Origin of the sequence: Nocardia brasiliensis NBRC 14402, assembly GCF_000308475.2 — a bacterium.
GTDB lineage: Bacteria > Actinomycetota > Actinomycetes > Mycobacteriales > Mycobacteriaceae > Nocardia > Nocardia brasiliensis.
Genome location: NZ_BAFT02000067.1, coordinates 1 through 55091, shown reverse-complemented (window position 1 = coordinate 55091; position 55091 = coordinate 1). Strand labels below are relative to the sequence as shown.

General features: G+C 67.0%; 59 protein-coding genes, 1 tRNA gene and 1 rRNA gene (1 of these 61 running past the window's edge). 24 read left to right on the top strand and 37 right to left on the bottom strand.

Translation table 11 applies throughout. The features are described from left to right. A protein-coding gene (locus TY25_RS24510; RefSeq protein ID WP_042259621.1) for a M1 family metallopeptidase crosses the window boundary here: on the top strand, window positions 1–693 show its final stretch. It extends 861 nt beyond the left edge of the window; the window shows 693 of its 1554 coding nt (coding positions 862–1554); its start codon lies off the left edge, out of view; the stop codon is at window positions 691–693. An 88-nt stretch (window positions 694–781) separates the two neighbouring features. On the opposite strand, the gene TY25_RS24505 is transcribed toward TY25_RS24510, so the two are convergent. Both TY25_RS24505 and TY25_RS24500 read right to left on the bottom strand, forming a co-directional pair. After that, complete coding sequence (locus TY25_RS24505; protein ID WP_043682741.1) at window positions 782–1123, bottom strand: hypothetical protein; 342 nt, start codon at window positions 1121–1123, stop codon at window positions 782–784. Between the two features lie 23 nt (window positions 1124–1146). Further along, window positions 1147–1509, bottom strand: coding sequence for a MerR family transcriptional regulator (locus TY25_RS24500; RefSeq protein WP_042259617.1), 363 nt, complete (start codon window positions 1507–1509; stop codon window positions 1147–1149). A gap of 50 nt (window positions 1510–1559) precedes the next feature. Between TY25_RS24500 and TY25_RS24495 the strand changes: the two genes are divergently transcribed. Further along, window positions 1560–2198, top strand: coding sequence for an NAD(P)H-dependent oxidoreductase (locus TY25_RS24495; RefSeq protein WP_042259615.1), 639 nt, complete (start codon window positions 1560–1562; stop codon window positions 2196–2198). A gap of 17 nt (window positions 2199–2215) precedes the next feature. On the opposite strand, the gene TY25_RS24490 is transcribed toward TY25_RS24495, so the two are convergent. Both TY25_RS24490 and TY25_RS24485 read right to left on the bottom strand, forming a co-directional pair. Beyond that, a complete protein-coding gene (locus TY25_RS24490) occupies window positions 2216–3439 on the bottom strand; it encodes a cytochrome P450 family protein (protein WP_042259613.1) in 1224 nt (407 codons plus the stop codon). Window positions 3440–3627: 188 nt separating this feature from the next. Then, a complete protein-coding gene (locus tag TY25_RS24485) occupies window positions 3628–4464 on the bottom strand; it encodes an alpha/beta fold hydrolase (RefSeq protein WP_063602754.1) in 837 nt (278 codons plus the stop codon). A 328-nt stretch (window positions 4465–4792) separates the two neighbouring features. Between TY25_RS24485 and TY25_RS24480 the strand changes: the two genes are divergently transcribed. Continuing rightward, on the top strand, window positions 4793–5278 hold the full coding sequence (locus tag TY25_RS24480) for an HAD domain-containing protein (RefSeq protein WP_081869076.1): 486 nt from the start codon (window positions 4793–4795) through the stop codon (window positions 5276–5278). A 642-nt stretch (window positions 5279–5920) separates the two neighbouring features. Here TY25_RS24480 and ppnP read toward each other — a convergent pair. From ppnP to TY25_RS24465, 3 genes are read right to left on the bottom strand one after another with little or no spacing between them, the layout of a single operon-like run. Next, window positions 5921–6202: a pyrimidine/purine nucleoside phosphorylase gene (gene ppnP / locus TY25_RS24475; RefSeq protein ID WP_042259707.1), complete on the bottom strand. Its 282-nt coding sequence runs from the start codon at window positions 6200–6202 to the stop codon at window positions 5921–5923. A gap of 38 nt (window positions 6203–6240) precedes the next feature. Further along, window positions 6241–6951 carry an MBL fold metallo-hydrolase gene (locus TY25_RS24470; protein WP_042259610.1) on the bottom strand — a complete coding sequence of 237 codons (711 nt, stop codon included), beginning with the start codon at window positions 6949–6951 and terminating at the stop codon, window positions 6241–6243. Between the two features lies 1 nt (window position 6952). Then, window positions 6953–7309, bottom strand: coding sequence for a fumarylacetoacetate hydrolase family protein (locus TY25_RS24465; RefSeq protein ID WP_342448142.1), 357 nt, complete (start codon window positions 7307–7309; stop codon window positions 6953–6955). A 39-nt stretch (window positions 7310–7348) separates the two neighbouring features. On the opposite strand from TY25_RS24465, the gene TY25_RS24460 reads away from it, so the two are divergent. Continuing rightward, a complete protein-coding gene (locus TY25_RS24460) occupies window positions 7349–7801 on the top strand; it encodes a TetR-like C-terminal domain-containing protein (protein ID WP_236639142.1) in 453 nt (150 codons plus the stop codon). A gap of 405 nt (window positions 7802–8206) precedes the next feature. Beyond that, complete coding sequence (locus TY25_RS24455) at window positions 8207–11083, top strand: tetratricopeptide repeat protein (RefSeq protein WP_052383165.1); 2877 nt, start codon at window positions 8207–8209, stop codon at window positions 11081–11083. Window positions 11084–11283: 200 nt separating this feature from the next. On the opposite strand, the gene TY25_RS24450 is transcribed toward TY25_RS24455, so the two are convergent. The 3 genes from TY25_RS24450 to TY25_RS24445 form a co-directional block, all read right to left on the bottom strand. After that, on the bottom strand, window positions 11284–11970 hold the full coding sequence (locus TY25_RS24450; protein WP_042259609.1) for an ATP-binding cassette domain-containing protein: 687 nt from the start codon (window positions 11968–11970) through the stop codon (window positions 11284–11286). 264 nt (window positions 11971–12234) lie between these two features. Then, a complete protein-coding gene (locus TY25_RS44490; protein ID WP_256656727.1) occupies window positions 12235–12369 on the bottom strand; it encodes a hypothetical protein in 135 nt (44 codons plus the stop codon). A gap of 92 nt (window positions 12370–12461) precedes the next feature. Further along, complete coding sequence (locus TY25_RS24445; protein ID WP_042259606.1) at window positions 12462–13034, bottom strand: TetR/AcrR family transcriptional regulator; 573 nt, start codon at window positions 13032–13034, stop codon at window positions 12462–12464. A gap of 45 nt (window positions 13035–13079) precedes the next feature. Here TY25_RS24445 and TY25_RS24440 point away from each other — a divergent pair, with 45 nt between their 5' ends. Beyond that, window positions 13080–14066, top strand: a complete 987-nt coding sequence (locus TY25_RS24440; RefSeq protein ID WP_226887461.1) for an NADP-dependent oxidoreductase — start codon at window positions 13080–13082, stop codon at window positions 14064–14066. Window positions 14067–14222: 156 nt separating this feature from the next. On the opposite strand, the gene TY25_RS24435 is transcribed toward TY25_RS24440, so the two are convergent. Beyond that, complete coding sequence (locus TY25_RS24435; protein WP_042259601.1) at window positions 14223–14846, bottom strand: TetR/AcrR family transcriptional regulator; 624 nt, start codon at window positions 14844–14846, stop codon at window positions 14223–14225. A gap of 124 nt (window positions 14847–14970) precedes the next feature. On the opposite strand from TY25_RS24435, the gene TY25_RS42855 reads away from it, so the two are divergent. Beyond that, the gene (locus TY25_RS42855; RefSeq protein WP_172595776.1) at window positions 14971–15117 is read left to right on the top strand and encodes a hypothetical protein; all 147 of its coding nucleotides are present in this window, start codon (window positions 14971–14973) and stop codon (window positions 15115–15117) included. Window positions 15118–15178: 61 nt separating this feature from the next. On the opposite strand, the gene TY25_RS24430 is transcribed toward TY25_RS42855, so the two are convergent. Both TY25_RS24430 and TY25_RS24425 read right to left on the bottom strand, forming a co-directional pair. Further along, the gene (locus TY25_RS24430; protein ID WP_146154046.1) at window positions 15179–15391 is read right to left on the bottom strand and encodes a hypothetical protein; all 213 of its coding nucleotides are present in this window, start codon (window positions 15389–15391) and stop codon (window positions 15179–15181) included. 181 nt (window positions 15392–15572) lie between these two features. After that, window positions 15573–15959: a tyrosine-type recombinase/integrase gene (locus TY25_RS24425; RefSeq protein WP_081869073.1), complete on the bottom strand. Its 387-nt coding sequence runs from the start codon at window positions 15957–15959 to the stop codon at window positions 15573–15575. 308 nt (window positions 15960–16267) lie between these two features. Here TY25_RS24425 and TY25_RS24420 point away from each other — a divergent pair, with 308 nt between their 5' ends. The 5 genes from TY25_RS24420 to TY25_RS24405 all read left to right on the top strand — a co-directional run bounded on the left by TY25_RS24420 (window position 16268) and on the right by TY25_RS24405 (window position 20158). Continuing rightward, a complete protein-coding gene (locus TY25_RS24420) occupies window positions 16268–16915 on the top strand; it encodes an MspA family porin (protein WP_042259596.1) in 648 nt (215 codons plus the stop codon). 611 nt (window positions 16916–17526) lie between these two features. Continuing rightward, window positions 17527–18168 carry a hypothetical protein gene (locus tag TY25_RS42850; protein ID WP_146154047.1) on the top strand — a complete coding sequence of 214 codons (642 nt, stop codon included), beginning with the start codon at window positions 17527–17529 and terminating at the stop codon, window positions 18166–18168. Continuing rightward, window positions 18165–18599: a hypothetical protein gene (locus TY25_RS24415; RefSeq protein ID WP_146154048.1), complete on the top strand. Its 435-nt coding sequence runs from the start codon at window positions 18165–18167 to the stop codon at window positions 18597–18599. Before TY25_RS42850 ends, TY25_RS24415 begins: the two co-directional genes overlap by 4 nt. Window positions 18600–18807: 208 nt before the next feature. Beyond that, window positions 18808–19317 (top strand): Rv0361 family membrane protein, encoded by a 510-nt coding sequence (locus tag TY25_RS24410; protein ID WP_042259593.1) that lies wholly within the window; start codon window positions 18808–18810, stop codon window positions 19315–19317. A gap of 370 nt (window positions 19318–19687) precedes the next feature. Then, complete coding sequence (locus TY25_RS24405; RefSeq protein ID WP_042259591.1) at window positions 19688–20158, top strand: NUDIX hydrolase; 471 nt, start codon at window positions 19688–19690, stop codon at window positions 20156–20158. Here TY25_RS24405 and TY25_RS24400 read toward each other — a convergent pair. From TY25_RS24400 to TY25_RS24370, 7 genes are all read right to left on the bottom strand, one after another. Further along, the gene (locus tag TY25_RS24400; protein WP_081869082.1) at window positions 20146–20709 is read right to left on the bottom strand and encodes an HD domain-containing protein; all 564 of its coding nucleotides are present in this window, start codon (window positions 20707–20709) and stop codon (window positions 20146–20148) included. The genes TY25_RS24405 and TY25_RS24400 overlap by 13 nt on opposite strands. 60 nt (window positions 20710–20769) lie before the next feature. Beyond that, window positions 20770–21711, bottom strand: coding sequence for a tyrosine-type recombinase/integrase (locus TY25_RS24395; RefSeq protein ID WP_042259589.1), 942 nt, complete (start codon window positions 21709–21711; stop codon window positions 20770–20772). Between the two features lie 78 nt (window positions 21712–21789). After that, window positions 21790–21863, bottom strand: a tRNA-Ile gene (locus TY25_RS24390). Between the two features lie 478 nt (window positions 21864–22341). Beyond that, window positions 22342–22572, bottom strand: coding sequence for a hypothetical protein (locus TY25_RS24385; RefSeq protein ID WP_042259587.1), 231 nt, complete (start codon window positions 22570–22572; stop codon window positions 22342–22344). Between the two features lie 8 nt (window positions 22573–22580). Beyond that, entirely contained in the window at window positions 22581–24071 is a 1491-nt protein-coding gene (locus tag TY25_RS40735; RefSeq protein ID WP_052383164.1) for an ADP-ribosyltransferase, read from the bottom strand. A 91-nt stretch (window positions 24072–24162) separates the two neighbouring features. After that, entirely contained in the window at window positions 24163–24381 is a 219-nt protein-coding gene (locus tag TY25_RS24375) for a hypothetical protein (RefSeq protein ID WP_042259585.1), read from the bottom strand. Window positions 24382–24406: 25 nt separating this feature from the next. After that, window positions 24407–24721: a WXG100 family type VII secretion target gene (locus TY25_RS24370; RefSeq protein WP_042259583.1), complete on the bottom strand. Its 315-nt coding sequence runs from the start codon at window positions 24719–24721 to the stop codon at window positions 24407–24409. Window positions 24722–25632: 911 nt separating this feature from the next. Between TY25_RS24370 and TY25_RS24360 the strand changes: the two genes are divergently transcribed. Then, window positions 25633–26064, top strand: a complete 432-nt coding sequence (locus tag TY25_RS24360; RefSeq protein WP_014982846.1) for a nitroreductase family deazaflavin-dependent oxidoreductase — start codon at window positions 25633–25635, stop codon at window positions 26062–26064. Window positions 26065–26070: 6 nt separating this feature from the next. Here the strand turns inward: TY25_RS24360 and TY25_RS24355 are convergent, their stop codons facing one another. From TY25_RS24355 to TY25_RS43540, 3 genes are all read right to left on the bottom strand, one after another. Beyond that, window positions 26071–26268: a hypothetical protein gene (locus TY25_RS24355; RefSeq protein ID WP_146154049.1), complete on the bottom strand. Its 198-nt coding sequence runs from the start codon at window positions 26266–26268 to the stop codon at window positions 26071–26073. Between the two features lie 56 nt (window positions 26269–26324). Beyond that, on the bottom strand, window positions 26325–27332 hold the full coding sequence (locus TY25_RS24350) for a zinc-binding dehydrogenase (RefSeq protein ID WP_042259690.1): 1008 nt from the start codon (window positions 27330–27332) through the stop codon (window positions 26325–26327). Window positions 27333–27437: 105 nt separating this feature from the next. Next, entirely contained in the window at window positions 27438–27845 is a 408-nt protein-coding gene (locus TY25_RS43540) for a hypothetical protein (RefSeq protein ID WP_081869071.1), read from the bottom strand. Window positions 27846–27887: 42 nt separating this feature from the next. On the opposite strand from TY25_RS43540, the gene TY25_RS24345 reads away from it, so the two are divergent. After that, a complete protein-coding gene (locus TY25_RS24345; protein WP_042259580.1) occupies window positions 27888–28397 on the top strand; it encodes a UCP032817 domain-containing protein in 510 nt (169 codons plus the stop codon). 12 nt (window positions 28398–28409) lie between these two features. Here the strand turns inward: TY25_RS24345 and TY25_RS24340 are convergent, their stop codons facing one another. From TY25_RS24340 to TY25_RS24330, 3 genes are read right to left on the bottom strand one after another with little or no spacing between them, the layout of a single operon-like run. After that, a complete protein-coding gene (locus TY25_RS24340; RefSeq protein WP_042259577.1) occupies window positions 28410–30188 on the bottom strand; it encodes an SDR family oxidoreductase in 1779 nt (592 codons plus the stop codon). Window positions 30189–30218: 30 nt separating this feature from the next. Beyond that, window positions 30219–31328: a PDR/VanB family oxidoreductase gene (locus TY25_RS24335; RefSeq protein WP_042259575.1), complete on the bottom strand. Its 1110-nt coding sequence runs from the start codon at window positions 31326–31328 to the stop codon at window positions 30219–30221. Continuing rightward, window positions 31325–32227, bottom strand: coding sequence for a metal-dependent hydrolase (locus TY25_RS24330; protein ID WP_042259574.1), 903 nt, complete (start codon window positions 32225–32227; stop codon window positions 31325–31327). Before TY25_RS24330 ends, TY25_RS24335 begins: the two co-directional genes overlap by 4 nt. Before the next feature lie 275 nt (window positions 32228–32502). Between TY25_RS24330 and TY25_RS24325 the strand changes: the two genes are divergently transcribed. After that, complete coding sequence (locus tag TY25_RS24325) at window positions 32503–33894, top strand: WS/DGAT/MGAT family O-acyltransferase (RefSeq protein ID WP_042259572.1); 1392 nt, start codon at window positions 32503–32505, stop codon at window positions 33892–33894. Window positions 33895–33942: 48 nt separating this feature from the next. On the opposite strand, the gene TY25_RS24320 is transcribed toward TY25_RS24325, so the two are convergent. Both TY25_RS24320 and TY25_RS24315 read right to left on the bottom strand, forming a co-directional pair. Next, window positions 33943–34839, bottom strand: a complete 897-nt coding sequence (locus tag TY25_RS24320; protein ID WP_042259570.1) for an alpha/beta fold hydrolase — start codon at window positions 34837–34839, stop codon at window positions 33943–33945. Window positions 34840–34914: 75 nt separating this feature from the next. Continuing rightward, a complete protein-coding gene (locus tag TY25_RS24315) occupies window positions 34915–35373 on the bottom strand; it encodes a MaoC family dehydratase (RefSeq protein ID WP_042259568.1) in 459 nt (152 codons plus the stop codon). 179 nt (window positions 35374–35552) lie between these two features. Between TY25_RS24315 and TY25_RS24310 the strand changes: the two genes are divergently transcribed. Continuing rightward, window positions 35553–36296 (top strand): glucose 1-dehydrogenase, encoded by a 744-nt coding sequence (locus tag TY25_RS24310; RefSeq protein WP_042259566.1) that lies wholly within the window; start codon window positions 35553–35555, stop codon window positions 36294–36296. A gap of 1 nt (window position 36297) precedes the next feature. Here TY25_RS24310 and TY25_RS24305 read toward each other — a convergent pair whose 3' ends face one another. Then, window positions 36298–37314 carry a YdcF family protein gene (locus TY25_RS24305; protein WP_042259687.1) on the bottom strand — a complete coding sequence of 339 codons (1017 nt, stop codon included), beginning with the start codon at window positions 37312–37314 and terminating at the stop codon, window positions 36298–36300. A 227-nt stretch (window positions 37315–37541) separates the two neighbouring features. Between TY25_RS24305 and TY25_RS24300 the strand changes: the two genes are divergently transcribed. After that, on the top strand, window positions 37542–38756 hold the full coding sequence (locus tag TY25_RS24300) for a lipase family protein (protein WP_042259564.1): 1215 nt from the start codon (window positions 37542–37544) through the stop codon (window positions 38754–38756). A gap of 60 nt (window positions 38757–38816) precedes the next feature. After that, complete coding sequence (locus TY25_RS24295) at window positions 38817–39845, top strand: FAD-dependent oxidoreductase (protein WP_042259562.1); 1029 nt, start codon at window positions 38817–38819, stop codon at window positions 39843–39845. A gap of 50 nt (window positions 39846–39895) precedes the next feature. On the opposite strand, the gene mbp1 is transcribed toward TY25_RS24295, so the two are convergent. Beyond that, complete coding sequence (gene mbp1, locus TY25_RS24290) at window positions 39896–40156, bottom strand: microaggregate-binding protein 1 (protein ID WP_042259561.1); 261 nt, start codon at window positions 40154–40156, stop codon at window positions 39896–39898. A 98-nt stretch (window positions 40157–40254) separates the two neighbouring features. Next, on the bottom strand, window positions 40255–40872 hold the full coding sequence (locus TY25_RS24285) for a LysE/ArgO family amino acid transporter (protein ID WP_042259559.1): 618 nt from the start codon (window positions 40870–40872) through the stop codon (window positions 40255–40257). Window positions 40873–40950: 78 nt separating this feature from the next. Here TY25_RS24285 and TY25_RS24280 point away from each other — a divergent pair, with 78 nt between their 5' ends. The 3 genes from TY25_RS24280 to TY25_RS24270 all read left to right on the top strand — a co-directional run bounded on the left by TY25_RS24280 (window position 40951) and on the right by TY25_RS24270 (window position 43179). Further along, window positions 40951–41835 carry a LysR family transcriptional regulator ArgP gene (locus TY25_RS24280; protein WP_042259556.1) on the top strand — a complete coding sequence of 295 codons (885 nt, stop codon included), beginning with the start codon at window positions 40951–40953 and terminating at the stop codon, window positions 41833–41835. 113 nt (window positions 41836–41948) lie between these two features. Continuing rightward, a complete protein-coding gene (locus TY25_RS24275) occupies window positions 41949–42281 on the top strand; it encodes a histone-like nucleoid-structuring protein Lsr2 (protein ID WP_029892951.1) in 333 nt (110 codons plus the stop codon). A 172-nt stretch (window positions 42282–42453) separates the two neighbouring features. Beyond that, on the top strand, window positions 42454–43179 hold the full coding sequence (locus TY25_RS24270) for a PaaX family transcriptional regulator C-terminal domain-containing protein (RefSeq protein WP_042259685.1): 726 nt from the start codon (window positions 42454–42456) through the stop codon (window positions 43177–43179). A gap of 16 nt (window positions 43180–43195) precedes the next feature. On the opposite strand, the gene TY25_RS24265 is transcribed toward TY25_RS24270, so the two are convergent. Continuing rightward, window positions 43196–44830, bottom strand: a complete 1635-nt coding sequence (locus TY25_RS24265) for an acyl-CoA dehydrogenase family protein (RefSeq protein ID WP_042259555.1) — start codon at window positions 44828–44830, stop codon at window positions 43196–43198. Window positions 44831–44959: 129 nt separating this feature from the next. On the opposite strand from TY25_RS24265, the gene TY25_RS24260 reads away from it, so the two are divergent. Next, window positions 44960–45979, top strand: coding sequence for a crotonase/enoyl-CoA hydratase family protein (locus tag TY25_RS24260; RefSeq protein ID WP_042259551.1), 1020 nt, complete (start codon window positions 44960–44962; stop codon window positions 45977–45979). An 8-nt stretch (window positions 45980–45987) separates the two neighbouring features. Here TY25_RS24260 and TY25_RS24255 read toward each other — a convergent pair whose 3' ends face one another. After that, complete coding sequence (locus TY25_RS24255; RefSeq protein WP_169744356.1) at window positions 45988–46713, bottom strand: AraC family transcriptional regulator; 726 nt, start codon at window positions 46711–46713, stop codon at window positions 45988–45990. An 85-nt stretch (window positions 46714–46798) separates the two neighbouring features. Here TY25_RS24255 and TY25_RS24250 point away from each other — a divergent pair, with 85 nt between their 5' ends. Further along, complete coding sequence (locus tag TY25_RS24250) at window positions 46799–48013, top strand: MFS transporter (protein WP_042259545.1); 1215 nt, start codon at window positions 46799–46801, stop codon at window positions 48011–48013. Here the strand turns inward: TY25_RS24250 and TY25_RS24245 are convergent. Beyond that, entirely contained in the window at window positions 47988–48956 is a 969-nt protein-coding gene (locus TY25_RS24245) for an enoyl-CoA hydratase/isomerase family protein (RefSeq protein ID WP_042259542.1), read from the bottom strand. The genes TY25_RS24250 and TY25_RS24245 overlap by 26 nt on opposite strands. Before the next feature lie 148 nt (window positions 48957–49104). Continuing rightward, complete coding sequence (locus TY25_RS24240; RefSeq protein WP_042259683.1) at window positions 49105–51648, bottom strand: excinuclease ABC subunit UvrA; 2544 nt, start codon at window positions 51646–51648, stop codon at window positions 49105–49107. 229 nt (window positions 51649–51877) lie between these two features. Between TY25_RS24240 and TY25_RS24235 the strand changes: the two genes are divergently transcribed. Then, the gene (locus tag TY25_RS24235) at window positions 51878–52690 is read left to right on the top strand and encodes an NADPH-dependent F420 reductase (protein WP_052383163.1); all 813 of its coding nucleotides are present in this window, start codon (window positions 51878–51880) and stop codon (window positions 52688–52690) included. 62 nt (window positions 52691–52752) lie between these two features. Here the strand turns inward: TY25_RS24235 and TY25_RS41870 are convergent, their stop codons facing one another. Both TY25_RS41870 and rrf read right to left on the bottom strand, forming a co-directional pair. Continuing rightward, window positions 52753–54000: a tetratricopeptide repeat protein gene (locus tag TY25_RS41870; protein WP_201773700.1), complete on the bottom strand. Its 1248-nt coding sequence runs from the start codon at window positions 53998–54000 to the stop codon at window positions 52753–52755. 884 nt (window positions 54001–54884) lie between these two features. Next, window positions 54885–55001: ribosomal RNA gene (gene rrf, locus TY25_RS24225) — 5S ribosomal RNA — on the bottom strand. Window positions 55002–55091 lie beyond the last annotated feature (90 nt).

The following is a 55091-nucleotide window of genomic DNA, read 5'->3' as shown; positions in this document are numbered from 1 at the left end:
CCCGCGGTGCTCGGCTTCGCCGAACAGCTCTACGGCCCGTACCCGTTCGAATCCGGGGGCGGCATCTACGTGGACACCAACCTGCAGTTCTCGCTGGAGACCCAGACCCGGCCGATCTACGCGCCGTGGACCGACCTGAACACGGTGGTCCACGAGAACGCCCACCAGTGGTGGGGTGATTCGGTATCGATCAAGGACTGGCGCGACGTCTGCCTGAACGAGTGCTTCGCCAGCTACACCGCCGACATCCTGTGGCCGGAACGGATCGACCACCGCAACGCTGATCAGATCTACCGCAGGGCGCTCGCCAGTGCCGATCAGCAGAACGTCTGGGCGACACCGCTGTACGACCCCGGCAAGGGCCGGGAGTTCACCACCGTGTACACCCGCGGCCCGCTGTTCCTGCACGCGCTGCGCCGCGCCATCGGCGACGACGTCTTCTTCACCGCCGTCCGCGACTTCGCGCAGAGCCATCGGCACGGCAACGCGTCGATCCCGGAACTCCGCCAGTTCTTCCAGTCCCGGACGCAGCAGAATCTGACCGGGTTCTTCGACGCCTGGCTGAACGGGAAGAAGCGACCCGCCGCCGAATATCTCTACCCGGGCAGCCTCGGCAGCCAGGGTCTGCAAGAGAGCCCCGAAGCGCCCGATCCTGCCGGGGATCGGCCCTTCGGACTCGGGGACCGGAAGTGACACTGCCCTAACCGCCGGCTGTCACCTCAACCCCGAAAAGGCAGGCCAGAGTGGGAGATTCCCGCTCTGGCCTGCTGGCCGCGACAGCTCAGCCGGTGGTGATGCCGGTCGAGAACTTCACCACGACTTTGTCATTGGTGACCTCCTGCACCGTGGCGCTCAAGCCGTCGGCCGGCTGGGTCTCACCGAGCGGCACGCTCGTCTCCTGACCCGCGACGCGCAGGGTGACCGTATTGCCGTTGACGGCAACCAGTTCCGCGTCGACGCCGAGAATGCTGGCCTTGGCGTTCACGCCGCGCGCGAACGTCACGGTGCAGCCGGAGGGTTTGCATTCGGTCTTGGTGCCCGGTCCCTCCGCGGTGCAGGCGGCCACGCCGAACGGGGCGAGCAGAGCGAACATGGATACCGCGAGTAGCTGTCGTACAGGCACGCCGCCAGTGTAGGTCGTGCAGGTCACCGACCGGCTGCGATATCCGCGCGGAGTTTGCCGAGGCTGGCGCGTTCGGCGAGCAGCCGGTCGATGCCCGCGTCCAGTTGCCTGCTGCGTTCGTCGAGTTGGGCCAGCACCGCGGCACGGTCGTCATCGGTCGCGGTCTGCGGTGCCGTGCAGGCGATATGGATCAGCTCGGCGGCCTCGGCCAGCGACAGACCCGAACCGAGCAGACAGCGGATATCGTGCACGGTCTTGATGTCCTCGGGCCGGTAGTGCCGATAGCCGTTGGGGTCGCGGTCGGGCGTCAGGACGCCCGCGTTCTCGTAGTGCCGCAGCATGCGCGGACTCGCGCCGGTGGCTTCGGCCAGATCGCTGATCCGCACCCGACTCGCTCCTTGACATTGACGTTGATGTCATACTTTACCTTCGCCGTATGACGAACGCATCGAGCCGACCGAACGTCCTGCTCGTGGTCGCGCACCCTGATCACGATTCGGCCACCTGGGCCATCACCCGTGCCGTCGAACAAGGCATACAGGCCGGCGGCACCGCCGATGTCGTGACGCACGATCTGACGGCGACCGGCTTCGATCCGGTCTTCACCGCGGCCGACCTCGCGGTGCATCGACTCCGCGGCGAGGTCCCCGCCGACGTGCGGCGCGAACAAGAGCTGATCGAATCCGCGGACGTCGTCGCGCTGTTGTTCCCGGTGTACTGGTGGTCCCTGCCCGCCCTGGCGAAGGGCTGGATCGATCGCGTGTTCAGCCGCCGCTGGGCTTACGAGAACCCCGCGACCGAAAGCGGCAGTGCCGTCGACGAATTGCACTTCCTCGCGATCGCGGGCGTAGGCGAAGGCACCTACGAACGCCGCGGCTACCGGGAGGCGGCGGAACTGCAACTGCGCCACGGCATCGCCGGATATTCGCAGATCGCCACGTCCACACTGCAATTCCTCTACGGCAGCGAGACCGACGACCCGCAGACCCACCAGGAACTCGCGGCACAGGGCTACAAACTCGGCGCCGACCTCGCCCACCGGGCCCAATCAGCGTTCGACCTGAAGCTGAAATGAGTTGCGGGCGTAGGCACCTAGCCGTGTAGTCGCACGGGTAGGGCTTCGAGGCCGCGGATGAGCAGGCTGGGTTGCCAGCGGAGTTCGGACTCGTCGACGGCCAGCTTCATGTTCGGGAATCGTTGCAGCAGAGCGGTGAACGCGATCTCCGCTTCGAGCCGGGCCAGGGGCGCGCCGACGCAGAAGTGGATGCCGTGGCCGAAAGCCAGGTGTCCGGCCGTCTCCCCGGTCACGTCCACCTGTTCGGGGTCGGCGAACCTGGCCGGATCCCGGTTCGCGGCGTTGAGCGAGACATAGACGAATTCGCCCGCGGGAATCTCCGTGTCGCCGACCACCATCGGTTCGGCGGTGTAGCGCACCGTGGCCCAGTCGACCGGGCCCTCGAACCGGAGGAACTCCTCCACCGCCGCCGGGATCCCCGCCGGGTCGGTACGCAACGCGTGGAACTGGGATTCGTTGCGCAGCAACGAATATGTACCATTGCTGATGAGGTTCACGGTGGTCTCATGGCCGGCGATCAGCAGCAGGAAAACCATGGAGACCACCTCCTCGTCGGACATCCGGTCGCCGTCGGCCCGGGTCTGCACCAAACCGGAGAGCAGGTCCTCGCCCGGCTCCGCGCGCTTGGCCTGCGCCAGTTCGCGCAGGTACGGCGCGATCTCGGCGGCACAGCGCCGGCGTTCCTCGAGCGCGCCGATCGCGCCGACCAGAACCTTTGTCCAGTACTGGAAGGTCTCCCGATCCGCGAACGGCACGCCGAGCAGTTCACAGATCACCGTGACCGGCAGCGGCGTCGCGAAGACCTCCAGCAGATCGACCTCGTCCTGGTCGGCCATTTCGTCGAGCAACGCCGCGGTGATCTGTTCCAGCCAGGGCCGCATCGCGGCCACCCGCCGCCCGGTGAAGGTCTTGTTCACCATCTTGCGCAGGCGCGTGTGGTCGGGCGGATCGGAGTTCAGCATGTGCGAACTCAGCATGAGCAGATCGCCGTTCAATGTCAGGTCGGGTGTCTTGCGGCGTTGCACCTCGACGACACCGGCCAGGCTCTTGTGCAGCCGCACGTCGGCCAGCGCGGCGCGCGCCTCGGCATACCGGACGATCAGCCACACCGGCATTCCGGTCGGAAAACGCACCTTGACCACCGGCCCGCGCTCGCGCCAGCGCTGGTAGTAGGTGTGCGGATCGGTGTAGAAATCCGCGCCGATGACCTCGATCCGGTCCTGCGCCTCGATATCGACCATGATGCCTCCCCACTCCGCGAACCGGTCCGGCCGAGCCGATGGGGCTACCGGCCTGCCCCATCACAACCACCGTACCGAGCCCCCGCCCGCGCCGATTGCGTTGTCGGTCAGCCGAATGCGGCGCGAGGCACCGGATCGAGCCCGCCGGCGCACGGCGAGCGTTGCGGTCTCGACAGGGCTCGCCGCGCTCAGACCTCGGCGGCCGCGGTTTCGATCAGGTCGACGACGGCCTGCGGCTGGGACAATGCGATCGCGTGACTGCCTGGGCTTTCCACGACGGTCGACTTCATCCGCGCGGCCATCTCCCGCTGACCGGCGGGCGGGATCATCCGATCGTCTGCGGCAACGAGGGTCCAGCTCGGCAGGGTCTTCCAGGCGGGCTCGGCGGACTTGTCGGTGAACGAGGCCACCGCGATCGGGCGCTGCCCGGCCGCCAGGATCGCCGCCTCGCCGGCGGGCAGGTCCTGCGCGAAGAACTCACCGAACTTGTCCGGCGCGATGCTCAGCTCGGGCGCGCTGCCCTTTCCGTCCGGCAGCGGGTACTCGTGCGGCGCCGTGATTTTGGTGGCCGGGCCGCCGAATCGGCCGTCGAGTTCGCCGAGGCTCTCGCCCTGGTCCGGGGCGAACGCCGCGATGTAGACCAGGCCCGCCGCCTTGGGCGAACCGGTTGCGGCATTGGTGATCACGGCGCCACCGTAGGAGTGGCCGACCACGATGGTCTTGCCCGGCATGCCGTCCAGGATGCCGCGGATGTATCCGGCGTCGTAGGTGAGTCCGCGCAGCGGAACGGCGGCGGAGGTCACCTGATAGCCGTCGCGCTGGAGCCGTTCGGCCACCTTGCTCCAGCTGGAACCGTCGGCGAACGCCCCGTGCACGAGCAGCACCGCCGGCTTGACCGCCGGGGTCTCGGCAGGCGCTTTGTCCTCGGCAGCCGCCGAACAAGCTGTCACCGCCAGGCTCGACACGACTGCCATGGTGATCAGCACGGTGCGGCCGAACCCGGACCACTGACGTACATAACTCATTCTCGGACTTGCCTTTCTGCTGAATCCATCGGTCGAGATACCGAATCGCCTTGCCGCCGCGCAGCAACGACATCACGGTGTCTCGGCACCCGGCACAGATGATGCAGACGTAGGCTCACCACCCACTGAACGGTTCCTGAACGAGCTGTTCAACAGGGGTATTCGGAACGAGTCGGCTCAGCTGGGCGAGCAGGCGACGTCGCCCGCGGGCAATGTTCCGTCGACCAGATAGGCGGCGGCGAGCGCCCGCGCACAACCGCTGGTGCCGCGGATCGAGATCTAGTTCGGGCCATGGGCGTTGTCCATCGGGAGCGCTAGGGTGCGAGCGGTGGATGCACTGCTGTTCCTCGACGTCGACGGGCCGCTGATTCCGTTCGGCGGGACCGACGGTCCGGCGCGTCCGGAGTTACCCGACTCGAATCCCTTACTGGCACGGCTCGATTCCGAACTCGGGCCACTCCTGGCCGCGCTGCCGTGCCAGGTGGTTTGGGCCACCACCTGGATGCACGAGGCGAACACCACGCTGAGCCCGATCCTCGGCCTGCCGGAACTCACCGTGCTGGAGTGGCCGACGGCTCCGGACGATCGCGTCGACCGATGGTTCGGATTACACTGGAAAACCCGCGCTTTGGTCGACTGGGCGGCCGGGCGACCGTTCATCTGGGTCGACGACGAGATCACCCGCACTGACCGGGACTGGGTGGCGGCCGAATACCACGGCAGCGCGCTGCTGCACCGCGTCGATCCGCGGAAAGGATTGCAGCGCAGCGACTTCAAGGTATTCGATGCGTGGTTCGCCGCCCACCCGGACTGATCGGCGGCTTGGCTCTGTCTCGAAGTCCTATGCGCGCCTGCCCAGTTCGGTATACCTGCCGCGGGAGTTACCGGGATAGTGCTGAGCACGTCGTGTGCCGTACCCGGCTTTAGGCGCACGTCAGGTGTATGAGGCAGGTTCCAGCGTGGTCATCTGGCTGTGGTGGCGTCTCGAGCGGCTTGGGAAAGAAAGGCGGTTGGGGAGCGGACCGGTTGGCCTGGACCAAGCGACAGATAGGTTCAAGGTCACAAAGGTTTCCTACTGCTCACAGGGGCTGTAGTTGCTGTGAACCGTATGGAAGGTCTGTGACCCCGCGACTCACCCAGCAAAACACGCCGAGCCACAACCCCACCCACCCGAAACCGCTGTTTACCTCGTCAAGGAACTCTCGAAAACAGCACCACAGCCAGATGACCACGCCGGAACTCCACCTTCACGCACCCGACATGCGCCTAAAGCCGGGAACCCCACCTGACGCGCCCAGCACCATCCACGTAACTCCCGCGGCAGGCACACCAACCTGAGCAAGTCACACTTCGGCAGCCAGCCGACAAGCCCGAACGCAAGCAAACCAAGCGACAGATAGGCCCGTGTCGACACGCGAAAGCCGCACATCTGCACCAAGAAGCGGGAGCGGCTACGTCAGCGGTACTCGCACAGATACGCCGTATCGACCGCCACCTGGACGTCGAACTTGCTGTCTGCGGGCACCTCGAACCGCTCACCGGCCGAGTAGGTCACGAACTCGTCGGCGCCGGGCAGCTTGACGGTCAACGCGCCCGAAACCACGTGCATGATCTCCCGCTGCGCGGTCCCGAACTGGTACTCCCCAGCCGCCATCACTCCGATGGTCGCGGGCCCGTCCGCCGCCTCGAACGCCAGCGACTTGACCGTGCCGTCGAAGTACTCGTTGACCTTGAACACCCACACTCCTCGATTTCGATGAACGGCCAGATTACCGGCTAGGCGGCACCCGGCTTCTCGGGCTCACCGTGACCGGGGACGATCAGGCGGGGCGCGGGGTCGAGCAGGGATTGCGCCGTGCGGCGGGTGAGGTCTTCGTCGTGGTTGAAGACGGTGGGCAGCAGCTGCGGGCCGACGGTGGCGAGCAGCGGGTGGCCGGTGACGAGGGCGTCGCCGCTGAACAGGATCTGCTGATCGGGCAGCAAGTAGGCGGTGTGTCCGGTGGTGTGACCCGGCGTCGGTACGGCGGTGAACCCACCCGGCAGTGCGCGCAGGGTGTCGTCGTCGTAGGCGGTGGCGGTCGGAACTTTCATTTTGATGTGCCCGACCACCGCCCGCACGGTCTGCGCGACCCAGCGTGGCCCGCCCGGCGCGCGCAACAGACCGACCATCTCGACCGGCGTGACCTGCTCCAGGTACTCACGCCGCGCATGCGCCGCTTCCGCCGCACCGGTGTACACGGGGACGCCCGTGCGACGCACCAGCGCCGGAATCGCGCCGATGTGGTCGAGATGTGCGTGCGTGACCAGGACCGCCGCCAGATCGCCGAGGTCGTGGCCGATCTGCCGAATGGAGTCGAGCACGTCGTCGGTATCCCGCGGGTACCCGGCGTCGACGAGGGTGACGCCGGAGCCGTCGGTCACCAACGACCAGTTGACGTTGGTACCCGCCACGACGTAGACGGAGTCGGCAACCTGTGTGATGCGCATATCAGTGGTTCGCCTCTCCGATGTGATGTTCGATCACGCCGACCTCATCGATCTCCAGGCGCAGCCGGTCGCCCGGTCGCAGCCACTGTCCCAGTTCCATGCCGCTGCCTCCGGGTAGCGTCCCCGTCGCGATCAGTTCTCCCGGGAAGAGTTGCTCGTCCCTCGAGGCGTGCGCGATGGCTTCGGGCACCGAGTATCGCATGGCGCGAGTGCTCGTGCGCGCCACGGTTTTCCCGTTGACCTGCACACTCGCGGTCAGGTCAGCGATGCGGTCGAGCACGGTGGCGTCGGTCACCGCGATATCGGACATCGAGGTGCGGAAGTGTTTGGATTTCTGCGGGCCGAAACCGGAGCGCATTAGCGAGTCGGCATCCCCGATATCGCCCGGCGCGCCGCGGTGCGCGACTCCTCGATCTACCGACGCTGGGGCACCCGGGAGAACTTGATCGTGGAGGCCTTGCTCGCCTACAGCGAGGAGACGTTGCCGCCGCCGGACACCGGCACCCTGCACGGCGACCTGACCGCTTTCGCCATCGAACTCGCCGACTACCTCGCCACCCCGCTCGGCGGCGCACTCGCCAGATCCATGGCCTTGATCAGCGACTCCCCCGAAATCGAAGCCGCCCGAAACACCTTCTGGGCGAACAGATTCAGCAAGATCCGCCCCCTCATCACCCGCGCCGTCGACCGCGGCGAACTCCCCGCCGGCACCGACGCCCGCCAAGCCCTCGAACTACTCATCGCCCCCCTCCACTTCCGCGCCCTGCTCACCCGCACCCCCACCACCCCCGCCGACGCCCACCGACTGGCCACCTTGGTAACCCGCGCCCTCCAGACCCAAGACCGGTAATAGCCCGCAGCGGTGGGCTGTCCCGGCGGCGACTTCGGTAAGCCGAGCCCTACTGAACTCGGACCGAAACGTCTGGTCCCGGAACGCGGGCCGCGCGCCGGCCGGACCGGCGGCTCCCACCGTGGCGACCGCGACGGCGATGCTCACTACCACCGCGAGGGCGTACCGGTCAGTGCACGAGATCGATGCACGAACGTTTCTCCTGTCACCGTTTGTCGACGGTCCGGTCCGCCGGATAACCGCAGGTGCCCGGCGAAATTGTATTCGAACTCCACTTCGCCGGAGGAAGACGCGCGCGACCGCCGGCGGCGGTGACCCCTATCGTCTGTTGGTGTGCACGCCATGATTAGTGAGACCGGTCGGAACGGAGGTCGTGACGAAGACGCATCACCCCGGGCGCTCTTCGTGACCAGGTTGGCGCACTTGTGGGAAGCCGCAGGCAATCCCACCTTGCAGCGGGTCGCGACCGCGACCGAAGCCCGGTTGAAAGCCGCTCGCGCGACGGCACCCGGTCAGCGGCCCTCGATGCAGCGCATCAGCGACTGGCGGACCGGACGCAATGTGCCCTCTCGTTTCGAATCGCTGGATCCGGTGCTGGTCACGTTGATTTCACTGGCCCGGCAGACCGCCGGCCCCCTACCGCCGGACCTGTCGAACCGATCGGCCTGGCGGCGGCTGTGGAAAGCGGCCAGCACGCAGCCGGTGCGCCCTACCGTGCTGACTACGCTGCGCCGCGACGTCCCTACGTTCGTCGGGCGCGATGCCGAGGTGCAGCGGATCCTGGACGCCGCGGGACCGAATCGGGTCGTGTCCATCCACACCGTCGACGGCATGCCGGGCGTCGGGAAAACCGCGCTGGTCGTCCGAGCGGCGCACCTGCTGTCGGACCGGTTTCCGGACGGCAGGTTCTTCGTCGAGCTGAATTCGCACACTCCCGGTCAGGTGCCCGCCGATCCGGCGGCCGTGCTGGCCACCCTGCTCACCGGTCTCGGCATCGCCCCGGGGCATATTCCGGACTCCCTCGACGCGCGGCGCGACCTGTGGCGCGACCGGGTCGCCGGTAAGCGCATGCTGCTGGTCCTCGACGACGCCCGCGACCACGCTCAGATCGAACCCCTGCTGCCCGCGGGGCCCGAATGCCTCACCTTGATCACCAGCCGCCGCCGGCTCGTCGCGCTGGACAGCGCGCTCCCGCTACCGCTGGGCACCCTGGAACCGGACAGTGCGATCGACCTGTTCTGCCGTCTGGCACAACGGAATCCGACGGGCGACGAGCTCGCGGCCGTCGCCGAGATCGTCCGGTTGTGCGGCTACCTGCCGCTGGCGATCGTGCTGCTGGCCGGTCGCCTCGCCCATCATCCGGCGTGGACGCTGGCCGGTCTGGCCGCGGAGTTCCGCACCGCACAGGATCGGCTCGGTGAACTCGACGCCGGTCAGCGCGCGGTGCGCGCCGCGTTCACCGCCTCGTACGAGAGCCTGCCGCCGGCCCGGCGACAACTGTTCCGCAGGCTGGGACTGCACCCCGGCCCCGATTTCGATCCCTACGCCGTCGCTGCCCTGCACGGCAGTTCGCTCGCCGAGGCGCGCGCCGAACTCGAGGCGCTGTTTACCTGCCATCTCGTCGAGGAGACGACACCCGGCCGCTACTGCCTGCACGATCTGGTGCGCGAATACGCTCGCGCCCTTGCGGTTTCGTCCGGCGACGACGCCGATGCGATGCACCGACTGCTCGACTACTACCGGACTGCCGCCGCAGCCGCGGACCACTGGCTCACCCGCAGGCCGTGCCGTGACCGCGCCGACAACGCCTGTGCCATACCCGAATTCGACAACGAGATGCCCGCGCTGGCGTGGCTGCGGCAGGAGCGGGCCAACCTGCTCGCCTGCCTCGACCACACCGCCGATCGCGATCCCGCGCGCATGGTCGGACTGACCGAAGTGCTGGCGGAATTGTTGGAGCGCGAAGGTCCGTGGCCATCGGCGCGGCAGTTGCACCAGCGCGCCGCCGCGGCCGCGGGCCGGCTGGGTAACCGGCTCGGCCGCGCCGACGCGCTCACCAACCTCGGCACGCTCGAATGGCAGACCGGGAATTACGACGAAGCCTCGGACCTGCTCCGGCAAGCCTTGGTTTTGTATCGGGAGACGGGTTACGCGCTCGGTGCGGCGGACGCGCTGCGCAACCTCGGCATCGTGCAGTGGCAGACCGGCAACTACGACCGGACGGCCGATCTGTTCCGGCAGGCCCTCACCCTGTATCAGGAAGCGGGCTACCCGCTCGGCGAGGCCAACACCCTGGCCGGCCTCGGCGGCGTCCGCCGCGACAACGGCGACTACGAACAAGCCACCCACCTGCTCGAACAAGCTCTGGATCTGTACCGGGACATCGGCTTTCCCCTCGGCGAAGCCAACACCCTCGCCAGCCTCGGCGGCGTCCGCCGCGACAACGGCGACTACGAACAAGCCACCCACCTGCTCGAACAGGCACTGGCCCTGTTCCAGGAGGCGGGCTATCCGCTCGGCGAAGCCAACGCGCTCGGCTTCCTCGGCAGCGTGCGCCGCGAGATCGGGGACTATCGGCAGGCCGCGGACCTGTTTCGGCACGCGACAACACTGTTCCAGGAGATCGGCCATCGCCGCGGCGAAGCCAACGCCCTCGGCAACCTCGGTCTCGTCCACCGCGACACCGGCGAGCATGCGCAGGCCACCGCAGTGCTGCAGCAGGCGCTGGTCGTGTCCCGCGAAATCGGCCACCGCATCGGCGAAGCCGTGAACCTCAACTATCTGGCCACGGTGCACCGGGAAACCGGGAACTACGAGCAGGCGGCAGCCCGCTCCCGGCAAGCCTTGATCGTGTTCCGGGACACCGGCTATCGCATCGGTGAAGCCGAGGCGCTCGCCAATCTCGGTCTCGTGCACCGCGACACCGGCGATCACCCGCGGGCCGCCGAACTCTCCCGGCAAGCCCTTACCCTGTTCCGTCAGATCGGTTACCGCGCCAAAGAAGCCGAGGCACTGAACAACACCGCGAAGGTGCTGCTGACGTCTGGAGCGCCTGCCGATGCGCTGACGATGTTCGTCGAAGCGCTGACCGTGGCTCGTGCCATCGATTGCGACATCCAGCAGGCGCACGCCCTGGCCGGGACCGCTCGCTGCCACACCGCCCTGGGCGACACCACCACCGCGGCGACACTGCTGCGCCAGGCGATCGATATCTACCGTCGCCTCGGTGCGCACGAAACCGAAGCCGCGGCAACCCATCTCGCCACGCTCCGCCCTGTGTAGTTCAGAAACGCCGCTGGTCCCCTCCACCTGCGGCGCCTCGATCACCGACCCCTGCTCCTCGCCGGTGACGTTGTCATCATCACCGCGGGTGGCGCGGTCCGGCCAAGGCCGGGAGCCCGCTTGCTTGCCGAAACAGCAGCTCAGCGTAGGTAGATCGAAATTCCGGTCCGGAATGACCGGATACCGCCGGGTCCCCGCGCTCAACCTTGGAAATACCTTCGCACCCGCGAATCATCCGATGTCTTCAGATCATTCATGCTTCCCGCCGTCACGACCTGCCCTTTGCTCATGATCACCAGCTGGTCGGCGTAACCGGTCGCGGTGAGCAAGAGCAGGTCGTGCGTGATCACGAGCACCGCCGCGCCGGCGTCCGCGTACTCCCGGATCGACTTCCACACACCGAAAGCCGTGCCTTGATCCAGGGAGGCGGTCGGACTGTCCGCGATCAGCACGTCCGGGTCGGTGAGCAGCGCGGCGGCGACTGCCGCACGTTGAATCTGACCGGCAGAGTTGTGCTGCGGCAACAGATCCAGCGCTTCGGACGGATAATGCGCGGCGGCGCAGGCGCGTTCGACCGTCCAGGTTCCGTTTCCCGATGCCAACTCCTGCAGTTGCGCACCAACCGACCGATCCCTGGCAAACGCATCGATACCGTCCTGTGGAACGTAACCGACCCGCCCCTCGACCAGCACCTCCCCGGTGGTCCGCGCCGACTCCGGCAACCGCCCGGTCAACGCATACGCAACCATCGTCTTCCCATCCCCCGGCCCGCCCAGCAACACAGTGACCTGCCCGTCGCGCACCCGCAGATCCACCTCCGTGAGCACGGTGTCCCGCCACCGTCCGGTATCGATATCGACAGTGAGAGAACGCAGTTCAGCAGCCACGCCCCCAGTCTCACCCAAGCGGGCCCGATAGGCTCGGCCCATGGGCATCGGCGTGGCGCGACTGGTGTTCTGTGGTCTACCCAGGAGTGGGAAGACGACCCTGGGCTCTTCACCGAACCACGCACCCTCATCGCCAACATCGGCACCAGCACGTCGGCACTGGCCACGTTTGGCGCCGAACCGCGCATCGACTGAACCCCTGCGCCCACGTACTCAGGCGAACCATTCAATGGCACAGGGTGACCGGCGACAGCTCCCTGAAGGTCAGGCCAGGTCTTGCGGTAGCACGCGCAGCTTGGCCGCGATGCAGGTGAGAGCTTGCTGGTCGGTGGCGGTGAGCCGATCGAGCATCAGCTCCCGCACCGCGCGCACTGTGCCCGCTGCACATCCGGTCGGCATGGCATCTCATTGGATCCGCCCCGGACGCCCGGGCGGCCCCGCGCGAAGATAGGTGCTCGATCTTCGATCACGGTGCGCCCGAACGGGATCGGCTAGATCTCCCGCGGAGCCTGCGCCAGGACGGTTTCGCGTAGCTCGGCGGCGGCCTCGGTCATGAGCTGGGCAAGGGTGGTGTCCGGCTCGGCCAGCCAGCGGGGCATCGCGTGCCGGTGGATCGCCAGCACCACGTCGATGATCAAGCGCGCGCGGCCGGGATCGACGCCGCGGCGCTCCAGCGCCGGCGTGAGCGCGTCGGCGATGGAGGCCAGCTTGACGAGCTCACGCTCGGCCAGTGCCGGGCTGGCGGCGATCACTCTGGCCCGGCGCAACAGGAACTCGCGTGGGCGAAAGATCTGTTCAGCGGCTGCCAGTGCGGCGAGTAGTGCCTCGATCGGGGCGAGGTCCGGGTCGGTCGCGGCCAGCTGGGCGACGAGGTGTTCTTCGAGTTCGTCGCCGGCGAAGAGCACTTCACGCTTGTCGGGGAAGTAGCGGTAGAAAGAGCGCTCCTTGAGATCGGCGGCGTGCGCGATCTGCGCAACCGAGGTGCGCTCGAATCCCTGCGCTTCGAACAGCTCGAGCGCCGCGCGTTCGAGTCGACCACGTGCGTCGGATTCCCATCTCGGCATACCGCTCAGCGTACGACAACATCTGTTGTCATGGTGCTACCTTCGATGACAACAGATGCTGTCATCACTTGGGAGGAAGCCATGCAAGCCCTTCAATTCGACTGGTTCGGGTCCCCGGACGCGATCGTGCTGCGCGACGTCCCGCAGCCGGAGCCGGGACCCGGCCAGATCCGGATCGCCGTGCGCGCGTGCGGCCTGACACCGGCCGACTGGCACCTCGTCGATGGCCTCTTCGCCGATCAATTGCCGCCACCACCGCGCGGACTCGGCTTGGAGGTCGCGGGCACGGTCGACACGCTCGGTGCCGGCGTCACCGGCGTCCGGATCGGTGACCGAGTATTCGGCCCGGCCACCTTCGACGGACCGACTGCCGGGGCTGCCGAGTACGCGCTGATGCCTGCCTGGGCACACATTCCGGACAACGTCACCACCGAGCAGGCCGCCGCACTCCCGATGGCGGCCGAGACAGCCTGGCGCGCACTCGACGACCTCGGGGTTCAGCCGGGCGAGCTGCTGCTCGTCCACGGCGCGGGCAGCACCGTCGGCGAAGCGGCAGTGCGGTTCGCGCGGCACCGGGGCATTCGGGTGATCGCCACCGCCGGGCCGACCAGAGCAGCAGCCTTGGACGAGATCGGCGCCCAGGTAACCGCTTACGGCGCGGGTATGGCCGACCGCGTCCGCACACTGGCCGGCGGCCACGTCGACCGCGCCCTGGACACGGCGCCGACCGGTGGCCGGATCGACCGTGCCGACCAGCCCAGCCCGGCCGGCGGCGCACTACCGACCCTGATCGAGCTGACCGGCGACCCCGACCGTGTCCTCACCGTCTCGGACTTCGCCGCCGCAGCCGAGTTGGGCGTCCGGATCACCACCGAGATCCGCTACGACCGGATGGACGAATTCGCCCGGCTCGCCGGCGACGGCATCCTGTCCGTCCCGATCGCCCGCACCTACCCCCTCAGCCAGATCCAGGATGCAGCCGAACTCAGCCGATCCCGCCACCCCGGCGGCAAACTCGTGCTCATCCTGTGAGCATCGACCTATGCGGCGCCGGTGCCAAAGACCAGGTTGAACCACATCTCCGACAAGACCGTTGTCGTGTTCGCGGAGCTCCGGCCGGACACGCAGCCGGCCTGACGAGCCTGCACAAGATCGGGGCGTTGTGCCCGACGAGGCTGGAGCACGTCATCAGTTGACGTTCTCGGCGTGCGCTTGCAGGTATCGGGTGATGGCGAGGACCCCCTCGGCGATGACGGCCGGATCCCCGCCCGGGGCGCGGCGGTGGGCGAGTTCCACCACGCGGTCGCCGAGTTCGACGGCCAGCTCGGTGACCAGCACATCGGTGCTCGCAGGAAGCAGCCCCCTCGTGATCATCGCCTGGTGGACCATGGCGGCGAAGCGCTGCCGGTGCGGGACGGCGTCGGGGAGCTCGCCGGTCAGCCGGCCCTGGTGGTAGATCGTTACCAACTCCGGGTAGGCGTTGCGGTAGAGCTGGCGGTGCAGCTCCATCAGCTGGTGCACCATCTCCGCGAGGGTGCCGGCCGAAAGCGCGGCCAGACGTTGCGGCAGTTCCTCGTCGAGACGATCCATGATGCGCAAAGCCAATTCGCCCAGCACTGCTTCACGATTGGCGAAGTACTGATAGAGCGTGGCAACGGGCAGTTGGGCACGTTCGGCGATGGTGCGGGTGGTGACAGCCTCCGCACCGTGTTCGTCGAGGAGGTCCTTGGCTGCGCGCAGTAGCCGCTCGACGCGCTCGCGGCTGCGCTCCTGGACCGGCTCGCGCCGGCGATGCGGGAATTCGCTGGCCATGCGTGCCATCTTCACACGCCAAAAACCTGAATGCGATTCATGTTCATGTTAATCTAGACGTGGCTGCTCTCACACGAGAAGTCGGGCCCGGGGGAAATGAGGGGGTTCTGGTGTCGGCGGACCGATGATGTTCCGTCGACCCGCCAGACCCCGGGCAGCGCAGCGAAACATCGCATGGGCGACAACAGCATTCAGCATCTCGGACTACGCCGCCGCGGCCGAGTTCGGCGTCCTGATCACCGTCGAGATCCGCTACGACCGGATGGACTAATTCGCCCGGCCGCCGCAGCGGATCCCACCGGCAAGCTCGCGCTCATCCTGTGAGCATCGACCTATGCTGCGCCGGTGCCCAAGATCAGGCGGAACTCCTGAAACCGATAGAAGCGATCGGAACGGTGGATCGCAGGAACTGCCGCGAGGTCGACGATCAATAGCGCAGCTACCGAAAGCAGCCAGAAGATCCGCCGTCGGCGCAGCACCCCATCCTTCGCGTGCCCTTGCCCGCTCGGCGGGAGAATCGTCTCGTCGGTCGCCTGCTCTGCCAACGGTCGGCCTGACTCGTGCACTCGGCGTTCGGCTCCGGCAACCGAAACACCGCAGTCTGCGGGGGTTTGTGGGGCGGGTGGGGCTCGAACCCACGACCAATGGATTATGAGATCAATCACTCTTGGCGCTGTGCCGACCTGCGAAGAACCTACATGTCAGAGAGCATTTCAGCATAATCTATTAGTCTACGAGCCCGGCCTCGACATCCCCCTGACTACTCAGACTTCTGGCGATGCCGTCTGCCGACATGCCCGAGCGGCGACGCGCGGCCGGATCGCTGTCGGCCTGATAACGCCGCCGCCCCTCGTCGGACACCCTCGCGTATTTCGCGAGGCTGCGCACCGAGGTATGCCCGGACAACTTCATCAGCGCCGGCGTCGACTCGCCCTCCTCCGTGGCGTGCTTCAGCCGGGAATGACGCAGCTGATGCAACGTGTACGGGCCGTCGTCGTAACCGCTGGCGTGCGTCTCGAACAGCTCGGCCGCACGCCGGTACGACAACCGCGCCCGCCCGTGGCCGGGTCGGCAGCCGGTACTGGCAAGGGCTCGTATTCGAGTGGTCTGCATTCCCTCGGCTCATCGCCGGTTCTACCGTGACCCCGAGCTGGCCCGAAGGGGAGCCTGTTGCCCGCTGGTGGGTGCATAACGGTTTGGGCACGGTAGCCCAGGTCTTGAGCCCGTCCGCAGGCGCTTGTGTCGTGAATCGGTAAGAGCCCCGGCCGGTTTCGCCAGCACCGGCCGCGATTGTGATCCGCGCCGCTTAGGCGGCCGGTTTATGACTGCGGTCACAAACGCTTGTCTGGCGTGGGAGGTGTCGTGTCACCCTGCATGCACAGATAGCTGATAGTTCGCTGTGATTGTGGGAGGAGAAGGTTGTGGGGAGGACCTTGCAGACAGCGTCCTGTGCTGCCGCCGTGGGCACGGTGTTGCTGGCCGGGGTGTGGGGTGCGGGTGCGGCGGGCGCGGACCCGATAGCGGACAAGTATCGCGAGACCGTCACCGATGACGGGTGGAGCCTTGCGGTGGCGAAGACCGGTGAGAATCTGGATCGGGTTCCGAATCTGGCCGCGACGATGTTCACCCGTGAGGGGTTCGTCAGTCTGAAGGCGGTCGTCGAGGTCAGCGGTGCGGGGTCGGCGCCGATATCGGCCGGGTCGTTGGGGTTGGGGTATCAGATCGGCTGCCAAGTCGATGTGTCCACCGGCCTGACTCTGGGCATGGGGGTCTCGGTCGGACCGAACGCCTCGCTCAACATTTCTTACCCACCCAGTGTCAGCCTCGGTGCGAACGCGTCGGTGTCACCGAACATCTCCACCACCCTGAAGCCGGGCTCGATCGCGACCATCGACTTCGGGACCAAACCCCTGGCCGGGCCGCGGGCGTCGATCACCGCTGAAGGAGTCGAGGTCAAGATCGACGCGTGCATGGGCCCGGTGAGTTTGCGGTCGTTCGCGACCGCGCGTATCTCCACCCCGGCCGCGGACAACACCGTCACCGTTTACGGCGACCCGGTGTACCTGTGAGCCGCGCAAACCCGACACCCACACCCGTTCCGGAGCGTGAACGTCGTATGAACCAAACGGACACGCCCCGGCGAGACCGGGGGCAGTGGAGAACGTGGCGCCGCAGCGGTGTCGTCATCGCCGTGGCTGGGGCGCTACTGGCGGGGTTGACGGTGGCCACCGTCGTCGAACCAGGCATACCCGCCGCGCAGGCGGGCCCCTATATTCCGTGTGAGCAGTGGCAGCAGATGCACCCGGGCTGGCCCTGTGTCGATGTCCCCGAACCCTCACAACCCCCCACCCCACCTACACAACCACCGCTGCCGACCTGGACGCCGAACCAGCCCGGCACCGGCGGCGGGTCCCGCGCGGGCGCACTCACGCCCCCACCGGTCGGGCCCGGCAACGGCACACCCATCGTCCCGGTTCCGGGAGACACACCCCCGGTGCGGCCGGGCAACGAACCTGTTCCTGGACAGAATCCAGCCGCATCGACTCCGACCACAGCGTTCACTCCCACGCCGGCGCGAGAAGACGTGCCGCCCCCGCAGCCAGGCGTCACGCAGGACCCGCCGGGAACCCCCTCTGAACTTTCGATCGATGAGCTTTCCGGGCCCGGGTTCAGTCGCTCGATGCTCCCGGTGCGACTTGCCGATGGTGAATACATGATGGTCGGATGCCGGTGGTGGCAATGCGCATGGAAGGGTACCGTCTGCGTGGCCTCGATCGCAGCGGCGCTCCTCCCTATCCTCAAAGCCGGAGCACTACTGAAAATTCTGAACACCATCGCAATAAAGAACCCTCAATATGCGCACCGCATTGCCGAACTCATAGAGAAGATCGAAGCAAATCCGAATCCGCGGGCGATATGGACCATTCTCAAAAGCCAGAACTGGCTACTCAGTCTGGTTCTGGAGATTGCAGGCATCGCCACGGTCCTGAAGACCTGCGGTGATTTCATCGACGATATGTTCGGATCCGGCGGCGGTGGAGATTCCGGAGGTGGCGGCGATAAAGAGAGCCCGGGCCCCGGCGGCAGCGGGCAAGGTAATGGCGGGCAGCAACCGGGCGGCAGCGGAAATTCGGGCAATAGCCCCGCCGGGCAGGAGGGAACGGGTACTACGAACCCGCCCACCGCCACCCAGGCCCCAGCACCTACTCCGCCTGTCACGCCCCCGCCGGCGCAGCCTCCGACAGTCGAGCCAACCCCGCCTCCGACCCCCAAGCCGAGCAAACCCCACCCCTGCGAGCCATGGCCAGGATGTACGTTATGAACAGTCACAGCGATTCCCGGCGGTTTCGCCGCACCGCCCCAATCGTCACCGCGGCCGGCACTGCAGCAATCATCCTGGCGGCCACCGCCGCGTGCGGCAGCGACGGAAAAGATATCGACCGTTCCGATCTGGGATCCTCTGTGGTCGGAATGTATCGGGCGGTACTATCGCATGACTATGTGGCTGCATACGACTACAGGTCGCAACGGTGTAAGAACGCGCTCTCTTTCGAGGAATATCAAAAGTCGGTCCCGGCCCTGATCGGCGACGTACCCTCAACCACGAACTTCGAATACAAGATTGTGGGGCGCGCTCCGGGTAGGGCAACAGTTTCCGTTACCTTCGACAACATGAGCGTACCGTCGATCAGCGGCTACTCAAGGCTATGGATATACGATGACAACGTATGGAAATACGACAACTGCGACTGAAGGAGCTGTATGTACAGACCGCAGGCGCGGCCAGCCTGGCAGCAGTTCATCCTGCCAGCCTTGTACCTTTTTCTGAGTTTGCCATCATGTTGGGAAGTTATCACCGGTGACCCACGATGGTACGACTGGATACTGTGCATCGCTGGACCGGTCGGCGCCGCCTGGCTACTGATATCCATTCTTTCCGGTGACAAAAAGGGGCCTGCCGATGACTGACCTGTACAAACAGAAGCGAATATTCACGCCATGGCTAGTCCTGGCGGCGGTGATAGCCCTCGTCGTTGCGATCACCGTCATGCTTCTCCTCCGTGACACTTCGCCCAATGACGCTTCGGACGAAGCCGGGCAAGGCTCGAAGGTCCCAGGCGCTGCGCAAGTGGAGCAATCGGTGAAGTCGGCGGCCGATCTGTACAACGCCAACGATTTCGAGGCACTAGGCCGCGTTACGTGCGGCGAACTTGCTGGACGGCTGTACGTCGGCGACAACAAGGGGCTACTGGTCGACAGTCAGAATGCGCAGATCCGAGTGAAGTCGATCTCCGATTTCCACTTCACAACCGTGGAAGGGGGAAGCTCTTACACCTTCGCTCGAGTGGTGGTCGGAGTAGACGGCGATCCCGCCGGTGACTCATCCCAGGTCGCGTTCTTCTCCCTGCTCCGCAACGGGACCGAGTGGAAGCTGTGCACCGCCCAACTGGTCAGTTCCACGGGAATCTGATGTCCTCGACCAGAATCGCAACAGACTCGACTGATCGGCCCACGCGGCTCGGGATGCTGATCGGCCTCGTCTACTAGTGCTCGGCCGCGGCATTGCATCGCGCCCGCAGCGACTGCTCCGAAGGACGGACTCCTCACAGCAATCGACAACCTCACCGCCAAGATCACTAACAACCCGCGCCACACACCCAGGGGCAGTCCCGATCGTCAACATGCACGTGCACGGCCGCATGGCGCCACACGCACCCGCCATGCACATCCGGCAGCTGTCCGAAGGTAGCCTTTTCGATGTCTACACCCAGAGCTTCAACGATGTCTGGCGAGGCTCGAAGCCGTATAGGCCGCCACGAGACGATACGGATGCGTGAATCATGTCCCGTACCGAGTACTACGACGACCCGAACGCCCCTCAGCCGAACAGCATTGTGGTGGCGGCGACCGCCTTCGTCCAGAACAAGGGCGGCCAGGTGCTGATGATCCAACGCAGCGACAACGGGCTTTGGGCAATCCCCGGCGGCGGGCAAGACTTCGGCGAGTTCATCGCGGAAACCGCGGTGCGGGAGACTCTCGAGGAGACCGGAATCAGCATTCGCGTGACCGGGCTCGTTGGCCTCTATACAGATCCTCGTCACGTCATGGCGTACACGGATGGCGAAGTCCGTCAGCAATTTTCCATCTGCTTCCGAGCCGAGCCGGTAGGCGGGCAACTACATACCAGTCCAGAGTCTCCCGCAGTGCGATGGGTCGCGAAGAGCGAACTCGATGAGCTGGAGATCCATCCATCGATTCGACTCCGGATAGACCATGGATTCGCCGAACTCGATCAGCCCTACATCGGTTGAACGCAGCGGCCAGTCAGAACCTCAGTTCGCTCGACCGCGGCAAGAAGCTCCGGTCGTGCTTCCTGAATGAATGCGAACACCACACTCCCCTCGCCGTATCGAGCGAGGATCTCGGACAGGCGTGCATCGACCGGCAGTTCCTTCCCGCGCGGATCGGTCGTCATATCGCAGTACCAGAGGGCATCTCGTAGAGGCGACTCCTCGTCCGGGAACTGCGCAAGTTCCGCCTCCAGCGACCGAAGCCGTGCCTCTCGGATCGCGCACGAATGCCGAGCGACCAGGGCGCAGATCCGTGGATCCCACCCTTTCTCGGTCAGATACTCGGCACCGTCGAGCGGATGGAAGCCCGTCGTCGCGATATCCGGCGCATAGCCGATGTCATGGAGCCAGCACGCTGCGACAAGAGTGTCACCGTCGGTGCCGAACGCCGGCGCAATCGCCGCTCCCTGCCGAGCCACACCAGAGACGTGCTTCCAACGTTTAGGTAACTGATCTGCCAGGAGCTTTTGCGCCAGCGCCTGAGCCTCAAGAACGAGTCGATTTCCACCCACGGCGACGACGCTACAGGCCAAGCGGCACCATGCGCTCGAGCCGACCCGCTTGGACGCGGGCTACAGCTTGTCGCCGAGCCGTGCCCGACGGTGAGCTGACTTCGCTCGTTCGTCGGCCACTGATTTGCCGTAGCGGTCGAGCATCTGCCGCGATCGCCACCCCGCCAGCATCATCAGGTCTTGCTCCTGGCCGCCGTTGGCGAGCCAGTTGTGGGCAAACCAATGTCGGAGCATGTGCGGATGGATGTGCTCGATTCCAACCGCCTGCGCGCGGCGTTCGAGCATCTGCCGGATACCGTGATCGGTCATCGGCCCTTGCCGGCCGAGCCAGAGCCGTTCGCTCTTCTTGGCGAACGTGTGCTGGCTGCGGGTGCGTAGGTATCGGCGCAGAGCGATCCTGGTCTTGTCTCCGAACGGAGACGACCGCGGCCTGCCTCCCTTCCCGATGACCAACACTGTGTCCTCTTCGAAATCCAGATCATCGACCTCGAGGTTCGCGACTTCTCCACAGCGGCAACCGGTATCGGCGAACAGCCGGATGATCGCGTTGTCTCGCCGCGACTCGAAATCGGTTCCCGAACAGCCGTCGAGCAGAGTCTTCAACGACTCGATGCTAGGCACCGGCACGAGCTTGTCCGGCAGGCTCATCTTGTCGAACGGGTCGGAGACGATGATCTCCTCCGCCGTCAGGTATTTGAAGAACTGCTGGAGACTCCGGTACTGGCTGCGTGCGTATTGCGGCGACAGTGGCTCGCCGGTGCGGCGGTTGGTTCGGGACAGTAGGGTTTCGATGCATCCGCCGATGTGGTCACGGGTGATCTCCGGCGCCTCAGTGGGCAACGCTTCCGAGATAAGGTACTCGGCGAAGTACCCGATGTGCACGAGGTAGACATCGATGGTCTTCTTGGCTCGGTTCTTCCGCCGCAGTTCGGTGGCGAAGTCGTCCTTCAGCTCCCGGATGTCGGCTAACGAAGCGGTCCCATGCCCCGATGGTACGCCCATAATCTATTCGTCGAAGAGCGCTGTTCTAGATCGAAACCTCTCCAGAAAAAATAAAACCCCCTGTTCAGAGGGGGTTTGTGGGGCGGGTGGGGCTCGAACCCACGACCAATGGATTATGAGTCCACGGCTCTAACCGACTGAGCTACCGCCCCCGGGCTGCGGGTAGGTACCGCAGCTTCGGGGATGCTACCGGCTCGGGTGGGGCGGACACCACTTCGACCCGCGTTCTCTGCGAGGTATCGATCGGCCGTACCGGTCTGTCCCGAGAGGTTGTGCAGGACCCCACGCTCTCGGCAGAGGTTTCAGCGACGCACACGAGTCCGCACCGGTAGCCGCCTCGGGGTAGTCGAAGGATGCCCAGCACGGCAGCGATGTCCTCGAGGTCGGCATGCGTCCCGGCCTCGGCGAGATAGCCGTGCGCGTCGTGGCCGAGACGATCGACGGCGGGGAGTTTCGATGCACCCGCGACACCGATGCCGGCAACTGAGACCGGCTGACCCGAGGAACCGGCGGTGGTGCCGAAGCCGAGTTCCACCAGCGAACCCCGGGCGCCGTACCCATCCGATCGGCGTTCAAAGGCGGCCCGCCCGGTGTGTTCGGTCTAGGCCGGGGCGCTGGGGGTTGTCTCGTTCATCGGGGACCCGCGGACCGGTCCTCGTACTCGGTGCCGGTGGTATCGTCCCAGAACCGACGGGAGGGTTCTTCGATGTGGTCGGCGGTCCCGGCAGCGCGGCGGGCGTCGGCTTCGCGGTTGAAGGCGGCGAACTGGGCCTTGGCGTCGGCTATTTCTTCGTCGCTCGCCGGTGGTAGGCCGAGCTCTTCGCGGTTGGTGAAGGTTTTTCCGGCAATTCTTTCGGACATAACGGCTCCTAGACTTCCCTCATTTGAATGATGGTACGCGCGGGGTTGTTCGGGTCCGGGAATCGGTCGACCACTTCGAATTTGGTATCCGAGCGAAACAGCACCTCTTGCTCGATATGCGGGCGACCAGCGGCACTGAATTCCTGTACGTCCTTTCCGGTTTTGGAAATGATCTGCATCTCTACGTCACCGGGGAACGGGTTCGGGTTGTTGCGCGAGGTGGAGAGGAATTGGCTTTCCTCCACAACGGTCGCGGGCTGCCCTGGTGCGGCGGGCTGGTAGCGAGCCAGCACGTCGTCGGGAAGGTTGGTCCGCCGGGTCACCAGCCCCTCATGATTGGGAAGCTTGTCGAGGGCGGCATTGAGGTCACGTGCCCTCGCGGCCTGCTCAGGGGTGAGGTTGCCCGCGCGCAAACCCTCGTTCAGATCCTCGAAGCCTCGCCCGGTGTAGTCCTTGAGCGCGGCGCGGTCGGCATCGTTGATCACCTTCGGCGGTGGGTCGGCCTTGGGTTTCAGGCGTCCCGCAGGTCCGAGGTCTTCGAGGCGTTCGCATTCGCGGACGTGACGGGCAAGATCCTGCTCGAACTTCACCCCGGCGGCAATCCGGCGGCGGGTCTGCCACGCCTCGATAATCGCGCGCATCGGGCGCGCGTAGCGGGCACAGATGGCCGCGGCCCCGGCCAGCCCGATAGCGGCCCCGGCCCCGAAGGTGATGAAGCTCGAGGCGACCGAGATTGCCGCGGTGATCGCCAGCTCTTGAATCAGGGCGTCGCGCACCATCTCGAGCTGCTGTTTGAGTAGATCCCGCAACTCATCGAGGGCGGCCCGGTGGTCTCGGCAGGACTGGGCAAGCTCGCCCATCGCAGTCAGCGCCGCCTCGGCGGCAGCCTTCAGGGCGCGCAGATCCTCATCGATGTACTCGACCTCCGGCGCGACCAGATCTGCGAACGCGACCGCAGCCGCCTCCAGGATCGCCGGGAACCCTGCCGCTCCGTCGGCGGTGCGGGCAGCGTCCCAGGTGATCGCGGCGTTGGAAATGGTGGTGGCGTTGCCGTCGGGCACGGTTAGCCCGATCTTCTCCACCAGACCCAAACCCTCATCGATCAAGCCCTGGCCTGGTCCGCCCGCGCTCGGTAGTGGCACCCGGCAGTTCAGCACCGGGTACATCGGAGCTGGAGGCTTGACCGGCGCCGGCCCGGCGTCGATGGTCGCGCCGTGCTCGGCCAGCGCGCGCTCGTAACCCATGTTGTTGAGCACCACGGCGTAGGCGTGAGCGGCGCTGGCAACGTGGGTGACCATTTTCAGCACGTCGGCGGCGCGGGTGTCGTAGCTCTTGCCCCATTCCTTGCCGTCGGAGTAGCTGCCCGCCATGTCGGTGGCCTTGGCCATTTCCGGCCAGCGGGCGTCGATCGCCGACCACCAGGCTGACGCACCCGCGGCGATTTTGGTGGCGGTGTCGTAGTAGACGGCGGTGTCGACGTCGAGCACGAACCCGGTCACCGACCGGCCTGCCCGCCTGACCGGCCGAGCGCGGACAGATTCGCAGCGGTGGCGTCGTTGTAGGAGGCGCGGGCCGCCGCAGCGGCGCGCTTCATTCCGTCCAAACCTTCGTGGATCTTGACCGCCGCGGCATCCCACTCGGTTGCGCGGCAGCCTGCGCGTCGGCCGCCTCCCCTGACCAGTTCTGCTGCACGGTCGCGATGCGCTCGGTGACCTCCCGCAACGACTCCGCCACGAACGTGTTCAAGCCCCCCAACTTGGCCGTGACGGCGTCGAGGTGTGCCAGATCGACACGGTACTGATCGGTCATGTTGTCCCCCTGTGAGTTTCGAGTGTCACGGTAGGTCGAGAGAACTGATGGTTGCGCTGGTGGCGATATCGGTGGCCTGGCTGCGGTCGACCACCATGCCGAGCAACTCGGCCATATCGGCCGGCGCTTCGAACACGGCCAGGGCGGCGCGATGGGTGTCGTCCCAAGCGGCGGCGTAGGCGGTAGCCGCGGTGCCGCGCCAGCTCGACATCAAGCCGTCGACCTCGGCCGAACCGGTACGCAGTCCGGAAATCAGGTTCGCCGCGGTCTGCTGCACGTAGCGGCCTGCGTCTTGCACGCCGTCGGGCACCAGCGCGAACACGGGCTCGTTTCCCGCCACTGCCCCGGACCCTCCGATCATCCCCCGACACGTCGCAGATCTTGATAGCTACACAACATACGACACGAGGATGAATGTACGCCGCGGCGCACGCGACCACAGCGGCGCGGGCTCAGCGTCGCCGTGGTGCTCGATGTTTCATTGCTTGCTCAGCGACTCACCAGGACGGGCTCGGATTCCGTGATGCTGAGCGGCGCAATAAGTGACGACGCGATCGACTGCCCCGCCAACGCAACAACCTCACCCGGCCACATCATCATCGCCGACAAGGCCACCGACGACCTCCTCAGAACCTTCGAGTTCAAACGTCGCCCGGCCGACTACCCCGGTCACGCCAGAGACGACGGCGGAGCACTGGAATTGGGCTATTCGGTACGACATCACGCATGGGGCGCGGGACTGGCTTCGAGGCCGCGTTGGGCGTTGCCGCCGATGAACTCGATGATCAACGGGTCTTCATATCAGCCCAGTCGGACAATGAGCGCTCGCTCAAACTCGCGCGCCGTCTCGGCCTCCGCCTGGTCACTACCTTCGAATGGTTCGACGTCGAGCAGAGCCTGCTTCTGTCCAGCTTGCACTTTTCGAAGCCTGGAGCGCTGGCACCGTCACGGGGGGCCTACTCGGTGACAGCGCCGAACGTAGCGAGTGTCACGCGCGGAGTAGGTCCGACTGCATGATCGCGAGACTGCCGGGGCAGGGTCGGTAATGGCCGGTTGTCCTCGGCCTCCACGGCTGTGTATCCCTGGACCAGATCAAGAAGTAGCCCGACAAGACGCGGTAACCGAGCCACCGCTGGCGAGCGGTGCGAGCGTGACGGTAGGGAGTAGCCACATCCGCGCGGCGCGGTGGTAGGTGTGACCTGGGGTGGCGGTTAGGGTGGGGTGTCCTGCGACCGTATGGAGGGTTGGACCATGGCCGGTGTGTTCGCGAATGTGCTGAAGGTGCACCAGTGGGTGTATGAGAACAGTGGCGGGCTGGTCGGCCACCGGATCTTGTTCGGGAATCCGACTTTGCTGCTGCGCACGGTGGGGCGCAAGACGGGGCAGGCGCGGACGTCGGCGCTGACCTATGCGCGGGATGGTGCGGATTATCTGATCACGGCATCCAATGGCGGATCGCCGCGCCCGCCGGGCTGGCTGGCGAATCTGAAAGCGCGGCCGGAGTGCGAGATTCAGGTCGGGCGACGCACCACGCGGGTGACGGCGCGGGCCACATATCCCGAGGATTCGGAGTATGCGCGCCGGTTCGCCCTCGTGGACAAGGTGAACCAGGGTCGCTACACCGAATACCAGAAGCAGACGAAGCGGCCTATTGCTGTGGTGGTGCTGACGCCTGTCGGCTGAACGCGGTCAGTCGCGGCGGTAATCGTCGTAGTCGTCGTCCTCGGCGTAGCCCTCTGGCCGGTCGTCCCATTCGGCTTCGTACTCGTCGGGATCGTCCCGCTCCCAACGGTTCCCGTCGGACGGGGGTCTGCTGGCTATTTGCACGACAGCGACCACGACGGCGAGTACGAGCACGACCACACCCACAACGATCAGAGTCTCCACGCAGGGCACCCTAGCGCCGAGCCAGGGTGCCCGCCAGACCGTCGAACCGACCGGTCTCAGACAGTGGATTCGATGGTCAGCAGCGTGCGCCCGAGTGCGGTCCGCGATTCGATGGCGGCGTGTGCGCGGTCGGCCTCGTCGAGCGAAAACGTTTGTCCGATCACCACTTCCAGCCGTCCGGCCGCTGCCTCGGCGAGCGAACGTTCGGCTAGTTCCTGCCAGTCGGTGTCGCTGTTGGTCAGATCGAACAAGCCGTACACGGTGATCTCGTGCGCCGCCACAACATCGGCGTCGGGGACCGCGAATCCGCCTGCGGAACCCCCGTATCCGAGGAACCGGCCGTGCGCGGCGACGGCCGTGAGCGCGGCCTCCCCCAGCGCGCCACCCGCGCCGTCCATGACGACCTGAACGCCGGTGCCACCGGTGGCCGCGCGGGCGGCGGCTGCCCAGCCGGATTCGGAATAGTCGACCACTACTTCGGCGCCGAGCCGTTGCGCCAGTTCGAGTTTGGTGCGGCCGCGCGCGGCGGCGATCACGTGCGCGCCCGCGGCCCGGGCCAGCTGGATCAGCAACGTGCCGAGCCCGCCCGCGGCAGCGGTGATCAGCACCCATTCGCCCGGCCGGACGGCGGCGCGATCGAACACCGCGAGCGCGGTCCTGCCGTCGTGGGTGAGCGCGACGGCTTGCGCGTAACTCGAGCCCTCGGGCACCGCGGTGAGCGAATCGACGTTGGCCAGCGCCTTTTCGGCATACCCGCCGATCGGCTTACCGCCGCCGACCCGGCTGGCCGCGGTGGCGGTGGCGACCCGCCGCCCGACCCAGTACGGATCCACGTCGGCGCCGACTGCGCGCACGACGCCGGCCACCGCGCCGCCGGGCACATAGGGCGGCTCCAGCTGGAAGTAGTCGCCGCCCCAACCGCTGCGCAGCCGGGTGTCGAGGAACATCACGTCCGCGGCCGCCACCTCGACGACCACCTGTCCGGGTCCGGCGACGGGCTCTGGCACCTCACGCACCGTGAGTACTTCCGGCCCACCGAATTCCACTGCTTGCACGGCCCGCATGACATCCTCCATCGCTGTTCTGCCGGTTTCGACAGAGCCCAGCTTGGAACCTCGAGCTTTATTGAGGTCAAGTCGACGGTCGTGATTATGCTCAGCGCGTAATAGTCAGGAGCTGCTGCCGCCCCCGCAACTGCTGCCACCACCACAGCTACTGCTGCTGCCGCCGCTGCAGCTGCTGCCGCTACCCCCACCACAACTGCTTCCCCCGCTGTCGTGATGTCCCCCGTGATGGTGATGATGACCGCCGTGCCCGGGGTCCCACCCGCCACCGCAACTGCTCCCCGCATCGGTACCGGCGAACCCGGCGGCACCGGCGGCCCAGAACGGATCGGAGCTCTCATATCCCCCGCGGTGTCGCCACGGGTCGCCGCCACGCTGCACGCCGAACGGTGGAACACGCACATTCCGAGTCGAATTGCGCACCACACGGATGATGATGATCGGCAGCGCGACGATCATCACCAGCAGGAAGATGACCATCCCGAGGACGATCAGCCCGACGAGCACACTCATTCATGAACGGTAACGTTCCCGGCCTGCTGCGTACAGTGAACTGTGCTGTCTTTCGGATTTCGCAGATCGCGGCAGCGCGGTATCGACCTGGCCGAGGTCGGCGCCGCGGTCGCCGCGCTGGACTTGCCCGATGCCGTGTTCAAGACCTGCCCGTGGGAGCCACGCGAACTGGTGGCGACCGGTTTGCGGCAGTGGTTGCGCTGCTGCGGAGCGGCGATGCGGGACGGGCAGGTGATCGGCATGCCCTCGCACGCGGTCGACGAGGCGTGGCACGGATTCATCCTGTGCACCGAACGCTATGCCGCGTTCTGCGCCGGCGCCTACGGACGCTTTCTGCACCATTTCCCGGAAGGCGCCGGACCGCCGAACCCCGCGCACGGCTCGATGGGGCAGCAGCTCGGTCGCACCGTGGTGGCCTGGACGCTGGTGGCCGAGCCCGGCGAGACCTGCGTGCTGTGGGATCTGGACCGCAGGGTCGGCGTCGAGCACCCGTGGGGTGTCGACGCCGAGCGCGTCGCGGCCGTCGAGGCCGAACTGCGCACCCTGTCCTGAGAAACGCCGGACCTAGGTGAGCTTCACCCGCGCCGCGACGAACCGGCCGACGGCGGGCGCGAGCCTGCTGAAGTGGTACTGCAATCGCGCCTCCGGCGTCACCGGGACGATGCTGCGGTCCTTCTCCACGGCCCGCACGATCTGCTCGGCCACCTTCTCCGGCCCGTAGCTGCGCTTGCGGTAGAGGTTGTCGTACTTCTCCTGCTTGCGCTTCTCCTCTTCGGCACTGACACCCGAAAACGTGGTGTTGGCAACGATATTGGTGTGCACGATGCCGGGGCAGATGGTGTGCACGGAGATCCCCCGCCCGGCCAGTTCCGCGCGCAGGCAGTCGGAGAACATGAAGACGGCCGACTTGCTGGTGGAGTAGGCGCTGAAGTTCTGCTGCGGACTGTAGGCCGCCATGCTGGACAGGTTGACGATGTGCCCGCCCAGGCCCCGCTCGGCCATGGCGGACCCGAACGCCCGGCAACCGTTCACCACGCCGCCGAGGTTGATCCGCATGACACGGTCGAACTCCGCGGCCGAGGTGTCGAAGAACCCGCCCGCCTGGCCGATTCCGGCATTGTTGATCAGAATGTCCGGCACGCCATGGGTTTCCAGCACGACCGCGGCGTGCTCCTGCACTGCGGCCTGGTCCGCCACATCGAGCTGATAGGCATGGGCCACACCGCGTTCGGCGGCGATCAACTCCGCGGTCTCCTTCGCCGCGACGAGATTGATGTCCGACAGCACGATTTCGGCGCCGCGCCGTGCGAGTGCCAGTGCGGTCTCGCGGCCGATGCCGCTGCCGCCGCCGGTGATGACCACCAGCTGATCCTCGAATCGCTGTGCGCTGCGGCCGACTTCGGCACGGCGCAGACCGCGCGGCGCGGCACCGCCGTTGACCGTGTCGATCAGTTCGGTCGCCGCGGTAGCGAGCAATTCGGGGTGCGAGAACGGCATCCAGTGTCCGGCGGGCACGTCGCGTCGCCACAACCGTCGCACCCACTTGTTCTCGTCGTCGTAGCCGGCGGGCCGGACCGCGACGTCGCGGCCGGCCACGATCAGCTGCACCGGCACCTCGGTGTGGCGCTCGCGCGGAGAAAGGATGCGCTGCACGATGTTCGCGCGGTAGATGAGCAGACCGTCGACCGAATCCTGCCGGAACGTCGGTCCCAGCTTCACGTTCGAGGGCGCGGTCTCGTTCATGATCGAGACGATCCGCTGCCAGCGCTGCTCGGTGCCGAGCAGGCCGAAGACCGCCCGCGGCAATCCCGGCGTCATGAAGAAGAAGGTGTAGGCCGAGGACAGCAGCTGAGTGAACGGCTGCCAGACGTTGCGCGGTGTCGGCCGGGACAGCCGACTGCGCATCCAGTGCCCCATGTGGTCGAGGTTCGGCCCCGACACCGAGGTGAACGACGCGACGCGGGTGGCGGCCTGCGGTTCGCAGACCGCCTCCCACACCTGGACCGAGCCCCAGTCGTGAGCGAGCACGTGCACCGGCCGGTCGGGGCTGACCGCGTCGGCGACGGCGTAGAAGTCGGCGGCCAGGTGATCGAGCCGGAAATCCTGGGTGCGCTTGGTCCGGGTGGACCGGCCGTGTCCCCTGGTGTCGTAGGTGACGACGTGGAAGCGGTCGGCCAGCAACGGCACCACCGCGTCCCACAGGTGGTTGGTGTCGGGCCAGCCGTGCACGAGGAGCACGGTGTCGGCGGCCGGATCACCGTATTCGTAGACGGCGAGCTCGAATTCGCCGCTGCGCACGGTGCGCTCGGCGGCCACGAGCTCCGGCCGATCGATGGTCGTCATCGGGTTTCTCCTTGGTGACCGGGGTCGTAATTACAGGTCGAGCACGAGTCGCCCGCCGGCCGCGCGCGAAACGCAGACGAGCATCTCGCCTGCCTCGTGTTCGGCTGGGGTGAGGACGGTTTCGCGATGTTCCGGCGTGCCGGCGAGCACCCGCACCTTGCAGGTGCGGCAGAAGCCCTGACGGCACGAGTACGGCCGATCCGGCTGGGTTTCCAGAATGGTGTCCAGGGCCGTGCGGTCCGCGGCGACCTCGACCACCGCGCCGGTCGAGGCGAACTCGATCTCGAAGGGCACGCCGTTCACGATCGGCGGCGGCGAGAAACGTTCGGAATGCAGTTCCACCCCGGGCATTTCGCGCACGGCGTCGGCCACGGCGGTGGTCATCGGCACCGGACCACAGCAGTAGACCGCAGTGTCGGCGCCGACGCCCGGCAGCAGCGCGGCGGCGTCGGGCAGGCCGTGCTCGTCGTCGGTCCGCACGGTGACGCGATCACCGAAGCCGGCGATCTCGTCGAGGAACGGAATGGTGTCGCGGCTGCGGCCGGTGTACACCATCGACCAGTCGATACCGAGCCGATGCGCGAGCCGCGCCATCGGCAGGATCGGCGTGATGCCGATGCCGCCGGCGACGAAATGCAAACGCGCGGCGGGCGATCCGTAGCCGGGCACAGCAAAGGGGAACGCGTTGCGCGGCCCGCGCACGGTGATCCGCGCGCCGACCGGCAGCGCGTCGTGCACCTCCACCGAGCCGCCGAGGCCTTCCGGAATACGCCGCACCGCAACGCGATACGCGCGGGTGTCGGCCGGATCGCCGCAGAGCGAGTATTGGCGCAGCCGCCCGGACGGCAGCTCGAGATCCAGATGCGCGCCGGGCCGCCACGGCGGCAGCTCACGCTGATCCGGCGCGGCCAGCCGCAGGCTCACCACGTCCTGGTCGTAGGCCTCGATCCGACGTTCGGTGACCACCAGCGCCAACCGCCGATCGTCCACGTGCGGTGTCAGATCGCGCCGGTTGATCAGCGTGGTCCAGCGCAGCCGGGCCGAGGCGACCGCGTCGAGCACCCGCACCGCGCGGTCCTGGCCGGGCTTACCGAACAGGTCCGCGGGCACCGGCCGATGGCTCACCACCGCACCCGTCACGACGCGATCGCTTGCGCGGCGGGCGATTTCGCCAGGTACGCCACCGCCTGCGCGGTCGACCCGACCGAACCGGGGTTGTAGCCCGGCTTGAAGGTGGTCAGCGCGCTCCACAGCAGCGACGGGACCCCCGGCAGAGCACCGCGCCACATCGCGCCGAACACGCGCTTGATCAGGCGCGGATAACCGAGGTCGGGCAGCGCGGGATCCTGATGCACCATGTATTTCGTGCCGCGCACCACCAGGGTGAGGAAGGTCGGGAAGACGAACGTCATGATCGCCGCGCGCCGCAGATAGCCCGCGCCGAAGTAGACGGCGACATCATGGGCGACGTGCCGGTGCTCGACCTCTTCCGCGCCGTGCCAGCGGAACAGATCGGCGATGCGCGGCTCGGCGTCGAACTTCTCCAGGTCGGCGTTGAGCACCCAGTCGCCGAGGTAGGCGAAGAAATGTTCCAGGCAGGCGATCACCGCGAGCCGTTCGACCAGCGTCTGGCGGGCTGCGACGCCCTCGATGTCCCGGGGTCCCAGCGTCTTGCGGAACAGGTATTCGGCTTGGCGCACATAGGGTTGCGGGTCGATGCCGTGCGCGGCCAGCACCTCGTGCAGCACTTTGTCGTGCGTCTCGGCGTGCATGGATTCCTGACCGATGAACCCGAGCATGGCTTCGCGCAGCTTCTCGTCCTTCACGAACGGCAACGCCTCGCCATAAGCCGCGCAGAACATGCGCTCGCCCTCGGGCAGCAGCAGGTTCAGCGAATTGATCAGATGCGAGGCGATCGGCTCGTCGGGCATCCAGTGCAGCGGGGTATCGGCCCAGTCGAATTGCACATTGCGCGCATGCAGCGCAACCTCGCCCGGATCGATGTCCGGCCGCCGCTCTCCCCTGCGAAGTAGCTTCATCGATACTCCTCGTCCTCGCTCATCCCGCGGCGAAGCCCGGGCCCGGCCGCCTCGCTGCGCACCTTCCTGCATGGCCGTAGCAATCATCATACACATACATAGAACTTTGAGTTACATGTAGACGCGCCGGAACATTTCCGCAGGCAGAGGCCACCACCCAGAGGCGGCCGATTGCGCCCAATACCGTTAGCCCGCTTGACAATAACGACCGTCACTGTGACCCATCTCCCTATGGTTCGAGCCAAAACTAGAACGCGTTCTAGTAGTCTTCCGCTATGGAACGACTCACCGGATTGGATGCCAGCTTTCTCTACCTGGAAACCGGGACCCAGCACCTGCACGTCTGCGCGCTGCTCCTCCTGGACCCCACGTCAGGGGACTATTCCTTCGACCGATTCAAGGCCGAACTCGGCCGGCGACTACCGCTGATCCCGCAAATGCGCCGCCGGGTGTACGAGGTGCCTTTCAACCTGGACCACCCGGTGTGGGTCGAGGACCAGAACTTCGACCTGGACTATCACATCCGGCGCATCGGCATCGCCGCGCCGGCCGGGCGCCGCGAACTGGCCGAGCTGATCGGCGACATCGCCAGCCGCCCGATGGATCGAGACCGGCCGCTGTGGGAGATGTCGGTGGTGGAGGGTCTCGACGACGGCAAGGTCGCGGTGATCTGTAAATACCACCACGCCGCGGTGGACGGCATCACCGGCACCAACATGATGATGCACCTGTGCGATCTGGAACCGAACGCGGCCAAGACGCCGCCCGCACAGGAGTGGCGACCGGAACCGAGCCCCAACGATTGGCAGCTACTGGCCAAGGCCGTGGTCAAGTTTCCGACCAAGGCGGGCATCGTCGGCATGGTGCCGAAAACCCTCGGCATGGTGGCCGGTTTCGCGCAGCGCCGACGAAAAGACAAGGCGGGCATGGCCTTACCGTTCTCCGCGCCACGCACCCCGTTCAATCTGGCGATCACGCCGCACCGCGCGGTCGCGTTCACCGAGGCGGAACTCGGTGCGGTCAAGGAGATCAAGTCCGCCTTCGGCGTGAAGATCAACGATGTGGTGCTGACGATCGTCGCGGGTGTCCTGCGCGCCTATCTCGACAAGCACGACGAACTGCCGGACCGCTCACTGGTCGCCTCGGTACCCGTCTCCGTGCACGAATCCTCGCGGCACACCGCGGGGATCAACAAGGTGTCCACGCTGTTCGCGCGGCTCGGCACCGATATCGCGGACCCGGTGCAACGTCTGCTGCAGGTCGCCGAGGAGAACCGCGGCGCGAAGGAGGAACACGACCTCATCGGCGCCGACTTCCTCCAGGATTGGTCGAAGTACGCGCCGCCGAACACCTTTCAGCTCGCCGCCCGGGTGTACTCATCACTGAAGCTCGCTGAACTGCATCCGGTGGTGCACAACCTGGTGGTGTCGAACGTGCCGGGTCCGCCGATGCCGCTGTATTTCCTCGGGGTGCGCGTGGCGGGTATGTATCCGTTCGGACCGGTTTTTCACGGCGCCGGACTGACGGTGACCGTCCTGTCGAACAACAACGACCTCGATTTCGGCTTCATCGCCTGCAAGGAGCTGGTGCCCGACATCGCCGAACTCGCCGACGCGGTACCCGAGGTCGTCGCCGAATTGCTCACCGCGGCACGAAAACTGGGCTGATTCGCCGATCGCCCCTGTTCGCCACCGCAGCCGAACAGGGTGGGCCGCCTACAATCTCGCGGCGACCGCCGCACAGGCGTCGAGCAGCACCGGCACGAACCGGTCGGCCTCCAGCACACAGGCCGCGTGCCCGGCCTTGACCAGGTGGATGCTCGCTTTCGGAATCAACGTCGCCAGTTCCAACTGCCGATAGACCGGAATCGCCCGGTCCTGGGTCGTGATGACGACCGCGGTCGGCATATTCAGCTCGGGCAGCCAGTCACTCGCGTCGAACCGGCCCACCTCCGCGACCACCTGCGCCACCGCCCATCCGCTGGTGCTGCGGAACTCGGTGAGCGCCCACCGGTCCAACCGCCCCGGCGCCCAGACGATTTCCGGCAGTTCGGGTAGCTTGCCCGCGAATTCCGTGATCTGTCGAGACGAGTAGGGCAAGATCGCGGCGGCCAGTTTGCCGAAGGCTTGATGGAAGGCCCGCTCGCGCCACTTCTCCTGGAACCGGTACGGCGTCGCGCACAGCACCAGTCCGCGCACCCGCTTCGGATGCCGGTGCGCGGCAGCCAGACTCACCACCCCACCCAGTGAGAAGCCGACACAGACCGCCTGTGCGACGCCGAGCGCGTCGAGCACGGCGACCACATCGTCGGCGCAGTCGTCCACCGAGAAGCGCTCGGAGCGAATCCCCCGGCCGTGCAAGCGCTGGTCGAACAGGATCACCCGATAGCGCTCGGAGAGCGCGGCCAGCGAAGGGAACCAACCCAGATAAGCGGTGCACGCCGTGCCGTGCAGGAGCACCAGCGTGGGCGCGCCCGCCGGTCCGGCGATATCGACTACGTAGGTCCGCCCGCGTCCTGGCAGCTCGACCAGCCGCCCGCCGGGCACCTCGGCGATGTCGGGGACCCGCCGGGCGAACCGTCGCAGCACCGCCGAGGATCGTGGGTTCGTCATCGTGAGCCTCCCGCGCCGGTGGCAAAAATTAGAACGTGTTCTACACGATGATGCCACAACGGTGGCGGCCGCCGGTCACGCCAGCGCGCGGACGATCGATTCGGCGACGCAGGCCGGCTTGCCGGCCCCCTCGCATTCGACCGTCGTCGCCAGCACCACCTGCAAGCCACCCGGGACATCCTCGACGGCGACGATGCTGGTCCGGCCACGAATCCGGGAGCCGGCGGGCACCGGCGCAGGGAAGCGAACCTTGTTCAGGCCGTAATTGATCCGCAGCCGCGCGTCGGTGAGCCGGAAGAGCTGCGCGTTGATCCACGGCAGCAGCGACAACGTCAGATATCCGTGCGCGACGGTGGCGCCGAACGGCCCGTCCGCCGCCCGGACCGGGTCCAGGTGAATCCACTGCCGATCCTCGGTGGTCTCGGCGAAAGCGGTGATCCGGTCCTGATCGACGAGGATCCAATCGCTCACGCCGAGGTCGGTACCCGCCGCATCGCGCAACGTCGCCATCGTGAAGGTGCTTGCCTCGCTCATGCGACGAACCCTAGATCGCCGCGCCCACCACCGCACTCGTCCCGGAAGATTCTGGCTCGCAAAGACTTTGCCTCGCACCGCGCACGGATATGGCACCATCGGACCCGGGAGGACCGCCGGACGGGGCGCAATTCTGTAACGTGTTCCAGACAAGCTCGCGAAAAGACGGAGGTGCCGCGATGGGGCGGTTGAGCGGCAAAGTGGCATTGATCAGCGGTGGCGCGCGGGGCATGGGGGCAGCGCACGCCCGAGCCCTGGTCGCCGAGGATGCCCGCGTGGTGCTCGGTGATGTGCTCGACGCGGAGGGCACCGCGGTCGCCAAGGAACTCGGCGACGCCGCGACCTACGTGCACCTCGACGTGCGCGAGCCGGACGCGTGGCAGGGCGCGGTCGCCGAGGCCGTGCAGCGCTACGGTGCGCTGAACGTGCTGGTGAACAACGCGGGCATCGCCAACGGGAACCTTCTGGTCGACTTCGACCTCGCCGAGTGGCAGCGGATCATCGACATCAATCTCACCGGCACGTTCCTCGGTATGCGCGCCGCGACTCCGGCCATGATCGAGGCGGGCGGCGGCTCGATCATCAATATCTCGTCCGTGGAAGGCATGCGCGGCAGCCCGGGCCTGCACGGCTATGTGGCGACCAAGTTCGCGGTGCGCGGCTTGACCAAGTCGACCGCACTCGAGCTGGCGCAGTACAAGATTCGGGTCAATTCGGTGCACCCCGGTCTGATCACCACGCCGATGACCGAGAACATTCCGGCCGAATTCCTGCAGATCCCGCTGGCACGGGCCGCCGATCCGAGTGAGGTCGCCGCTCTGATCACCTTCCTGGCCAGTGACGAATCCTCGTACTCGACCGGGGCGGAGTTCGTCGTCGACGGCGGTCTCACCGTCGGCATCCCGCACAAGACCTTCGACTGAGTCAGTCCCCGTAGTTGTGCGGCAGGTCGCGAGTGAGCAGCAATGCCAGTATCGGCAGCGAAACCAGTGCGACACAGGCGATCAGGTTGATCCACCGGTAGGCCACCACGACCGCGGCGAACTCGCGCAAAGTCGCCGCGGGCAGGTAGTAGAACGCGGTGCGCGCCCCGGTGACTTCGGCGTCCAAGCCGAGCCGCCGGGCCAGCATCGCCGTGCGCAGGGTGTGGAAATCACTGGTCACCAGCACCATTCGGGTCGACTCGCCGCGCTCGCCCAGTAATCGCTTGGTGAACAGCAGGTTCTCCCGCGTAGTCGCCGAACGATCCTCCTGCAGCACGCTTTCCGCGGGGATGCCCCGCTCGACCAGGTACCCGGCCATGGCCTCGGCTTCCGACTTCAACTCGTCGGATCCCTTACCGCCGCTGGTGATCAGCAGCGGGCTGCGCCCGGCCGTGCGCTCGGCCCGATAGACCTCGATCGCCCGGTCCAGTCGGCCTGCGAGCAACGGCGGCACCCGGTCGCCCTTCAGCCCGGCGCCGTGCACGACGATCGCATCCATTCCCGGTCGATACGGCAGCGCCCCGTACAACAGCGAATACAGCAGAAAACTGGCGAACAGGAATCCGATGTAACTCACCGCCATGGTCAGCGACGCCAAAATCACGACGACCCAGATATCGCCGGTGAATATGGCGAGCGCGAGCAGCACATACGGAACGAGCAATGCGAGGCCGAGCCCGAGCGGCAGCAGGTTCGCCAGGCGCAGCCCTTCGCGACGGACCATCTGCCTGCCGTTGAGGATCAGCAACCCGGCGAGCACGAGCACCAGGAGCGGCGACAGCAGCACGAGCAGCCCCGCCAAGATCATCGGCAGGTCTCCCTTGACGCCCGAGCCGAGCACCCACACGCCGACGAATATCAGTCCTAGCAGCAGATACACGCCATTGCCCAACCGTCGCCGGTCCTTGCGGAAGCGCACCAGGAACACCGCGAGCAGGACGAGGCCGATCACGAGCATGATCACCCAGCCACCGTAACGGGCCCGCGGCACCCGCGGGCAGCGCCCCGCCGTGGATCGCCTTCGTCGCTCGGCGCGGCACCCTCGGGCTTTTCCGTTTCTCCCCTAACCTTGCGCAGGTCCGAATATCTGCCAATCGCTTGTGCCCGGCCAGTTTCGGATTATTCGACTTTCAGCGTGCCCAACGTCCCTGACGATGTCGTGATGAATGGGAGCCGATCTTCGCCATGTTCTGCCGAATCAATACCGCGCTCACCGCAGCCGTCCTGCTGGTAGCCGCCACACAACTGACCGTGCTGCCGGGAACCGCTGCGGCACAACCGCTCTACCCCGTGCCGGACCCCGACCCGTTCTACGCGGCGCCCGCGGATCTGGACCGGGCCGAACCCGGTGACGTGCTCGACACCCGGCCGATGCCCGGTTTGCTCGCCTTTCCGGGCACCACGGTCACGATGATCAAGTTCCGGTCGACCGATTCGGCGGGCGCGCCGATCGCGGCGACTACCACCGTGCTGACCCCGCCGAATCACGTGCCGGGCGGGCCGCTGCTGTCCTATCAGCACATCATCAACGGCCTGGGCACCCAGTGCGCCGTATCCCGCGTGCTCTACACCGGCGATCCGAATCTGGCTGTGCGCGAGGCGCCCGCACTCAACACCGTTCTGCTGCGCGGCTGGTCGGTGGCACTGCCCGACCACCTCGGTCCGACCAGCGCCTACGGGGCGGCCAGGCTCGGCGGCATGATCACGCTGGACGGCATCCGGGCGGCGCGCAAGGTCGCCGGATTGGGCGTGGCCACCAGCCCGGTCGCGATGTTCGGGTACTCCGGCGGCGGGATGGCGACCGGCTGGGCGGCGGCGCTGGCCCCGACCTACGCGCCGGAACTCGATATCGTGGGCGCGGCCGAGGGCGGGGTCCCGATGAACCTGGTCAAGATGACCGAGGGCCTGGGCTACCACCGGCATCCGGCGTTCGGGCTGGCCATGGCGGCGGCCATCGGCCTCGAACGCGAGTACCCGACCCGGCTGCCGATCAGCGACAGCCTGAACCCGACCGGGCTCGCCATCCGCGAGCGGATGGCCAACGGCTGCACCAACGAGATCCTGGCCGCCGGCGCCGGGCACAGCGTCCTGGACGTCGCCTTCTCCACCTCGCTGGCCGAAGACCCCAGTGCGCGTGGCGTACTGGAGGAGAACAGCCTCGAGCTGTACGAGGGCGTCCCGAAAATGCCTATCTACCAGTGGCGTTCCCACGACGACGCATTGATTCCGGTCGCGGCGATCGACAACACGATGCGGCGCTACTGCGCGGCGGGCGTGCGCGTCCAATCGAAACTGTTCCCGAGCCCGGATCACCTCAGCACCGCGGTGCTCGGTGCGCCGGAGGCGATGGGCTGGATCGAGGCCAGATTCCGCGGGGAAACCGCACCACGCAACTGCTGACATCGGCGCGGGGCCGCCGATTCCCGCTGCAGTGGAATCGGCGGCCCGTAGGGTGGATTCATGGTCACGATCATCGGCGGTGGCATAGCCGGAGCGGTGCTCGCGGGAGCGCTCGGCCGTGCGGAGCGACCCGTCACCGTGTACGAAAGCCAACCGACCGGTGGCGCCGGCGCGTTCCTGGTGCTCGACGGACGCGCACACACCGCACTGGTGGGGCTGGGCGTGTCGGCCGATCGGCTGCACGCGGCCTCGCATCCGGTGGAAGCGCTACGCGCGGACGGGGTTTCGGGGCCCGCGCGCGGCAACTCGGCCACGGAGCGGCGCCTCTATCTGCGGGCCGAGCTGATGCGGGTGCTCACCGAATTCGCCACGGACAGTGCCGCGGTCCTGCGGTTCGGCACCCCCGTCACCGAGGTGGACTGCACCGCGGGCACCCTCGGCAGCAATGGACGACCGGTGCTGGCCGACGAGCTGATCGTCGCCGCCGACGGCATAGACTCCGTCGCGCGGCGCGCCCTGGAACCCGGACGAACCGCCGAATACGCCGGGCAGATCGTCATTTACGGCGTCACCCGGCAGCCGGTCCGGCCCGGCACCGACCCGGCCGTCCTGCATTTCGACCGCACGCTCGGACCCGACGGCCGTCCCTTGACCACCTTCGGGCACCTGTGGAACGACACGGTCTCGGTGTGGTTCACCCGGTTGACCCGGCCGCCACTGGACCGGCAGCACAAGGGCGCTCAGCCGATGGATCAGTGGACGGATGCCGTACTGGCGGCCTCGCCCGCCGTCCGCGACGTCATCGAACCTCTACTGGCGCACACCGATTCGGTGCACGTCTCGAACGCGCGCACCGTACCGCTCGCCGGCGCCCGAGCCCCGCAGCACCCGGTACTGCTCTGCGGCGACGCCGATCACGCGATCACCCCGGCCGCGGGCGTCGGCGCCCGCGACGCCATCGAGGACGCGGCCGCGCTGTACGAGGCGATCGTTTCCGGCGGCGTACCGGCCGCCGCGATGGCCGAGCGCCGGCAGCGCATTCTCGCCGAACGGCAGCGGGCCGCCCAAATGTTCCGCGCCGCAACGTAAAAAGCGGCGCGGGAACGAAAACCCGTTCCCGCGCCGCCGAAGTAACGCAATCAGGAGTCGTCGGCTTCCTTGCCGCTCTGGTAGGCGCTCTGGCGCGCCTCGTCGAGTGTGGCCTCGGCCCTCGCCTTTTCGGCTTCGGCTTCCTTCTTCGCGGCTTCGCGCTCCGATTCGGCCTTGTCCTGTTGAGCGCGGCCCTCGCTCTTCAGGCTTTCGTCTCCGGTGACGATGCCCGCGGCTTCCTTGGCCTTGCCCTTGACGTCCTCGACGATGCCCTCGACGGCTTCGCGCGGTCCGCTGTCGTGCTTGGTCATGGCAACTCCTCCATGCTGGGTATGGGCTGTCATCCCGACGCATACCCGGCACTTCGGGCTCCAATCGGCATCGAACGGCTCGACAGCTGTGTCTCCCGTCACCCCGAGCAGACCAGCCCCACGGCGAGCACCGTCATCATCACCGCGATACCGGAGTCGAGCACTCGCCACGCGACCGGGCGCGCGAAGATCGGCCCGAGCAGGCGAGCGCCGTAGCCGAGCGCGGCGAACCAGACCACGCTGCCGAGCATCGCGCCCGCGCCGAGGAACCAACGGTCGGGTGTGCCATAGGTATTGGCGAACGACCCGAGCAACACCACGGTGTCGAGATAGACGTGCGGGTTGAGCCAGGTCAGCGCCAGGCAGGTCGCGACGGTGGCGCCGAGCGCGACGGTCGCGCCCGCGGTGTCCATGGTCAACGCCGCGGACGCGAAGGCCCGGCGCGCGGCGAGCAACGCGTAGCCGAGCAGGAAGGCCGCGCCCGCGTAGCGCACCACCGTGACCACGGCGGGCACCGATTCGACGACCACACCGAAGCCGCCGACCCCCGCGGCGATCAACAGGATGTCCGAGAGCGCGCACACCGCGACCACCGCGAAGATGTGCTGCCCGCGCACGCCTTGGCGCAGGACGAACGCGTTCTGCGCGCCGATCGCCACGATCAGCGAGAGTCCGAAACCCAGACCGGAAAGAGCCGCGAGAGCCGCCGAAGACATTGTCACTTCTTCGACGCTAAGCAGGGCATTATCCGCTGGCAAACTAAAGTTTCTGCACTACCATTACGATTCCTTAACATGGACCTGCAGCTCGACCAGCTTCGCGCGTTGCACGCGGCGGTCACCGAGGGCACCTTCGACGCCGCGGCGAAGAGCCTGCGGATCACCCCGTCCGCGATCAGCCAGCGCATCAAGGCCCTGGAGGACGCTGCGGGGCGCGTCCTGTTGCAACGCACGAAACCGGTGCGCCCCACCGAATCCGGGCTCGCGGTGCTGCGGTTGGCGCGACAGATCGAGTGGCTGGCCGGCGATACCGCGCGCGAACTCGGCGACGCGCACCGTGCCACCGACCGGCCGCTGCGGCTGCCGATCGCGGTCAACGCGGACTCGCTGGAGACCTGGGCGTTGCCCGCGCTGGCCGCGGCCCCGCCGGGCATCTGTTTCGAAATCCACCGGGAGGACGAGGAACACACCACCCGGCTGCTGCGCGACGGCACGGTGATGGCGGCCATCACCTCGACCGCGACGCCGGTGCAGGGCTGCCGGGTGGAGCGACTGGGCGCGATGCGCTACCGGCCGATGGCACAACCGCACTTCGCCCGAACCTGGTTTCCCGACGGCGCCACCGCGAAAGCCTATGCGGTGGCACCGGTGGTGCTGTTCGATCGCAAAGACGATCTCCAGGACCGGCAGTTACGCAAACGCAGCCGGCAACCGCTGGACCCGCCGCGCCATTACGTTCCCTCCTCCTCCGGTTTCGCCGAAGCGGTACGACTCGGACTCGGCTGGGGTATGTTGCCCGATCTGCAAACCCGGAATTTCGGGCGTGCCGAACTCGTTCCGATCGACGGCGCGGCATTCATCGATGTGCCGCTGTACTGGCAGCAATGGCGGCTGGACTCACCGGCATTGAGTGCGGTGGCCACGGCGATTGCTGCGGCCGCGGCCGATTCCCTGCGCTGAATGCCGCGCCCGATACCCCGCCCGAATGCAGCACTATTTCTCATAACCGAGTTCCATGCGATACGGTATTAGTATTTCGTAGCGATACCCGTGACTACGCAAAGGACGCACCGATGGCCAAGAAAGTCACCGTCACCCTCGTCGACGACTACGACGGCAAGTCGAAAGCGAATGAAACAGTTCAGTTTTCGATTGATGGGGTGGCCTACGAGATCGATCTGTCCACCAAGAACGCGGGTAAGCTGCGCGTGACCCTGGAGCCCTGGGCGGAAAAAGCGCGCAAGATTGGCCGGGCGAAGCGCAAAGGCACCGGGAAAGCCACTTCCGCCACCGATCGTGAGCAAACAGCCGCGATCCGGGAATGGGCCAGGAAGAACGGGCACAACGTATCCACCCGCGGCCGGATCCCGGCCGACATTGTCGCCGCATATAACAACGCGAACTAGCCGCGAATCCCCCTCGACCTGCATCGCGACACCGGCGCGCGGCGACCGCCGAGTACTCGGCGCGAGCGATGGCGTGCGACGGGAGCTACGGACTCGTCGGTAGAATTCCGGTTTCGGAAGGCCTGAATCGGCCGACGGTAACTCGGGTAGGACGGGGTGTGTGGCGATGCGCATGCGGAAGCTGACCGCGCGGTCGGCGATTCTGAGCGCATTGCTCGGCGCACACCCGGCGCAGGCGCCGGTCAGCTGGATCGTTTCGGTGGCCGAGGAACTCGGGCTGCAGCAGTCGGCCGTGCGCGTCGCGCTGACCAGGATGGTCGCCATGGGCGACCTGGAACGCGGGCAGGGCGTGTACCGGCTCTCCGACCGGCTGATCGAACGACAGCGCAGGCAGGACGCCGCGGTCAGTCCGCTGCTGAAAACCTGGGACGGGGAATGGTATTTGGCGGTGGTGACCGCCGTCGGCGACGACGCATCCGCACGCACCGCGTTCCGTGACACGATGCACGCACGCAAACTCGGCGAATTGCGGGAAGGCGTCTGGACTCGGCCCGCGAACGTCGAGATCGTGCTCGGACCGGATGCGAGCAGGCGCGTTTCCGTGTTCACCGCGGCACCGCACGATTCCCCGGCCGAACTGGCGGAAACCCTTTTCGCGCCGCAACTCTGGGCGCGCGACGCACAGCGGCTGCTAGGCGCCTTCGCGGATTCGACTTCGCTGCGCGAGCGGTTCGAGGTGGCCGCGGCGGCGGTGCGGCATATTCTCGACGATCCTTTGCTGCCCGAGCCACTGCTGCCCGCCGACTGGCCCGGTGCGCAGCTGCGCGCCGAATATGCCGCTTTCCGTACAGAATTCATGGCATTCGCCGAGCAGCTGCTCGTCCCCTCGGAGGCTTAGCCGCGCCGTTCGCGGTTCAGTGGGCCGCCTTCGGCGTCGCGCGCTGAATGATCGCGGCACTGTCGATACCGGTCGGTAGCGTGCCGAACACATCGCCGTGTTCGCCGCCGAGCCGGCTGACCGTGAAAGCGTCGGCCACCGCGGGATGACCGTAGCGGACGAGCAACGACGCCTGCAGCACCTGCGCCATCGCACCGACGATCCGCCGCGCCCGGTGCTGAATTGTGTCGAAGTCCGCGAATTGCGTTTTCAGTGCCGCGATCGCGGCATCGAGATGACGATCCGCGCCCGCGGCGCGTTCGACTTCGGCGAAGAACGCGCCGAGGGTTTCCGGTTGTTTCGCCATGGCGCGCAACGTGTCGAGCGCCGCGACATTGCCCGAACCTTCCCAGATCGACATCAGCGGTGCTTCCCGGTAGAGCCGCGGCATCCGCGACTCCTCGACATATCCGTTGCCGCCCAGGCATTCCAGCGCCTCGGCGGCGTGGATCGGGCCGCGCTTGCACACATAGTATTTGCTCACCGCGAGCGAGATCCGGCGCAATTCGTCGGCGCCGTCCACCCCGGCCGTCGCCCGGTCGGTGAGTTCGGCCAGCCACAGCGCGACCGTGGTCGCCGCCTCGGCCTCGATCGCGAGATCGGCGAGCACATTGCGCATCAGCGGCTGATCGGCGAGGGTCGCACCGAACGCGCTGCGGTACGCGCCGTGATGCGCGGCGGCGGCGACGCCGGTGCGCATCGCCGTCGCGGTGCCCAGAGTGCAGTCGAGCCTGGTCAGGTTGACCATCTCGATGATCGTGGGCACACCGCGCCCCTCGTCGCCGACCAGCCAGCCGACCGTGTTGTCGTATTCGACCTCGCTGCTCGCGTTGGAGCGGTTGCCCAGTTTGTCCTTGAGCCGTTGCAGCGCAAAGGGATTGCGCGTGCCGTCGGGCAGCACCCGGGGCACGAAGAAGCAGGACAGGCCGCCCGGCGCCTGGCCCAGGACGAGGAACACATCCGACATCGGCGCGGAGGTGAACCATTTGTGCCCGGTGATCCGGTAGGTGCCGTCCGACATCGGTGTGGCGGTGGTCGTGTTCGCCCGGACGTCGGAGCCGCCCTGTTTCTCGGTCATCGACATCCCGGCGATCAGCCCCCGCTTGGTCAGCGGGGCACGCAGGCCGGGGTCGTATTCCCTTGCGCACAACAGTGGTTCGTACTGCGCGGCGAGCTCCGGCGCGGCGCGCAGGGCGGGCACCACCGCGTAGGTCATCGAGATCGGGCAACCGTGCCCGGCGTCGACCGGGCCCCACACGCTCAATTTCGCGGCCCGCGTCAGATGCGGATTCGGCCGCGGATCGGTCCACACCGCACCGTGCAGGCCGAAATCGATCGCGTAGGTCATCAACCGGTGATAGCTCGGGTCGTAGACGACTTCGTCGACGCGATTGCCGAACCGATCGTGCGTCCGCAACGCGGGCGGGTGCGCTTCGGCGAGATCACCGAGTTCGATGGCCGCCGCGCTGCCCGCGAGCCGCCCGATCGTGTGCAGCTCGTCGAGCACGTGCTCCGCCCCGGCCCGCTGCAACGCCTCGAGCAGCACCGGTTGTTCGGCGGCATCGTAATCGACCAGCGGAGGTACTTGATTGGTCACTGTATGAGTGGGCATGGGAGGTCCTTTCACAGGCTCCGGATACTCGCCAGTATTACAGTGCTCCGTCGATTGATACAAGTATGTAATATGAGAAGCGGTGCCGCCGCGTACGCACCGCATACTCCGACACAGTCAGGAAACCCGTTGCCCGACTTCGACAATCACTCCGGCACCCGTCCGGCCGCCTGGTACGAGGGGCTCACCGAGTCGCCCGATTCCCCCTGGTCGGACCGTCCGCTCCCGCCCGCCGAGGCCACCTACCGCACGCTGACCTACGAGGTCACCGGCCGGATCGCCCGGATCACGTTCAACCGTCCCGAGCACGGCAACGCCATCACCTCCGACACCCCCATCGAGCTGGCGCACGCGGTCGAACGCGCCGACCTCGATCCCCGGGTGCACGTGATGGTGGTGTCCGGACGCGGCAAAGGATTCTGCGGCGGGTACGACCTGTCGATCTTCGCGGAGAACTCCTTCGGCCCCACCGAGGCGGCGGATTCCCCGGTCGGCACCGTGCTCGATCCCGTAGTGCAGGCGCGCAACCACAACCCGAGGGACACTTGGGATCCCATGGTCGACTACGCGATGATGAGCCGGTTCAACCGCGGCTTCGCCAGCCTGCTGTACGCCAACAAGCCGACCGTGGCGAAGCTGCACGGCTTCGCCGTCGCGGGCGGCACCGATATCGCGCTCTACGCCGACCAGATCATCTGCGCCGACGACACCAAGATCGGCTACCCGCCCACCCGGGTCTGGGGCATCCCCGCCGCGGGCATGTGGGCGCACCGGCTCGGCGATCAGCGCGCGAAACGGTTGCTGTTCACCGGTGACTGCCTGTCCGGCAAACAGGCCGAGGAATGGGGCCTCGCGGTCGAGGCGGCCCCGGCCGATGAACTCGACGAACGCACCGAGGCCCTGCTCGAGCGCATCGCCCGGATGCCGGTCAACCAGCTGATCATGGCGAAACTGGCGCTCAACAGCGCGCTGCTGGCCCAGGGCGTGGCCAACTCCGGCATGATCAGCACGGTCTTCGACGGCATCTCCCGGCACACCCGCGAGGGCTATGCCTTCCAATTGCGCGCGGCCACCGAAGGTTTCCGCGAAGCCGTCCGGGAACGCGACGAACCGTACGGCGACTGGAAGCGGACCCAGTTCGAAAAGTAGGTGTCCGCTCAATTCGGCCGGTACGCCCCCGGCGTGTGGCCGAGCGAGCGCCGATAGACCTCGATGAACGCGCTCGCCGACGACCAGCCGCACCGATGCGCGACGACGGTCACCGGCACCCGCTCGGCGAGCAACTGCACGGCATGGTGCAGGCGCAGCTGCGTGCGCCACTGCGGGTAGGTCATCGCCAGTTCGGTGCGGAACAATCGGGTCAACGTCCGCTCGGCCGCACCGACCTGGCGCCCGAGCCCGGCCAGCGTCCACACCTCGGTCAGGTCGGATTCGACCAGCGCGCAAGCCTTTCGGAGGCGCTCGTCCCGAGCTGCGGGCAACCGCAACGGCTGTTCGGGACTGCGCCGCAACTGATCGAGCAGGACCCGGCGCAACGGAACGAGTTCGTCGTCGGGCAGGTCGGTCGAGGTCGAACAGGTGATGATGAGCTCGCGGACCAGCGGCATGGCGGCGATCACCGACGGCGTGGTCCAGTCGGGCGCCAGATCGAACGGAAAACCGACGGTGTGGAATCGCGTCGGCCCGTAGAAGTGATGCTCGTGCGCACACCCGGCGGGAATCCAGATCGCCCGGTCCGCGGGCGCGATCCAGCTCCCCGCGTCGGTGCGGACCTCGGCCACCCCGGAACTCGGATACACCACCTGATGCTCGGCATGCCGGTGCCGATCGATGCGCGCGCCGCCGTTCAGCGTCTTCGCCACCGTCGAATCTTGGCTGAATATCGGCACAGCTGGGCATTTTATCGGAAGTCGGCAACCCCGTTCCGTTCCTAGGCTGCTGGTCGGTACGGATGGAGGAGGACTTTCGATGGTGAACGCCGAGCTCGAACAGACCTTGCAGACCGAGCACCTGTCGCCGTGGAAACGGATGCGGTACTGGCTGGTCGCGCATGCGGTCGACGACTTCTACCAGGGCCTCGTGCCCGCCAGCATCCCGTTCTTCGTGCTGGAGCGGCACTACAGCTATGTGGCCGCATCAGGTCTGGCGCTCGCCGCGACCCTGGGCAGTTCCCTGCCGCAGCCGATCCTCGGGGTGCTCGCCGACCGGTGGCGGCTGCTGTGGCTGGCGCCCGCGGGGCTGGCGGTGGCGGGCATCGGGGCCGGTCTCGCAGGGCTGGCACCGGCCTACTGGTTGGTGTGGACGCTGCTGCTCGTCTCGGGCCTCGGCATCGCGGCCTTCCATCCCGCGGCGGGCCGGGACGCCCGGCGCGACGCGGGCCACAGCGCTTCCGCGATGAGCCTGTTCGCGGCCGGCGGCAGCGTCGGGTTCTTCCTCGCCCCCGCACTCGCGACACCGGCCCTGGTGGCCTTCGGCGTAGGAGCGACCGCGTTGTTCATCCCGCCCGCGGTGCTGATGGGATTCGTGCTGTGGCGCTACCAGCTACGGCGCACGTCGGGTGCGCGCGGCGTGGGTGTCGCCGCCGGACACGATCGCTGGCGGCCGTTTTTCGTGCTCACCGCCGTCGCGGTGGTGCGCTCGATCATCTCCTTCGGCCTGAACACTTTTCTCGCGCTGTACTGGATCACGGCGCTGGGCAGCTCGCCCACCCTGGGCGGCGTCGCCTTGGCGGCCTTGCTGAGCGGCGGCGTCGCGGGCACACTGCTCGGCGGCCGCATCGCCGACCGCATCGGCATGACCCGCACGATCCAGATCGGCAGTGTCGCAGCCATTCCCGCGATCGCCGCACTACGGTTCGTGCCGAACCCGCACCTCGCGCTCGCCCTGGCCGCGCTCACCGGCGTGATCGTGAACATCCCGTTCGCGGTGCTGGTGAAGCTGGGCCAGGACTACCTGCCCAGCCGTCCCGGCACCGCCGCCGGCGTCACCCTCGGGCTCGCGGTGAGCGTGGGCGGACTCTTCGTGCCGCTGCTCGGCCTCATCGCCGATCAGCAAGGGCCACAGGCGGTTCTCACCACTCTGTGCTTCGTGCCGATCGCCGCGATCGGGCTCAGTCTGTTGCTACCACCGGTCGAACGAACCCCAGCGGCGGGCGAACCTATTGCGTCGCAGCGGAATCCGTGAAGTCGACCACGCTGCCCTCGACCCAGCGGGGCAGCCTTTCGGCCACGAAACTCGCCAGATCGCGGCCGTCGGATTCCACCGCACGGATCTCGTCGAGGTAGGCCTTCATCGCACGCTTGGCCGCCGGAGTGGAACTCGTCTCCAGGAAACCGGCGCGCTCATAGTGCAGGCCCTTCTCGAGCGGCTCCGAACCGCCTTCGTAGATGGCACGTTTCAGCGCGCCGACCGCCACCGGCGAACGACGAGCGAGCCGGGCGGCGGTCGCCTGCGCTTCGGCGAGCAGGCCGGACGGCTCCACCAGGCGGTGCACCAGACCGATTTCGAGCGCACGGGCCGGTGTGATCGGCGCGCCCTCCAGGCACAGTTCCATCGCCCGGCCCACGCCGAGCACCCGGGTCAGCATCTGCGTGCCGCCGCCCCCGGGGATGATGCCCACCAGGATCTCCGGCTGGCCGATCTCGAACGGCCCGTCGGCCATCAGCCGCAGATCACAGGACAGGGCCAGTTCACAGCCGCCGCCCAGGGTGCGTCCGTTCAGTGCGGCGATGAATACCTTGTCCGCGTTGCGCATTCGCCGACAGACCTCGTGGTACTGCCGCAGATCGGCGACACCGCTCGCGCCGGCTCGAGCCAAGACGGCCTGCCCGCCCGGGATCCGATCGGCGGCGCGACTCGCATGCAGGGCCGCCGACGCCGTGCGCTGGGTGAGGGTGACCGGCGCGGCTTCCGCGCCCGCCAGGATCTCGGCCACGTCGTAGTGGCTGACGAACACGTCCTCGACCGCGCTGGTCAGCACCACGGCGCGAATCTCGGCATCGCTTTCCAGCGCGGTCAGCAGCGCCGCCAGTTCGGACATGATCGCACTGGTCAGGAAGTTGTAGGGCGGATTGTCCAGCCATACGGTGAGAACGGCACCGTCTCGGTCGGTACGGATCAGGCTCATGGTTCCTCTTCTGCCGATGGACTTCTCGCGCGACAACCAGGATAGAAAACGACCGCTCGCTATTGGGTGGTTCGACGGTATCGCGGGAGAAGACTGTCCGCGTGCACGACCCAGCCGGTCACCTGTAGACCGTACGCACACAGTCGGCTCACTGCCCGGCGAGATGGCGCCCGAGCCAGTAGCCCGTCCGGCTGTCGGACGCCGCGGCGATCTCGGCGGGCGTGCCGGTGGCGACGATCCGCCCGCCGTCCGGACCACCGCCGGGTCCGAGGTCGATGATGTGGTCGGCGTTGGCGATCACGTCCAGATCGTGATCGATGACGAGAACCGTTGCGCCCGCGTCGATCAGCCGATCCAGCACGGTGAGCAGAGTACGAACATCGTTGGGGTGCAAACCGATCGAAGGTTCGTCGAAGACATACAACGTGTCGGCCTGCTCGGAACGCAGCGCGGTGGCCAGGCGCAGTCGCTGGGCCTCGCCACCGGACAAGCTCGGCGTGGGCTCGCCCAGGCACAGGTAGCCGAGGCCAACATCGCGCACGGCGCGAAGGGGCGCAACAATCTTCGGGTGCGCGGCGAACCGGTCGACCGCCTCTGCCACCGTCAGCGACAGCACATCGGCGATGGTCAAGCCGTCGACGATGATGGCGCGCACCTCCGGGTTGTAGCGGGCACCGTGGCAGTCCGGGCAGCCGACCGTGAGATCGGGCAGATACTGGATGTCGAGGTCCAGCTCGCCCAGACCAAGGCAGGTCGGGCACTGTCCCGCCGCGGTGTTGTAGGAGAAATGCGCGGCGGTGCGGCCGGATTCCTTCGCGAACCAGCGGCGGATCGGGTCGAGTGCGCCGCAGTAAGTGACCGGGGTCGATCGGGAGTTGTTGCCGATCGGGGTCGCATCCACCTCGACCACGGCGCGGATGCCCGCGCGCTCGAGTCGCCGCACATGCGAGGGCGGTACGTCCGCGGTGAGCGCGGGAACGAGGCTGTCCAACACAAGTGCCGTCTTGCCCGACCCGGACACGCCGGTCACCACGGTCAAGCGCCGCAAGGGGATTCGCGCGCTGACATTGCGGAGGGTGTACAGCTCGCCGACGGTGATCTCCAGTGCGGCGGCGATGTCGATTGAGCGCTGGGCGGTGTCGGTCGGGTGCGGGGCCGTGTCGGTCCGGCGCGGGGCCGTGTCGGTCCGGTGCGGGGCCGTGCCTATCGGGCGCGGGGTGCGGAATTGTGTTCCGGCGCTGCCGGAAAGGTACGGTCCGGTCACCGAATCCGCGCAAGCCGCAAGATCGGCGGCGCTCCCCTGCGAGACCACCGTCCCGCCCTGCCTGCCCGCCCCCGGCCCCATCTCGATCAGGTGATCGGCCTCGCGCAGCAACGCGACGTCGTGATCGACGACCACCACCGAATTGCCTGCCGCGACAAGGCCGCGCAGTACCGCACGTAATCCGTCGACATTGGCCGGATGCAGGCCGACCGACGGTTCGTCCAGCACATAGAGCATGCCCGTGGAACGCGCCTGCAGCGTCGACGCCAACTCGATCCGTTGTCGCTCCCCTGTCGACAACGTCGCCCCGGCCCGATCCAAGCTCAGATATCCGATACCCAACCGGCGCAAGGGTTCCACCGCCGCGGTCAGCTCCACGGCGAGCCGATCCGACAGTGGTCGCATCTCGGCAGGCAGGGTCACCGTCACCTGTTTCGCGAAATCGGCCAGGGCGTCCAGACTTTCGGTACTCACCTGCGCGATGTCGCGGTCCGACAGCGTCGTCGTCAGCGCCTCGGGCCGTAACCTGCTGCCCTGACAGACCGGACAGGTGTGCGTGCTGAAAAACCTGCTCAGTCGCTGGCGGGTGGTCTCACTCGTGGTTTTTGTCGCCGCGTTCTGCACTGCGCGACGGGCACTTTCGTAGGTCATGTTCGCGCTCACCGCGCGCCCCGCCTTGCTGGTGAGCGTGACCAGGCGCGGTTCGGGCGGGCCGTCGAGCAGAATCGCGCGCTCCGCGTCGGTCAATTCCGCCACCGGCACATCGATCCGCACCCCGAGATCCGCGGCCACCTGCGGCATATAGCTGCGGCCCGCCAGATTCCACGGTGCTACCGCGCCGTCGATGACGCTCAGGCTGTCGTCGGGAATCAGTGTCGCCGTGTCGATTTCATCGCGCACGCCGAGGCCGTCACAGCCGGGGCAACGGCCCAGCGTGTTGAACGAGAACGATTCCGCACTCGGATGCTCGAAATGCACCCCGCACACCGGGCAGTCCAGCCACAGCTGCGCACTGCGTGCCAGATTCGGCTCGATCCGATGCCCGTTCGGGCACACATGCCGCCCGAGCCGGGAAAACATCAGCCGCACCACATTCAACACTTCGGTCATCGTCCCGACCGTGCTGCGCCGCCCCGGCACCGGCGGCCGCTGCCGCAGCGCCAGGGCCGACGGCAGAAAATCCACCCGATCCACATCCGGGCGAGCCACCTGCCCGATCCGGCGCCGCGTGTACGCGGACAACCCGTCCAGGTACCGCCGCGACCCCTCCCCGTACAGCACCCCCATCGCCAACGACGACTTCCCCGACCCCGACAGTCCGGTCAGCATCACCAACGACCAGAGGGGGACGTCCACATCGACATTCCGGAGGTTGTGCGTACGCGCACCCACCACCTCGACAGCCTTCGGCAACCGCACTTCGGACATCGACACCCCTCTTCAGCACACCGAGTGAGTCAAACCGACCGCACGGTCACCCTATCGGGTCCAGTTCGCGAAACTGCTGAGCGCGTCACAGGGGTTGACTCCTGCCTACGTAACGCGGAAATGCACCGATTGGTAGGTAACCGGAAGTCCACCATGGTCGGGTGCGAGACCGCGGGTGCTGAATCTCGGCCGTCGATGCCGTGGACTATTCAGAAAGGGAATTTTGGAGATGGTGAAAATCGGTGTGATCGGGGCGGGAATACTCGGGGGAACCCTCGCGCGGCGCTTGGCGACGGTCGGGAACACAGTGCAGGTCGCGAACTCGCGCGAACCGGAATCGTTGTCCGGCTTGCTGATCGACGGAATGAGCGCGGGCTGGGCCGCCGATGTGGCCGCCGCTTCGGAGATCTTGTTCCTCGCGCTGCCCTACAGTGCCGTGCAAAAGGCCGCCGCGCTGATAGCCGAGCACGCGAGGCCGGAGACGATCATCGTCGACACCGGCAACTACTACCCGGGACGCGACGGCGTCCTGCCCGGACTGGGTGACACCGATACCCCGGACCCGGACACGGTGTGGCTGGCCGGGTTGATCGGGCGCCCGATCTTCAAGGCGTTCAACAACATCACCTACGTGAGCATCCGTGACGGCGGCCGAGCACCGGGGTCGCCGCAGCGGTTCGGGCTGCCGATCGCCGGTCCCGACGGGCCCGGCAAAGACCGCCTCAGTCAGCTGGTCGACCAAGCCGGATTCGACCCGGTCGACGGCGGCACCCTCGACCGGTCCTGGCGCCAGCAACCCGGCTCGCCGGTCTATGCCACCGATCTGCCCGCAGTCAAGTTACGCAAGCAGCTCGAGGCAGCCGTGCCGCAGGACGCGGCGATCTACCGGGCCAACCGGGCACAATTCGACGACGTCACCGCCGCCGGGTACGAAACCATCCGCAGCCTGCGCGAACAGGGACTGAGCTTCGACCAGGTGATCGATGCGATGGCCGTAGACACCGAAGACGCCGTGTCCAAAGTCCACAACGCCCAGAAATAAGCCGTTCCAACGATTCGAGGCCTCGGACGCGGAGGGGCGCTAGCCGTGCGGGTGGGTGTGCGTCACTGCTCCGAGTCGTTGTCGGGGAAGTTGTTGCCGGTGAGTTCGTCGGCGCGTTCCTCGGCGTCGGTTTCGCCGTCCAGGTCGGCGGAAGCCGCGTTGAGGAACCAGGTGAGTCCCTCGTCGGTGCGGCCGGCGGCGACCAGGGCGTCGGCGTAAGCGTAGAAGAGGCGGGCTGCGGCCGAGCCGGTGCGAGCCGGGTCCAGTTCCGAGGTCTGCAAAGTGACCACAGCCTGGTCGTATTCGCCGAGATCCATGCGCGCACCGGCGACGACGATGCGCAGCTCGGTGGCCTCATCGCCGGTGAGGGCGCGTGCCTCATCGCTGCGGCCGAGCTCGATCGCGCGCTCGGGACGGCCGAGACCGCGTTCGCAGTCCGCCATGACAGCGAGCAGACCGGAACCACCGGACATCCGGCGCGCGGTCCGCAACTCGGCCAGCGCCTCCGCCCATTCCCCCGCGTGATACGCCGTGACGCCGGCGGTCTCCCGGACCACCGCGATACGGCCCGCACGCTGACGTGCGGCCCGTGCATGGGCAAGCGCTAAACGGGGATCGTCGTCGATGAGCCGAGCCGCCATCACCAGATGCCGGGCCACGGCCTCCGCGTTCGACTTGTCGAGGCTCAGCAGATCACGGCGGACCGCAGGCTCGAGATCGGCGGCCTGCACGTCATCGGGAAGATCAGGCTCTTCCGGGCGCGGCGCGCGCCGGTCCTGCGACCGATCGCCACCACCGACACGAGCACCCTCACCACCGCGACGGCGATCGTCCGGGCCACTACCCCGCGATTCGCCACCCCGATCGAAACCGCGGCCACCGGAATCGCCGCCGCGCCGGAAGTTTCCGCGGTCGGAGTCTCCCCGATTGAAGCCGCCACGATCGCCCGAGCCACCACGGTTGAAACCGCTGCGATCGTCGGAGCCGCCGCGCTTGAAACCGCCACGCTCACCGGAATCGCCACCGCGATTAAAACCACGATCGTTCGAATCGCCGCCCCGGTTGTCACCGCTGCGACCTCCGGAATCACGGTTGTAGCCGCCGCGATCGTCGGAGTCGCTGCCGCGATTGAATCCGCCGCGATCGTTCGAATCACCGCTGCGCTTGAAGCCACCGCGGCCGGCAGAATCGCCGCCACGGTTGAAACCCTCGCGGTCTCCGGAACCACCGCGATTGAAACCACCACGATCGTTCGAATCGTTGTTGCGTTTGAAGCCACCGCGGCCGGCAGAATCGCCACCGCGGTTGATGCCCTCACGGTCACCGGAACCACCGCGGTTGAATCCGCCGCGATCGTTCGAATCGTTGTTGCGCTTGAAACCGCCACGGCCGGCAGCATCGCCGCCGCGATCGTCCGAACGGCGATTGAAGCCGCCGGAGCCGCCGCGCTGCTCGGAACCGCGGTCGCGGTCGAAACCGCCACGGCCGGAGTCGCCGCCACGATTGAACCCGCCACGTTCACTGGAACGGTTAAACCCGCCGCGATCGCCGGAGCTGCTGCGGTTCGACCCGCCACGCTCACCGGAATCGGTGCTGCGGTTGAATCCGCCACGTTCACCGGAGCGATTGAACCCGCCGCGGTCACCGGAGCTGCCGCGGTTCGACCCGCCACGCTCACCGGAATCGCTGTTGCGGTTGAATCCGCCGCGCTCGCTGGGACGGTTGAACCCGCCGCCGCTACCGCCACGGTCGGATCCGCCGCGATCGCCCGCGCCGCCGCTACGGTTGCCCGAATCGCGATTGAAGCCGCCGGAACCCTCGCGGCGCTGGTATCCACCGCGCTCACCCGAGTTGTTCCGGTCGCCGGAGTCGCTGTTGCGCCGGAAACCGCCGCGCTGGCCGCTGTCGCGGTCGGGACGGTTCCTCGACGAGTCGCCGGCCCCGCTGCCCTGAGAGGGGCGATCGGATCCCTCGCCGCGCCGGAAGGAGTTCCGGTCGTCGTTCTGTTCCGACACGGTGATCCCTTTCTGAGGTCCGCAAGAGTTGGTCGGGGCCCCACAAATTGAATCACGTGTCCTGGTGGGGGCCTGACACGGCGATGTCGTCCTGGCACGTCCGAAGTGCTGAAACGCACGTCAAGGTGCTGAAACGACGATAGGGGACCCAGAATCTGGGTCCCCTATCGTGAAGGATGTTCCGGCGGTGTCCTACTCTCCCACACCCTGTCGAGTGCAGTACCATCGGCGCTGGCAGGCTTAGCTTCCGGGTTCGGAATGGGACCGGGCGTTTCCCTGCCGCTATGGCCGCCGTAACTCTATGAAACTATCCACACAGCAGCGCTGACAACCACCCCCGCCAACCCCCCGAAAAGGGACTGGCAGACTGGGTATCTGCTGCAGTG

Excerpts from the sequence above, each read along its gene's own strand:
- TY25_RS24495 (WP_042259615.1), top strand. The coding sequence starts at position 1,560 with ATGACGAACGCATCGAGCCGACCGAACGTCCTGCTCGTGGTCGCGCAC.
- TY25_RS24490 (WP_042259613.1), bottom strand. The coding sequence starts at position 3,439 with ATGGTCGATATCGAGGCGCAGGACCGGATCGAGGTCATCGGCGCGGAT.
- TY25_RS24485 (WP_063602754.1), bottom strand. The coding sequence starts at position 4,464 with ATGAGTTATGTACGTCAGTGGTCCGGGTTCGGCCGCACCGTGCTGATC.
- TY25_RS24470 (WP_042259610.1), bottom strand. The coding sequence starts at position 6,951 with ATGCGCATCACACAGGTTGCCGACTCCGTCTACGTCGTGGCGGGTACC.
- TY25_RS24465 (WP_342448142.1), bottom strand. The coding sequence starts at position 7,309 with ATGCGCTCCGGTTTCGGCCCGCAGAAATCCAAACACTTCCGCACCTCG.
- TY25_RS44490 (WP_256656727.1), bottom strand. The coding sequence starts at position 12,369 with ATGCCGACCGGATGTGCAGCGGGCACAGTGCGCGCGGTGCGGGAGCTG.
- TY25_RS24445 (WP_042259606.1), bottom strand. The coding sequence starts at position 13,034 with ATGCCGAGATGGGAATCCGACGCACGTGGTCGACTCGAACGCGCGGCG.
- TY25_RS24440 (WP_226887461.1), top strand. The coding sequence starts at position 13,080 with ATGACAACAGATGCTGTCATCACTTGGGAGGAAGCCATGCAAGCCCTT.
- TY25_RS24435 (WP_042259601.1), bottom strand. The coding sequence starts at position 14,846 with ATGGCCAGCGAATTCCCGCATCGCCGGCGCGAGCCGGTCCAGGAGCGC.
- TY25_RS42855 (WP_172595776.1), top strand. The coding sequence starts at position 14,971 with ATGATGTTCCGTCGACCCGCCAGACCCCGGGCAGCGCAGCGAAACATC.
- TY25_RS24425 (WP_081869073.1), bottom strand. The coding sequence starts at position 15,959 with ATGCAGACCACTCGAATACGAGCCCTTGCCAGTACCGGCTGCCGACCC.
- TY25_RS42850 (WP_146154047.1), top strand. The coding sequence starts at position 17,527 with ATGCTCCCGGTGCGACTTGCCGATGGTGAATACATGATGGTCGGATGC.
- TY25_RS24415 (WP_146154048.1), top strand. The coding sequence starts at position 18,165 with ATGAACAGTCACAGCGATTCCCGGCGGTTTCGCCGCACCGCCCCAATC.
- TY25_RS24410 (WP_042259593.1), top strand. The coding sequence starts at position 18,808 with ATGACTGACCTGTACAAACAGAAGCGAATATTCACGCCATGGCTAGTC.
- TY25_RS24405 (WP_042259591.1), top strand. The coding sequence starts at position 19,688 with ATGTCCCGTACCGAGTACTACGACGACCCGAACGCCCCTCAGCCGAAC.
- TY25_RS24395 (WP_042259589.1), bottom strand. The coding sequence starts at position 21,711 with ATGGGCGTACCATCGGGGCATGGGACCGCTTCGTTAGCCGACATCCGG.
- TY25_RS24385 (WP_042259587.1), bottom strand. The coding sequence starts at position 22,572 with ATGTCCGAAAGAATTGCCGGAAAAACCTTCACCAACCGCGAAGAGCTC.
- TY25_RS24375 (WP_042259585.1), bottom strand. The coding sequence starts at position 24,381 with ATGACCGATCAGTACCGTGTCGATCTGGCACACCTCGACGCCGTCACG.
- TY25_RS24360 (WP_014982846.1), top strand. The coding sequence starts at position 25,633 with ATGGCCGGTGTGTTCGCGAATGTGCTGAAGGTGCACCAGTGGGTGTAT.
- TY25_RS24350 (WP_042259690.1), bottom strand. The coding sequence starts at position 27,332 with ATGCGGGCCGTGCAAGCAGTGGAATTCGGTGGGCCGGAAGTACTCACG.
- TY25_RS43540 (WP_081869071.1), bottom strand. The coding sequence starts at position 27,845 with ATGAGTGTGCTCGTCGGGCTGATCGTCCTCGGGATGGTCATCTTCCTG.
- TY25_RS24340 (WP_042259577.1), bottom strand. The coding sequence starts at position 30,188 with ATGACGACCATCGATCGGCCGGAGCTCGTGGCCGCCGAGCGCACCGTG.
- TY25_RS24330 (WP_042259574.1), bottom strand. The coding sequence starts at position 32,227 with ATGAAGCTACTTCGCAGGGGAGAGCGGCGGCCGGACATCGATCCGGGC.
- TY25_RS24325 (WP_042259572.1), top strand. The coding sequence starts at position 32,503 with ATGGAACGACTCACCGGATTGGATGCCAGCTTTCTCTACCTGGAAACC.
- TY25_RS24320 (WP_042259570.1), bottom strand. The coding sequence starts at position 34,839 with ATGACGAACCCACGATCCTCGGCGGTGCTGCGACGGTTCGCCCGGCGG.
- TY25_RS24315 (WP_042259568.1), bottom strand. The coding sequence starts at position 35,373 with ATGAGCGAGGCAAGCACCTTCACGATGGCGACGTTGCGCGATGCGGCG.
- TY25_RS24310 (WP_042259566.1), top strand. The coding sequence starts at position 35,553 with ATGGGGCGGTTGAGCGGCAAAGTGGCATTGATCAGCGGTGGCGCGCGG.
- TY25_RS24305 (WP_042259687.1), bottom strand. The coding sequence starts at position 37,314 with ATGCTCGTGATCGGCCTCGTCCTGCTCGCGGTGTTCCTGGTGCGCTTC.
- TY25_RS24300 (WP_042259564.1), top strand. The coding sequence starts at position 37,542 with ATGTTCTGCCGAATCAATACCGCGCTCACCGCAGCCGTCCTGCTGGTA.
- TY25_RS24295 (WP_042259562.1), top strand. The coding sequence starts at position 38,817 with ATGGTCACGATCATCGGCGGTGGCATAGCCGGAGCGGTGCTCGCGGGA.
- mbp1 (WP_042259561.1), bottom strand. The coding sequence starts at position 40,156 with ATGACCAAGCACGACAGCGGACCGCGCGAAGCCGTCGAGGGCATCGTC.
- TY25_RS24285 (WP_042259559.1), bottom strand. The coding sequence starts at position 40,872 with ATGTCTTCGGCGGCTCTCGCGGCTCTTTCCGGTCTGGGTTTCGGACTC.
- TY25_RS24280 (WP_042259556.1), top strand. The coding sequence starts at position 40,951 with ATGGACCTGCAGCTCGACCAGCTTCGCGCGTTGCACGCGGCGGTCACC.
- TY25_RS24275 (WP_029892951.1), top strand. The coding sequence starts at position 41,949 with ATGGCCAAGAAAGTCACCGTCACCCTCGTCGACGACTACGACGGCAAG.
- TY25_RS24270 (WP_042259685.1), top strand. The coding sequence starts at position 42,454 with ATGCGGAAGCTGACCGCGCGGTCGGCGATTCTGAGCGCATTGCTCGGC.
- TY25_RS24265 (WP_042259555.1), bottom strand. The coding sequence starts at position 44,830 with ATGCCCACTCATACAGTGACCAATCAAGTACCTCCGCTGGTCGATTAC.
- TY25_RS24250 (WP_042259545.1), top strand. The coding sequence starts at position 46,799 with ATGGTGAACGCCGAGCTCGAACAGACCTTGCAGACCGAGCACCTGTCG.
- TY25_RS24245 (WP_042259542.1), bottom strand. The coding sequence starts at position 48,956 with ATGAGCCTGATCCGTACCGACCGAGACGGTGCCGTTCTCACCGTATGG.
- TY25_RS24240 (WP_042259683.1), bottom strand. The coding sequence starts at position 51,648 with ATGTCCGAAGTGCGGTTGCCGAAGGCTGTCGAGGTGGTGGGTGCGCGT.
- TY25_RS24235 (WP_052383163.1), top strand. The coding sequence starts at position 51,878 with ATGGTGAAAATCGGTGTGATCGGGGCGGGAATACTCGGGGGAACCCTC.